The sequence below is a fragment of the Pseudoalteromonas sp. NZS127_1 genome, assembly GCF_015864295.1.
Classification (GTDB): domain Bacteria; phylum Pseudomonadota; class Gammaproteobacteria; order Enterobacterales; family Alteromonadaceae; genus Pseudoalteromonas; species Pseudoalteromonas arctica.
Window position 1 is genome coordinate 1 of record NZ_JADYXO010000010.1, and the last position, 57,671, is coordinate 57,671.

Below are 57,671 nucleotides of genomic sequence, written 5' to 3' on the forward strand. Positions count from 1 at the left end.
TTGTTCTATATTCACAAAAAAATCCGTAGTTAGTTTCCTAACTACGGATTTTGCATGATCGTTTGGATCGGTCAACCGGTCATTTTCTTAACTGATCGGCATTAAGCAATACGCCTCGTTTTTTTAATGCTATTTGCCTAAAGATGCTGCCGAAAATTCAACCTAAAAAGATAGGTAGGCCTTAGTAATAATGAACTTTTATTGACTTAATTCGCTTATATGAACTACCTGATTACGCCCTCTATTTTTAGCATGATAGAGTGCTTTATCTGCCTCATTTATTGCGCTTTCAATTGCGGTTTTATTACATTTAATATTTATTACGCCAAAACTTGCCGTAACATTAATTACTTTATCATTAAAATGAATCGGATTACTGGCGAGTGCGTTTCTTAGTTTTTCGGGGAATGCTTTAGCTGTAGGCTCGTCGTTACGTGCTATTAATAAGGTAAATTCTTCGCCACCAATTCGGCCAAACAAATCATCTGGATTTATGCAGTCTTGCATTATTTTCGCCGCTTCTACTAACACCACATCACCTCCTGCATGTCCAAACTCATCGTTTATTTTTTTAAATTTATCTATATCCCAATAAATTAAGCTTACGTACTTATAATTATTAAGTTTATCTTTTAGTTGCTCTTGGCTTTTATTATAAAACCCACGCCTATTTAAGCAGCCCGTAAGTACATCAGTCATTGCAAGATGGTTCATTTTTTCGGCTAAATCAGACGCCATTATGAATATTATAAATACGGCCATGCCTACATGAGCAGCAGGGACTGTCATAAAATTAATTAACGTATACAGCGCTATATATTCTTCATTTACTTGGCTACCTTGTAGTAACGCTATGCTTGCTGCAACAAATAAAAGTAATCCACATAGCGTATAAGTAATACTAGCGCCTATTTCAGCAGGGAGTGATTTTTGCTTATGCCTGAAAATAATAACCGCACTTAGTATCAGTAAGATCACATCGTAATACACATACAACGACATAAATAAGCCAACATGCACATTTATGGCTGTAAAATAATAAACAGCAGCAAGAGTTACTATTGCCGAGATGATTAAATAGCGAATTTTTATACTCGAATTTACCCTAATGCAATGCCCCCATGTACCAAGTAGCACAGAGCCTACTGAGAAGCTGCTTCCTAACATCCAATATAGTGTGTGAGAGTCAAATAATGGTTCTGCTAATATTGTTGCCCATTGGCATGCAGAGAGTGCGAATGCGATTGTCCAAAGCATGGCATATTGCTTTTTACCTAACGTAAACCACGACATTAAAAATATGACAGACCAAATAACACTGGTTAAAAATAGGGTAACTAATATATAAAAAACAGGGTTCATGTATTTTTATTCTTGTTTGCTTTAATTTTACTTTAGTAGATGAAAGCAGTTTATTCGAATCAATGCAGGTTATTAGTTGGCAAAAGTATAGATAGATAAGGATGGGAATCATTTCATTAAGCGGTGTATTTGAATAGTGGTATATCCCTTGCTGTAGTGACTGTAGTTTAGAGTTTAAGCTTATATGGCTTTGCTCTATTTGTAATTTTATACCTAACAGGTACTTAAGTTACAAATATTAGTAATTTTTACACTTTTATTTATGTACTTAATTAAAAAGTTTAACTAATTAGAGCCTGTTTATCTTTCGAGGTTAAATGTGCAGCCGTACGTTTGGTTTTTAGGTATGGTTGAGTTTATGTTGTGTGGTTGTTCTTCATAAATAGGCGATAACGCAGCATAAATGCCAAACATACGTTGCCCTACATAGAACAGAGTTTAATCCTTAAAGGTCAATAGGCCCTGGTTTTTAGCAAAGGAAATTACAATGCATTTTTCATCTACAACATTTCACACCAAATATTTTAAAGGTGTAATAGCGCTGATTGTATTGCTTATACTAATGCGAATAGCCGCGCCTTATGTAGTTCAATACTACGTAAATTATCAGTTAAAACATACGCAAGGTGTTACGGGGCATGTTGGTGATGTAGATTTGTTTTTATATCGCGGTGCCTACGCAATTGACGACGTTGAAATTTACGCTGTTGATGCAACTTCAGCTCCGAAGCCTTTACTGAGTATTCAAACTCTTGATTTTTCACTCGCGTGGTCAGCCCTTTTAAAGGGTAATTTAGTAACAAACATGGCCTTTACGCGTCCTGAAATAGTTATTTACGATAAAGACCCCAATGCTTCTGAGCAAAATAAACAAGTAAAAGACGAAACTACCTGGGTAGGGCTCGCCAATAACTTAGTACTGTTTTCTATTGATACCTTAACAATTGAGCAAGGAAAGTTAACCTTAGTTAATTCAACTAACAGCGGTGAAAATCCTACTTTTATATCAAGTATTAACGCCAAAATTGAAAATATAACGAATGCGCAAAACCTATCAAAAACACTTGTGACTACTCTAAACGTAGAGGGAGCATTAATGGGGCAGGCTGCATTAAAGCTTAATGGCAAATTAGACCCTTTTAGCAAACAGGCTAATTTTGATTTAAACGCAGAGGTACAGCGTTTTTCAGTTAAAAATTTAGACACTGTATTTAAAGTGTACACACCGTTTGATATTGAAGCCGGTGGCATTGATGGAGCAATGGAGCTTGTAGCTAAAGATAATAACTTAAATGGTTATGTAAAAGCGGGCGTTCAAAACTTGAGTGTGTTTTCGTGGCGTGAAGATATAGAAAAAGATGACGATGGAATATTTACGGCCATATTTGAAGGTAGTGTTGATTTGCTCAGCTCTATACTTGAAAACGATGAATCTAAGCTTGTAGCTGCACGTATTCCCATAGAGGGGCAATTGGATAATGCAGATGTATCGACTTTCCAAGCAGTTATTTCGGTGCTAAAAAATGCTTTTTTTGATGCCTTTAAAATGAAAGTCGATAACGTTATTTCTTTTGAAGATACAGATAATAAATCTAATACCGAGGGAAATTAAAGCGCTTTGGTAATTTTAGTTTAATTAGAATTTTAAACGGCACCCACTTTTTAAACTTTAAGTGGGTGCTTTAGTACTCTGAACAGATTAGTTTTTGCGGTTACTCAAAAGCTCTTTAAGCTCAGCAATTTGTGATTGCAGCTCGTTTACTTGCCCTTGCGTTGCAGGTAATGAGCTATCATCTGCGAGCTCTTCTCGTGCTTTGCGGTGCTCCTCACTCATAACTTCTAAAATGGCACCTACCATCATGTTTAAAAATACAAATGCGGTTAAAAATATAAACGTAAGGTAATAAATCCAGCTTAGTTCGTACACCGCCATTGTTTCGTACATTATGTCGGTCCAATCTTCAAACGTCGCCACCCTAAATAGGGTGAGCATAGAGATTGATACGTCTTGCCAAAGTACGGGGTTTATTTCCGCAAACATCATGCTGCCCATTGCAGCGTATATATAAAAAATAACAAACATTAATAGGGCTATATAACCCATTTGTGGAATGGCTTTAAGCAATGAGTTAACTAATAAGCGCAGCTCTGGGATCATCGATACCAATCGCAGTACTCTAAATATGCGAAGTAGACGAGCAATTAACATAGTAGAGCCAGCAGCAGGATATAAACTGCCCAATACTATGATGGTGTCGAATATGTTCCACCCCTTCGAAAAGAAGTGTTTTATGCCTTTGCTTGCAACATAGCGGATTATTAGTTCAATTAAAAAGAATGCGGTAATACCAACGTCCATCCAATTTAGAGCAAGCTCTACGGTAGGATGTAGTGAGTAAGTGTGCGCACCTACTGTAAGAGCAGAAACAATAATTACAGCTATAACAAATGATTGAAATATCTTGCTTTTGTCTATACGCTGAAACAACTTTTGTAACTGCGACATCATAGAAATAGATCCTTTGGAGATTAAGATTTTATGGCGCTAATATACAATAATATTGTAATAATTTAACGCTTTTTCGATATAGAAAGTGTAAGGAAATTTAATGTTTATCAATAAACTAAAAAGTAGCGCATTACTTATTGTTGGATTATGTGTTTTAGCTGGTTGTAGCTCTGACGCGCGTTTTCATGAAGTTCAATCGGCGCGCCTTGATGAATGTAACTATAAAGCCGACAAAGAATATTACGAATGCCTAGATAAACAAGACTCTAACTACGAAGAGTTTAAAAAACAGCAACAAGCAGAAACTAAATAGGTAATCTTTATATTTATGACTAAAACTCAAAAGCAGCGCGATAAGCACATTCGACTAGCACTTACTAATGCATGCGAGGCAATAAAAGAAAGCGTAATTGGTTTTGATTATCTAACGCATACCATCGATTTAAATAACGAGGCCAATACGTTAAAAGTACAGTGCTATTTTAACGATGATATAGCCCTTGAAAGTGCAAAACCGCAACTTAACGAATTAACAAATATAATACTCAAAGAGCTTACGAGTATTAAGTTGAACGCAAAACCAGCACATATTTCATTTTCCGCCAATTAACAGAGCTTTTGTTGGTTTGATAGCACATGGACGTTATAATTAGATAAATTATTTTTAGGGTTTAAATTATGGCTGTTCCTACGCGTTCGCAAATTTCACCAGGTACCACAGTAAATATTGTATTAAAAGAAGATCAACGCAGCGGCACATTAACCGAAGGTGTTGTTGAGCGTCTTTTAACAAAATCACCTAATCACCCACACGGCATTAAAGTACGTTTAGAAGATGGTCAAGTTGGCCGAGTAAAAGAGATTTTATAATGGCAGCGTTAACAGAACAGGCTTTTTGGGAATTAGTAACAACGCCTGATTTAGGGCTCGATCCGCAAAGTGTGAGCGATAACCTAAAAACTAAACTTAATGATTTAAGCGATCAACACCTTATTGATTTTGATAAGCATTTTGGCATACATATGCGCAAGTGTTTTACCTGGGATTTATTTGGTGCCGCTTTTGTGATGGCTGGATGTAACGACGATTACGGCTTTAGCGAATTTAGATGTTGGTTAATTTCGCGCGGTAAAACAGTATTCGAAAACGCCTTAGAAAATGCTGATTCGATAGCGCAGTGTACACCCGTTTATTACTTAAACGAGCAGCCTTATCCGTACATTGATGAGTATGACTTAATAGCCGGTTTATTATTTGAAGAACGCAGTGAAGACGAATTGCCGTTTATCCCATCTGGCAGTGATGAACCCAAAGGTAAACGTTTTAAAGACAAACCTAAGTTTTTAAAGCAAAGCTACCCTTTATTATTTGCAAAGTACTGGCAATAAAATAAATACCAATTCGTATAACTAGTTAAACAATCTAATGAGTTCAATTGACCCTTACAATTAAGCGCATTGGTATAAATCGTTTTGTTGTTTAAGTACGTATTAAATAAAGTGCTTAACAACAAAATGGTTTGTAATGAGTATCTAGGGCATGTTTACCTTTGGTGGTTGAATTTGTTCAATCCAAGAAGGATTTAATCGCGGCGCGAAATTTGTAAACTAGTGGGCTCGACAACAGCTCCTGGGTTATTCTAGTAAGAATAAGTAAAAACCGAGCAAAGCTTCCGCGTCCTACTCACGCGCTCGCTCCTGTAATACGACTTCTCTCCTTTTATAGTAAATCTCTGTTATAGTTGTTAAAAGTTATAAAAGCTAAGTGATTAGGCATTTTGCTATTATTTAACACGCTGACTCACGAGGATACACCCACGAAATGAAATATTTAACACTCGCTTTATTAACTGTCGCTTTTACAAGTGCAAATGCTTTTTCTGAGCCGAGTAATAAAACACGATTTATACCGTTTTTAAAGTCAAAACTGGGGGCATACGAAGTTGTGTCGACCAATTCAGGGTTATGCGTTAATAGCGATTTGAGTTTGACAGACGAAAGTGATTTAAGTGCAGGTTTTAAACTTGGAGAACAAATTGTATTTGGATCGCTCCACAATGGTACTCGCACTATTAAAAAACCAAACTTTTGTTTTATAACCAGTACGCTTAAATATAAAAGTGATGGCCTTGAAAACGGTTTAAGAATGAGCCGTTGTGAAAACCCTGCAAACGAAAAAACAATCAGTCAAAGTATCAAATTCTTAGCTGATAACACACTAAAATACACATTAAGCGAACCTAGTGTAGAGTGCACATTTAAAAAAGCAGACGAGAGCAAATAAAGCATCTAGTAAGTAGTAAATCATTCGCAGTATATTTTAGGGATATCGCGCCAACGCGTAGTGTACTGCGGCGATAAAAAATCACGGTTCATGTGCCATCGGTCATTTAATTTACTGCTTGCAAGGCTGAGCATCCCTTTTCCGTATCGATTGTTAATTGTGTCTAGGCATTGCATAAGCTTTGGATTATCAGGGCTCTTATTAAATAAGTCATTTTGCTGAAACTGTTCTGATATTAGCTCTACCGCGCCCACACCACACTTATAAAACCGAACTCCCGGTTGGTAAATATTATTAAATACCTCAGATACAGCATTAGCCATCACGCAGGTGTCGTTAGTGGGTGAGGGGAACTTATATACAAACGACTTTTTATAATATCTGTTTTCGTGCGCGCCACTGGCTGCAAAAATATAAAGCTGGTAGGTGAGCGAACGTTGCGCTCTTAGTTTATTAGCCACTGTGGTTACATGGTTAATTAGCGCCGTTTTAAGGGCTGTTGGCTCGCATATGCGCTCTCCAAAACTACGGGTCGAATAAATCTCTCGCTTGTCTTGTCGTACATCATCCCAGTTTAAACATGTTATCCCGTTAAGTTCGCTTACTGTACGTTCAACAACCACACTAAATGCACGGCGCATTGCTTTAGGGTTTTGCTGAGCAAGGTCCCAAGCGGTGTGTATATTCATTATTTTAAGCTTTTTAGCTAGTCGCCGGCCTATTCCCCACACATCTTCGCAGCTCATTCTTTGTAAAATAGCTTGGCGAGTTTGCTCGCTATTTATTACTGCAACACCATTAAAGCCACTGAGCTTTTTAGCGGCATGGTTAGCGGCTTTTGCTAAAGTAGGGGTCGGGCCAAAACCAACACCTACAGGAAGCTTTGTTTCGCGCCATACTGTGCGCCTTATTGTATGGCCGTATTCATGCCAGTCTTTAATTAATGATGTGTAGCCATTAAAGTGCAAAAACGATTCATCAATACTGTATATGTGCTGTGTATCGCAAAAGCGGCCAATAATATTCATCATTTTGTCGCTTAAATCAGCGTAAAGCTCGTAATTACTAGAGCGAATAACAACGTTATTTTGCTCAAGTAAATGCTTAACTTTAAAGTACGGGCCAAATTTAGGAATATTTAAGCGCCGAGCAATAGGACAAATAGCGCATACACAGCCATCGTTATTGGTAAGTACAACCACGGGTTTGGAGCGAATAGCAGGGTCGAATACTTTTTCGGCACTGGCATAAAATGACACAGCATCAACTAAGGCATACATTTTAGTAACTCTGGGCTTTGCCTGTGCATTCTTATTGATAGCGTTACTACGCCTTCTAGCTGAAATTCGTCTGAAGAGGTTAGTTGTACAGGCTTATGTAAAGAAGAAGCCGAAAGCAGCCTCGCATTGGTTTTATCAAGTAGTTTGCATACAAAAAGACCATTTAAGTTAGCAACAATAACGTCACCATTTTCTGCAGGCTCTGCACGGTCGATAACTAATAAGTCCCCTTCAAAAATTCCGACTTCTTGCATAGAGCACCCCGATGCAATACCAATAAACGTAGCATCTGGATGCTTTATTAAAAGCTCATCAAGGGTTACACCTAGCTCGGTGTACTGCGCTGCGGGGGATTCAAAACCACACACGCCTGCTTCTATATAAATGGGAATGACAAACATAACACAACCTAAAACGCATATACTGTATAAGTGTACAGTATATGCGTTTTGTGTAAGTTATGCCAAGAAATGTATGGCTGATCAATCCATGTTTTTGATCATTTGTTGTGCGGTATCTAAAAAGTCTTTGATTTGTTGAGGGTTTAAGTTTTTACACATTTGATTATTTATTTTTTTCTCTGAGGCTAATAACTTATCAAAAAGAACTTTACCTTGCTCTGTGAGCGACAAAATAAAGCAGCGTTTATCGTGCTCACTCGCCTGTTTATTAATTAAATTTAAGCCAATAAGATCTTTAATTAAACGTGCTATTTGCGCTTTGTCGCGCTGTGTTTTAGTAACTATATCGTTAGCCGTACAGTTATTTACGTTCGCGATAATATGTATGCAGCGTACGTGCATAGCATTAATACCAAGTTCGCCTGCGTTAATTGCTTCACGAATTGTGACACGGTAATTTTGCATTAGTTCAAACAGCGTATTTGATAAAGGTGTATTCATAGAACTCTCAATATGGTTGACAAAGTCAATTAAATTGTTATAGTTGATTTTATCAACCAATGGGGCGTTGTGCAATGACTGCTTTTATAGCAGTTAATTATTTAAACCTAAGTTTTGTAAACGAGGTGATTTAAAATGGGTAAACAAGTTCGCAAAGCAACAGTATTAAGCACTGAGCAAATTACACCGCACTTACAGCGCATTGTTGTAGGCTCAGACGATTTTGCAGATATAACCTCCGCGCACATTGGTAATTATGTAAAAGTACTGTTCCCAAAAAATGGTGAAGTAGATTTTAACTTAAAAACAGCGTGTATGCGATCATACACAATAAGGCATGTGGATGCGCAAACCGGCGCACTAACGCTTGATTTTGTTATAAATATGCACCAAGGCCCCGCGACTAACTGGGCTAAAATTGCAAAAGTAGGCGACGCGCTAGGTATAGCTGGACCAGGCCCTAAAAAATTAGATAATTACGCGCACCCTCATTATATATTATTGGGCGATTTAACCTCAGTAAATGCTATAAAAGGCTATGTGCAGCAGTTACCTGAAGCTGCAAAAATTGATGCATTTGTACATGCCCCTACTGAGCAAGACATTATCGATTTAGAAACAAATCGCGATATAAACTGGTTAATTACCAATAATGCCGATACAGCAATGCTAAGTGCACTTAAAAATTTGCACATTACAGAGCAGCCACCTATTGTGTTTATGGCACTGGAGGCAGGCCTTGTACGTACAGTAAAAACATTGCTAACTGAGCAACTTAATATACCGCGCGGTAATATTGTATCCTCTGGTTATTGGAAAAAAGGCGTAGACTCAGAAGGCTATAAAAAGCAGCGCCAACGTGATGCACAGCTTGCCTGAATACCTTAGAGCAAAATAACATATACCTATTTTGCTCTAATACCTCTGCGTAACTTGAATTGACCTAATAGCAGACCCATTTAAGTGTTTTATGCTAATGATGTAATCCATTATTAGTATGCATTTTTAGGAGCTGCTATTTTGTTAACTTCCATTCCTTTTTCGTTACTCGAACTTGCCCCCATGATCAAAGGGGACAGTGTTGCCAACACTCTTCATAAAAGTACTAAATACGCACAGCGAGCAGACGAGCTTGGCTTTAATCGCTTTTGGCTTGCTGAGCATCATAATATGCCTGGTATAATTTGCGCTGCCACTTCTATTTTGGTTGGCCATATTGCAGGTAATACCAAAAAGATACGCGTTGGATCGGGCGGTATTATGCTGCCAAACCACTCCCCATTAGTTGTTGCTGAACAATTTGGTACGTTAGAGAGCTTATATCCAGGGCGAATAGATTTAGGACTAGGGCGCGCACCAGGCAGCGACCCTGTAACGAGTCGTGCATTAAACAACGATATGAGCCGTGCAGAAAACTTCCCGGGTGAAGTAACTGAACTGCAAACATTGTTAGGTCCTTACAACGGTACGCACCCTATACGTGCTATACCGGGTGAGGACACAAACGTTCCTATTTGGTTATTAGGCTCGAGTTTATTTAGCGCGCAACTAGCGGCGCAAAAAGGGTTACCGTATGTATTTGCAGGACATTTTGCACCGCGCTTCGTGCACGATGCAATAGCGTTGTATAAGCGCGAATTTAAAGCATCAAGCGACCTTGATAAGCCATACGTAATGCTTGCACTGCCTTTAGTGGCAGCAGACACCGACGATGAAGCGCAATACTTGTCGACTACTTCTAAGCAACGTGTGCTCGAACTGATACGCGGTAACGAGCTGTGGCTAAAACCACCTGTTGAAAGCATGGACGGGTTATGGAGCGAACAAGAACGCGCTCATGTAGAGAACTTTTTAAGTCTAAGCGTAGTAGGCGGACATGTAAGTATTAAACACAAGTTAGAGATGATAGCGAAACAGCTAGAAGTTGATGAGTTTATATTTACCAATGATGTATTCGATAGTGAAAAACGCCACCGTGCACTCGAAATTTTAATGGAAATAAAGCACTAAAATATAGTTAGTTAAGCAAGCGTACACTCTGGGCTTGTTAACATACAGACATCATCAAAAGTTAAACTTTTTTAACTCATTTTATTAACTTTAAGTGATGTCTGTATTTGTTATTTAAATATTCAAAGTAAATTTGATTGCTATTTTTAGTATATATTTTGCTTTACATACCGTTCTGTTTTTTCAATCGAACTGATTTAAATAATCAATTTTAAGATATCACTTTTATTTTTTATAATGTATGTATTAAACCAAACATCATTAAATAAAGGTAGGTTCACCGTGAAGTCTCTAAATTGCGCAACAGCTAATTCAGTTAACAAAACAGCGCAACCAAAAGTTGCACTGATTGCTGAAGGTGGCGGGCAGCGAGGGATCTTCACAGCTGGCGTACTTGATGCGTGGTTAGAGCAAGAATATGACCCATTCGATTTATTCATTGGCACCTCTGCAGGTTCGCAAAACTTAACTAGTTACTTAGCGCGTCAAAAAGGCTATGCCAAACGCCTAATTAGAGGGCTTTCGCGTAACAAACGTTTTTTTCAGCTTGGTCGCGGATTAGTGGGTAAACACATAGTTGATTTAGATTGGTACTTTGACAAAACCACTGAGGTAAAAAGAGCCATAGATTTTAAAACAGCTAAAACGAGTTTGGGCGCGCGTGAGCTACTTATAACAGCCACTAATGCACGAGACAGAAAAGCATATTACTTATCGCCAACAGGTGAGAGTGGCCAATGGCGTGATTTGTTAAAGGCTTCTAGCGCACTCCCGTTTTTATACAAACAAGGTGTAAAGTTAACACCTTGGTTAAACGCAAAAGCAGCTAACGAAATACACCTTGCTGAAGAGCAAGTACAGAGCGATTTTTATCTAGACGGCGGTTTAGCAGCTCCATTACCAGTACGTGAAGCTTACAACCGAGGCGCTCGTAAGATTGTAGTAATAAGAACGGTTGACGCTAATTTTCAAGCGCAATCTGCATGGGTACAAAAGCTAAGAGCATTTGCTATAGCATCAGGCTATTGTCCAAAAACATTGGACTACTTGATACAGCATGAGAAAGCGTATTTAGATGAGCTTGAGTTTATTGCAAATCCACCAAGTGATGTTGAAATAATACAAATTTTTGCAGACGAAAAACTGCATAGCAAATTATTAGGTAGTTCAAATAACGATTTACGTTTTGATCATAAATTAGGCTTAGATGCCGGTCGCTCATACTTAGCAATGCAAAATTTACAGATTAACAGCAACAACCATTACAGTGCACCTACACAATACAGCTATAACTAATTAAATATAATTACAAAAAAGCGCATAACTTTATGCGCTATTTTTTTGCCATTCTTAATCCTCATTACGCCTCATATAAACCTTACTGCATCAAAATAAAAACTATTGCATCCCGCACCTATGCGCAAAATAAAATACTGAATCTTAAAAAGATATTATTGATTTTTTAACTAATCAATATAAAGTGTAGGTGTGATTTATTATTCACATTTATAGAAATAAAATTCAATGTTAAATGTGCTTACTTACAGATTATTAAACACCAATACACACTTCACTATCGGGTAAAGCCAAACTTAAACACTATTATGTTTAACGCATAATGAGCTGCCGGAGTTTTAAAGTTGAGTAGCGCTACATGCAGAGTTTAAAGTCGGTGCTAACATAAAGTAAAAGTATAAAATAAAAAGGGATTAGTAATGTTCGATACCGTCGTCAAAAGTGTAAACAACCTTTTATGGGGAGAAGGTCAGGTACTTATTTATATACTTTTGTTTACAGGTATATGGTTTTCGGTACGACTAAAAGCAATTCAAATACTTAAATTTAAACATATGTTTAGCCTTTTAAAAGGCAGCAGTAAATGTAAAAAAGACGACATTTCATCATTCCAAGCGTTGTGTACAGGGCTTTGCGCACGAGTAGGGACAGGTAATTTAGCCGGTGTGGCAGTGGCAATTTCACTTGGCGGCAGCGGCGCTATATTTTGGATGTGGGTAATCGCCATATTGGGCATGGCTACAGGCTTTGCCGAAAGCGTACTTGGGCAAGTATATAAAGTGCGCGATAGTGGCGGCGAGTTTAGAGGCGGCCCTGCGTATTATATTCAACAAGGTTTGGGTAGCCGGGCGTTTGCAATTGTGTTTGCCGCGTGTTTGTTTTTAGGTTACGGCTTTACGTTTAGCGCAATGCAAACTAACACAATTACCGACGCGCTTAATTACGCGTTTGAAGTTCCTACATTTTATTCAGGTCTGGTTATTACCGTACTCGCAGGCTCAATTATACTCGGTGGCTTTAAAGCAATTGCCCGTTTTGCAGAGCGTGTTGTGCCAATAATGGGCATTGTGTTTGTACTTGCTGCCGTAATTATTACTATTATAAATTTCACGCAAGTACCTGCCATGCTTAAAGATATATTTTTATCAGCATTTGGTTTACAAGAAGCCGGAGCGGGTGCAATGGGCGCAGCAATTAAAAACGGTATTCAACGTGGTTTATATTCTAATGAGGCCGGTGCAGGTAGTGTTCCGCATGCTTCAGCAAGTGCCAGCCCAATTCCTAATCACCCAGTAACGCAAGGTTACATACAAATGCTAGGCGTATTTTTCGATACAATCGTACTGTGTAGCTGTACCGCCGTTATTATTTTATTAGCCGATATAGACATTAGCGGCGAAATGGAAGGCATTCGTTTAACACAAAGCGCGATGACCGCTCACTTAGCACAAGGTGGTGTTTACTTTGTTGCAGCTGCAATTACCTTATTTGCATTTACATCGGTGGTGGCAAATTACGCCTATGCAGAGAGTAACTTGCACCTCTTTAAGCTCGACAACAAAGTAGGGCGCGGCATTTACACTTTGCTTTATTTATCAATGATGTTGTGGGGCGCATCAGCTACGTTAAAAGAAGTGTGGGATTTAGCCGATATTGCCTTAGGGCTAATGACAGTAGTTAACGTTATCGCTATTATACTGTTAACGCCGACTATTTTGTCTGTTACCAGCGATTACCACGCACAAAGAGACAAAGGTTTAGAGCCCGAATTTAAAGTAAAAGATGTAAAAGTACAGGGCAAATGCGAAGACGGCATTTGGGACTGATTAACGTATTTTAAGCACTTTTAACGATAAAAAGCGGTTTTATGGCAACATGAAACCGCTTTTTGTTTTGAATAATTATTCACTTTCAGTTTTAAATAAACAACTAAAATAATCAATAATAAAGGCACAGTTTTTTAGATGATAGAGATTCACGCAGGTAAAACCGCAGCAAAAATAATAAACGAACAAGGCTTTAAACCAGAACTTTTCACCTCATTTTTAGGCGCAAGTGGTGGCCCAAAATGGTTTACGTTATTTGGTTTAGATAAATATATTTTTGGTGAATTTTTTAAAAACCGAACTCAACCACTTAATTTAATTGGCTCATCTGCCGGCGCTTTTCGCTCTGCATGTTTTGCACAAAACGATCCTGTTGCAGCCATTGAGCGCTTAGCAAAATCGTATTCGCAAACCCGATACTCAAGCAACAAACCAACACCAAATGAAATTACAATAAAAGCGCGCGCTTTGCTTGAAGATGTTTTTGGCGATAACGGCGTAACCGAAATTATAAACAACCCCGTATTTAAAGCGCACTTTATTGTGGCAAAATCGAATGGCTTTATTGCCAGCGAAAATAAATTAATACAGTTAATGGGTTTATCAAAAAGTTATATGTTAAACCGCGTTAACCGAAAATTATTAGGCTCGCAATATGAGCGTTTTATATTTGGCCCAGCAACAAGCGACTTATCAATTACCGACAGCTACAATTTTAAAACACAAAACATAGCACTCACACAAACAAACTTAAAAGATGCATTACTTGCATCGGGTTCAATACCACTTGTTATGCAAGGCATAAAAAATATTGCAGGCTCGCCGCAAGGAATATATCGCGATGGCGGAATAATTGATTACCACTTTGATTTAAAAATTAATAACCCAGGACTTATTTTATATCCGCATTTTAATTCAGAGCCAAAAGCAGGGTGGTTCGATAAAAATTTAAAACGTAAAGTGTCACCACTCAATTACGATAATGTAGTGATGATCACCCCATCAAAAGAATTTATAGCAAGCTTACCTTACGGAAAAATTCCAGACAGGAATGACTTTACCGATCTCGATACCGATACACGCATTAAATATTGGAATACCGTTTTTAGTGAAACCGAAAAATTGGCTGAAGCGTTTGATACTAAATTGAAGTTAAATATAACTTTATAAAAGGCATGTAAAATGAGTTTAAGAATAAACTTAGAAAATAGAACTTAAGCTGAAATAGATAAAGAACCTGATATATGTTCAATTTGTGATAAAGCATAAATGCCTGTTAGAATATTTGTAACCATAACCAGTGAATTATAAAATTAGAAATAGTAATGAAATGCATGAATAATAATTGTACATCGATACAAAGCTCAATATTAACAAAAATATAAAGATGAAATGGATCATAATTAGATCAGTATTAGTGGAGTCTATAAAATATAAATTAAAAACCAAACGGTATGGTTCTTATATTTAAGATATTTAAAGTCCATAAATTACGGTATGGAAAAACATAATAAATAATAAAAATAATTATTTATTAATAACTTAGCATTACTGTCCTTGTTAACAGTAATGCTTGAGTATACTTTTAATCTTCATAAAGAAGTGTAATTTATGGTTTATTAAAGGTACAGTTTGCTGATAAAATCGAGCTATATTAAGGTAAAAAAGGATTTATATGTCTTTTAAAGGAACTCGGTGGTTTTACGAAGATTCACCAGAAGAACTTAGTTCATTAGACGAGTTATGTGAGCATTTGCATTCATTGTTATCATCATCGACTGAAGTTGACGATGACCGTGATCCCGATGGGGCTATTCTAATAGAGATGAAACATCTAGTCGAACGTCTAGGTAGTTTAAAAATTGAAATTTATTCCAATGAACATCCACCTCCGCATTTCCATGTAATAACACCTAATTCAAATGCATCGTTTAGACTTGATAATTGCGAGCTGCTTGAAGGAAATTTACCTAATAAGTATAAGAGAAAAGTTGAATATTGGTTTTATGAAAAAAACGCAAAAAAAGCTTTAATTTCATTTTGGGATAAAACAAGACCTACTAATTGCACTGTGGGGAAATATGCTATACCTGATTGAAATAATAATTTATTAAACTTTCATAAATCATAATTAGAAAAACTAAAGGAAGATAAATATTGAACCCGTTAAAAAAAAGCAAAGCAAACTTCAAAAGAAAGGTTGCTAATAAAACAGGTATACCAACAACTAAATCTGGCAGAACGAGGAAAGCAAATAAATTAAAACAGTATCTTATATTAGGGGTTATTATATTTTTACTATATAAATTTAATACCTGATAAATTTATAAGAGTTAGGGTTATATTCAGTATTAGTAATATAACAACTGTCAGTTTTATTTTAAATTAGTAGGGACTTATATAACGTGAATACATAATCATAGAACGCCTTATACATCACCACCCATAAATTACGTTATGTTAAATTGGTTGGGTTTTAATAAAGCGAGCGTGATTATACAAACCAGCTCGCTTTTAGGAGAGTAATTTGGTGGTTAATTAAGCTCTGAATCAACCCAAAACTTAGTTCCCTTTAATACAGCTTGTAGTGCAAGGCCATTTTCGGTTACAGAATATACAGTAACTTGATCTGCAATCGCTTCGGCAACTAGTGCACCGCCTTTATCTTCATATTTTGCTGCTGCATCAGCGTTTCCGCCAAATGCCCAACCATGTTCAATAAATCTATTTAGTGCAGCTTGGTTATGAAAAACCATTACAACGTTAAAATCTTTAACGCCTAAACCAAGTCCTAAACCGGCTTCGCCCATATTCATGTAAGTCGATTTACCTGTGAGATTATTTCTAACAACACCGTAACCACCGCCAAAGCTAGCAAGCACTACATTTACATTTGCGTTATCGAATACAGCATAACCAGCAGAGTTAGCAATTTGTTTTTTAACATCAGGTTTTTCAGCGTATAATTTATCTAATGTGTTTGCTTTCATACTTTGTACAAGTGAACGTTTTTCGCTTGGCGATGCACTACCTGTAGTAGCACACCCAGTTAACGCAACAGTTAAAGCAAGTACACTTAGTATAATTAGTTTTTTCATAATGTTTTCCTTAATAAGATATAGCAACCAACAACCATAGAATAATCACGATATTAAAATAATTAGAACTTTACTATGTCCAATACTAGACAGTATCGGACTTTAACGTTATTCTGTAAGTCTATTATTTAATTGAATATTTATACATTATGCTTGTTGCTTTGGTTGATACGTTAAAACAATTAAGATATCAAATTGCCCATCTAGATGACGGTACTTTAAATTCAGAATACCCAGAACTTGCATCCTTTATACAGGAAATTGGCTTGACTGTAACTGAATCAAAAGCCGATCTGACATTCTTGTATCAGTTTTTATATGTTTATGGCCGAAAGTCAGAAGCGACTTATAGTCGTTTTCGAAATGAGCTTGAACGCTTTTATTTATGGTCATGGTTAATAGCAGAAAAATCAGTATTCGATTTAAAACGTGAAGATATTGAAGCTTACGTTGATTTTATGGTCGAACCCGATAAAGCATGGGCTGCAACTTCAGTGCAATGGCGTTATAAAGATGAACAAGGAATTCGTCGATTAAACCAAAACTGGCGCCCTTTTATGCTTAAAGAATCCATTGCTAGTCAGCAAACTTTATCGTCTATGTTTACTGCTCTAAATGTATTTTATAAGTTTGCCTTACTAGAAGAAAAAACATTTGCTAACTTTGTCCCTGTTGTTAAAAAAAATAGTCCATACTTAGTTGTTCAATCACAAATTCAAATTCCAGACACATTAAGCGATATTCAATGGGAATACGTTTTTGGTGTAACGCGTGATTTATGCGAACATAACCCTGATTTAGAGCGAAACTTATTTACGCTTGCCTGCTTAAAAGGTCTTTATTTACGAATTTCAGAATTATCTGAGCGCCCACAATGGTCGCCGGTGATGTCTCATTTTTGGCAAGATAATGATGGCTTTTGGTTTTTACGTATAATGGGAAAAGGTAATAAATTACGAGATGTAACCTTAAGCGATGATTTTGTTGAATATTTAAAACGTTATAGACTATACAGAGGTTTACCTGCCCTTCCCCGTGTTGATGAATCAGATCCCTTGGTTCATAAAATTCGCGGGCAAGGTGGTATGACCGTAAGGCAAATTAGGCGTTTAGTTCAACAAAGTTTTGATTATGCACAGCAATCATTACTTGATGATGGTTTTAAAGATGATGCTGAACAACTTGGCGCTGCAACTGCGCATTGGCTTCGCCATACTGGTGCAACTCATGATGCGCAAACCAGACCGCTTAAACATTTATCGGAAGATTTAGGTCATTCTAAAATTGCGACTACCGATCAAATTTATATTCAAACAAATATTAAAGAGCGAGCAAAATCAGGACTTAAAAGGAAAATTTAATGGAGTATTTAGTAATAGCATTTATAGGCGGGTTATTTTTAATTTATTCTTTAACACTTCGCCAGTTAGAAAAAACAGAAGTAACAGGCCCAATGTTTTTTGTTGTTGGCGGAATATGTTTAGCTTTAATGCTACCCAACGAAGGGCATAAAATAAAAGAAGGCGTTGATCTTTTATTACCATTTATAGAGCTTACGCTAAGTATATTTTTATTTTCTGATGCAGCTAAATCAAAGCTAAGTGTATTAAGGCATAGTTTTCAGTATCCTAGTTTACTGTTGTTTGTTGCCCTACCCTTAACTTTATTACTCGGTATTGCTGTTGCTTTATTTTTCTTTGCTGAGCTTTCACTTATTCAAGCGGCTTTGCTCGCTATTATTTTAACACCTACTGATGCGGCATTAAGTAAAGGGTTACTAGCAAGTACACAAGTGCCAGAAAAAATTCGCGAAGGAATAAATACTGAAAGTGGTTTGAACGATGGATTATGCGTACCCATATTTTTAATATTTATATTACTCGCTAAAAATCCTGATTCAGCTATTACCGCAACACAAACATTAAGTGTGTTTGGACGAGAGCTTGGCTTGGCTTTATTAATAGCTATTACAAGTATTGCTGTTTTTATACCGAGTTTAAACTTTGCAATGAAACGTCATTACTTTGCACAAAATACCAGTCCATTTTTATTACTCGGTTTTGCAATGGCTGTATTTTCTGTCACTCAGTATTTTCATGGCAGTGGTTTTATTGCGGTGTTTATTGCAGGCTTATTATTTGATAAATTTTCGACCGAAGAAGTTAGAACAGAATTAATTGAAGACTCAGAGCACATAGCAGATTTCACATCGTTAATGATTTGGTGCTTGTTCGGGTTTGTTTGTGCTTACTTAGTTATTCCTAAATTAAATACTGAAATTATAATTTACGCTTTGTTAAGTACAACATTGATTAGAATAACTCCAGTTATGCTGTCTCTGCAGTTTACGGCATTGAGTATTAAAGAGCGTTTTACATTTGCGTGGTTTGGGCCAAGAGGATTAGCATCAATTGTTTTTACATTGATGGTGATAGATACGCAAATAGAAAACAAATATCAAATAGCGACAATAGCAATGACGACTATTCTGTTTAGTGTATTTATACATGGTATTAGCACTAAACCTATTGCTGATAGTTTTGTTAAAAAATAATTATTTAAACTAGATAAATTAAGAATACGTATTAAAAAAGGCGTAACGGTTATTTTCATCACTGATGAAGTTAATCGTTGCGCCTTTTTGTATTTAATAAATAATTTACTAAATTTGTATTTAGATAAAACTATTTAAGTACCTCTTATATAAGTGATCTTATTTAAGTACTCTTATTTTATAAAGTTATTTAAGAACCTGTGCTAGTAATTCAATTGGGTGTTTTGGTTTAAATTGTTCAAAACGTTTAACTTGGCTACGACAAGAAAATCCCGTAGATAAAAGTTGCTCAGGTTTATTTTTATCTACAATTGGTTTCCAGCTCATTTCGTAAAGCGCACGTGAGTTATCTTGATTTTGTGCTTCGTGGCCATAAGTTCCCGCCATTCCACAACAACCTGTATTTGTTGTTTTTAATGTTAAACCAATATCATTGAAAATTGTTTGCCATACATTTGCTGCTTTTGGCAGCGCAGTTGTTTCAGTACAATGACTCAGTAATGTAAATTCGGTATCTGTATTTTGTTTTGCGCTTAGTGATTTAAACGATTGTGTTTCGAGCCATTCATGGGCAAGTTGCACATTAAATTCACCACGGTTATTTTCTAAAATTGTATTATATTCATCGCGGTAACACATAACGAGTGACGCATCTAAACCGACTAACGGTGCATTAATATCATTTAATTTATTTAAAAACTCGGCTGCATTTTTAGCTGTAACTTTAAATTCATGCAAAAAACCTTTTACGTGTTGCGGTTTACCATTTGGTTTAAAAGGTAATAGCATTGGTTTTTTGCCAAGTTGGATTATTAAAGTAATAAAACTTTCTACTAATTCGGCTTCGTAAAAGCTCGTAAATGGGTCTTGTACTATTAATACATATTCACTTTGTTGCTCTGCATTTAATTTATTTAATAAGTCAAAATCGAATTTTTGTATTTTAGTAACACGCTTTGAAAGTGCAGGAATACTTAACTGTGGTGTATCAACATAGCCAACCGTTTTTTTAATAACATTACTAACTAATGATGTTTTAACAATTGGATTTATAACTTTAGCGAACTTTGCCATTAATGGCGCGCTATTTTCTATGTTACCAACAAGGTAATCTTTTAGCGGGCGTGCATAATAACTATGATAATAATTTAAAAAGCGCGAACGAAAAGTGGGTACATCTACTTTAATTGGGCATGCAGTTGTACATGCCTTACATGCTAAACATTCATCCATTGACGCTTTTACTTCGTGAGAAAAGTCGTAAATACCTTTTCGTTTTTCGCGGCTATGAACAAAACGTTCCCACCAGGTAATGACTTCACCTTTGTTAAGTTGCTTTTCTACTTCGAGCAAATCTACATTTTTTGACTCTTGTAGACGAAGCCATTCGCGCATTAAACTTGCGCGTCCTTTTGGTGAATTACGGCGATCGCCAGTTACTTTATACGATGGACACATAGGTGAATTTTCATCGTAATTAAAGCATATGCCATTACCATTACAGGTCATTGCATTGTTAAAACTGGTTTTAACTTCTATTGATATTTGCTTATCGAAGTGCGATCTCTTTTGTCCATCTACACTAACTAGTGAGTCTTCACTATCGATAGGAGTACATATTTTACCGGGGTTAATGCGATTATTAGGATCGAAAGCTGTTTTTATTTTTCGAAGTTGCGTATATAAATGCTCACCAAAAAACTCAGGGCTATATTCACTACGGTAACCTTTACCGTGTTCGCCCCACATTAAACCGCCGTACTTAGCGGTTAGTTTTACTACCTGATCTGAAATAGTTCTAAGTAGTTTTTCTTGTTCTGGGTCGCACATATCAAGTGCTGGGCGTACGTGTAAAACGCCCGCATCAACATGGCCAAACATACCATACTGTAAATTATGACTGTCGAGTAATGCTCTAAATTCGACAATATAATCTGCTAAATTTTCAGGCGGTACAGCGGTGTCTTCTGCAAAGGCGAGAGGTTTTTGGCTGCCTTTTACATTACCTAATAAACCCACTGACTTTTTACGCATTGCGTAAATTTTTAGTATATCGCTTTTATCACTGGTTAACTGATAACCAATAACGCCATTAGTTTGATTTTTTACGCATTCATCTAGAAGCTTACAAAGCGTGTCTACTTTGTCTTTTATATCATCGTTTGATACTGCATTAAACTCGACCATGTTAAGGCCTTGCATATCTTTATTTGGTACGTCGGTTATTAAGTCCGATACTAAATTCCAAATGATATCTTCACGCGCTAAGTTTAAAACTTTGCTATCAACGGTTTCTACCGATGTTGCACGTGCATCGACTAAAAATGGTGAATGACGAAGTGCTGAGTCAAAACTATCATACTTAATATTAATAAGCGTTTTGAATTCGGCAATAGGCGTTAGGTTTAATTTTGCTTCAGTTACTATACCTAATGAGCCTTCTGAACCCGTTATTAGTCGGCTCATGTCAAAGGTAAGTAAGTCATCACTTAGTACATGCTCTAGGTCGTAGCCGGTTAAAAAACGATTTAACCGTGGAAACTTAGCTAAAATAGCAGCGCGTTCATTAACTGATATATCTAAAACTGTTTTATATAAACTACCAATTAGTGAGTCTTGATTCGCTATAATTTGTGCTTTGTCGATGTCTATTGGGGAGGTGCACATAGGTGTGCCATCAACTAAATAAGTTGTTAGCCCTAAAACATGATCGCTCGTTTTACCGTAAACTAACGAGCCTTGCCCCGATGCGTCAGTACTTATCATGCCACCAATAGTTGCCCTGTTACTGGTAGATAAATCGGGTGAGAAGAAAAAGCCATAAGGTTTTAAAAAGTCATTAAGTTGATCTTTTATTACGCCGGTTTGAACGCGTACCCAGCCTTCTTCTACATTTATTTCGAGGATTTCGCGCATATAGCGAGACAAATCTACAACAATACCAGGTGTTAACGATTGTCCGTTTGTGCCTGTTCCACCGCCACGAGGACCAAAAGTTAATGATAAAAACGGGTCGCGAGATGCTGTTTGCAATGCGAGCTGAATATCTTTTTCACTTTTTGGAAAAATAACACCTTGCGGTATTTGCTGATACACACTGTTATCGGTTGAAGCGGTAATACGCGTTGCATAACTTGCGTCGGTATCTCCGGTAAAACCTTGGTTTGCAATGGTATTTAGGTAGTTTGCGACAAGTTCTGTCGCGGCATCTTGCTGTGTAATTGTTGCTATCATGACGGCGATATTTTAGGGCATTTGACTAATTATATCATGGTGATGGCGAATAGAAATTGAAGATTTTACAGTTTGTAACACTCTTTTAGTCGATTTTAATGCAGCTTAAATTATACTCATGCTAACAAGTAATGAGGTGTGTTATATGAAAAAATTACTATTACAGATCAGTGGCGTGTTATTTATTTTGCTAGGATTATTTTTTGCGATTGTAGCTAGGGCGTGTTGACCTTTGGTTGTTGAATTTGCAGCAGTATGTTTGGTTTTTAGGCAAGGCAGAGCCTATGTAGTGTGGTTGCTCCCCATAAATAGGCGATAACGCAGCATAAATACCAAACATGCGCTGCCCAATGGGTTCTTTCTAGGGACGATTAACTCTTTGTTGCTCGGTTTTTACTTAGCCCACTAGGTTACAAACCTCGCGCCGCGATTAAATCGCCCCTAGATTGAACAAATTTCAATCCACAAAGATCAACACGCCCTTAGCCTTCACTTATATTTTTTATGGCGGGTTTATTGTGTTTTTCGTTTTACTACCCTAAAGCGCGACATTACTTATCATTTTGTCAAAAGGCGTTAACTAAATCATGTGCTTATTTAGATAAAAAATTAGCCCGTTAATTTACTTTTAATTGAGTATAAAAAAATGCCAGCAATTTATTGCTGGCATTTTTTATAGCTTACCTATTTATTACTTTGCTAATTTTTTAGCTAGGTATAACCATGTTTCTATTACTGTATCTGGGTTTAATGAAACAGAGTCAATACCCTGCTCTACTAACCATGCTGCAAAGTCTTCGTGATCTGAAGGACCTTGACCACAAATACCTACGTACTTTCCTTTTGCTTTAGCTGTTTTAATTGCCATAGAAAGTAGCTTTTTAATTGCAGGGTCACGCTCATCAAATAAATGTGCGATTAAACCAGAATCACGATCAAGACCAAGCGTTAACTGTGTTAAATCGTTAGAGCCGATAGAAAAACCATCAAACATTTCTAAAAATTCATCTGCAAGTAATGCATTTGAAGGTAGCTCACACATCATGATTACTTTAAGACCATTTTCGCCACGTTTAAGGCCATGCTCTTCTAGTAGTTCAATTACGCGTTTGCCTTCTTCAAGGGTACGTACGAATGGGATCATGATTTCAATATTCGCCATATCCATGTCGTTTCTTACACGTTTTATTGCTTCACACTCTAGTGCAAAACAATCGCGGAAGTCTTCAGAGATATAACGTGCGGCACCACGAAAACCAATCATTGGGTTTTCTTCTTCTGGCTCGTATTGCTGGCCACCAACTAGGTTTGCGTATTCGTTTGATTTAAAATCAGACATACGAACAATTACACGCTCTGGTGCAAATGCACACCCTAGAGTAGAAATACCTTCAACCAGTTTTGTTATGTAAAATTCTACTGGTGATTCGTAACCGGCAATCATGTCAGTAATTTCTGCTTTTAATGCATCTGTTTGAGCATCAAAATTTAATAACGCTTTAGGATGAACGCCAATCATACGGTTGATAATAAATTCAACTCGCGCAAGGCCAACACCTGCATGCGGTAAGCGTGCAAAGTCAAATGCACGATCGGGGTTACCCACGTTCATCATAACTTTCATTGGAAGTTCTGGCATTTTATCAACGCGTGACGTTAGTATTTCAAAATCTAAAATACCTTCGTAAATAAAGCCGGTATCGCCTTCGGCGCACGATACAGTGACTTCTTGTCCCGCTTTAATTAAATCAGTTGCGTTACCACACCCTACAACTGCTGGAATACCAAGTTCGCGTGCAATTATTGCCGCGTGACACGTACGTCCACCACGATTTGTAACAATCGCTGCAGCACGTTTCATGATTGGTTCCCAATCAGGGTCGGTCATATCGGTTACTAAAATGTCGCCTACTTGTACCTGATCCATTTCTTTAATTGAATCAAGAACACGAACAACACCGCTACCAATTTTATGACCAATTGCACGGCCTTCAACAACAACGTTGCTTGTACCATTTAATTGAAAGCGTTCCATTACGTTAGAGTCTTCGTTTGAGCGAACAGTTTCTGGACGTGCTTGAACTATATATAGTTTGCCGTCGTTACCGTCTTTTGCCCATTCGATGTCCATAGGACGACCGTAATGTTTTTCGATGATTACAGCTTGCTTGGCAAGTTCTTGCACTTCTTCATCTGTAATCGAAAATTTATTTGAAAGCTCAGGGGCAACATCAACGATGTCTACTTGCTTACCGTGTGCTTTATCTTCTGAGTAAATCATTTGAATGGCTTTAGAACCAATGTTACGACGTACTACTGAAGGTTTATTTTTAAGGAGTGTTGGTTTATGAACATAAAACTCATCAGGGTTAACTGCGCCCTGTACAACCATTTCACCTAAGCCGTAGCTTGATGTAATAAATACAACGTCTTCAAAACCAGACTCTGTATCAATGCTAAACATTACGCCAGATGCTGACTTATCTGAACGTACCATGCGCTGAATACCCGCTGATAGGGCCACACCACGGTGATCGTAACCTTGGTGAACTCGATATGAGATTGCACGGTCGTTAAATAATGAAGCAAATACGTGTTTAATAGCGACCATGACTGAATCGATACCAACAACGTTAAGGAAAGTTTCTTGTTGCCCTGCGAATGATGCATCTGGCATATCTTCAGCGGTAGCTGATGAACGTACTGCGAATGATACATCTGCTGCAGTATCGCCATGGAGTTGGCTATATGCGTCGCGAATGGCTTGATCTAGGTTTGGTTGGAATGGTGTGTCGATTATCCATTGGCGGATGTCGGCACCGACTTTAGCGAGTGTATTTACATCATCAACATCGAGTGTATCTAGAATGTTGTGAATTTTTGCTGTGAGTCCTGATTGATCTAAAAACTCATTAAAAGCATCTGCGGTAGTTGCGAAACCACCCGGTACTTGTACACCAGCGTTTGCTAGGTTTGAAATCATTTCACCAAGTGAAGCGTTTTTACCGCCAACTCGAGGAACATCTTGCATACCAAGCTCTTGATACCAGAGAACGTATTCTTGCACGGATCTTTCTCCAAAAAAAACAAATTGTAGGTCTAACTGTGAGAGTTAAGAAAGAAAACCTTTTATAAAGGTCATCATCATTCTACACTGGCAATAGTCCTCACGTAAACCGTGAGAAACCCATTTTAGGGATTTAAACGCAATAAAAAGGTTAATTATGAGAACTGCTTTTTATATATCAGATGGAACCGCTATTACTTCAGAGGTATTTGGGCATGCGACTTTGTCGTTGTTTCCTATCGATTTTAATCATAAAACAATTCCATTTGTAGAAACTGAAGAGAAAGCGCACGAAATTAAAGTATTAATTAATGCAACCGCTGCAAAAACAGGCGAAAAGCCATTTGTTTTTTTTACTTTTGTTAACCACAATTTAAGTGAAATTATAAAATCGGCTGATGCAGTCACGTATGACTTTTTAACTACATATAGCGAAAAAATAGAAAAAGAACTCAATGTAGCCCCAGTTCCTAAAATGCATCGTACGCATTCTATCCACGAAAAAAGTTATGATTTTAGAATTGATGCGGTTAACTATGCACTTATGAATGATGATGGCGGAAATATTAAAAACTTTTCTGAAGCAGACATCATTTTAATTGGTGTTAGCAGAAGTGGTAAAACACCCACAAGCTTATACTTAGCACTGCAGTACGGCATCAAAGCGGCTAACTACCCTATTACAGAAGAAGATTTAGATAATGAAGGTTTGCCTAAATGTTTAGTCCCTTACAAACATAAGTTATTTGGACTGACGATTGACCCTGAGAGACTTGCGGCTATTAGGCATCGACGTATGGCGAACTCTAAGTATGCTTCAATTAAACAGTGTCGTATTGAGGTTCGCGAAGTGGAAATGTTGTATAAGCGTCATAAAATTGCTTACTTTAATTCTACGCATCATTCTGTTGAAGAAATATCTGCAAAAATATTGATAGAAACAGACTTGGAGCGACGTAAGTACTAACTTACTAATAAAATTAAAAACAAAAAAACCGCAACTAAGCGGTTTTTTTAGTATCAATAAATATTATTTACGTGCGTCTTTTAGTAAATCAGCTACTAAAAAGCCTAACTCTAATACTTGGTCGGCATTAAGGCGTGGATCACACTGCGTTTTGTAACGCTGTGCTAGGTCATCGTCAGATAAACCGTAAGCACCGCCAGTACACTCTGTAACGTGCTGGCCTGTCATTTCTAGGTGAACACCACCTGCGTATGAACCTTCAGCTTTGTGTACAGCGAAGAATTGACTAATCTCGCGCATAATATTGTCGAAGTTACGTGTTTTGTAACCTGATGTCGCTTTTTCAGTGTTACCGTGCATTGGATCTGAGCTCCAAATTACTTTACGGCCTTCTTGTTGAACTCTTCTTACTAGTGCTGGAAGTTTTTCAGGAAGTATATCTGCACCCATACGCGTAATTAGCGTTAAACGACCAGGAATGTTATCTGGGTTTAATGCATCAATTAAACGAATTAGGTCATCTGGGTCCATACCTGGGCCAACTTTAACACCAATTGGGTTTTTAATGCCTTTAAAAAATTCAATATGTGCATGGTCTAGTTGACGAGTACGTTCACCAATCCAAACAAAGTGAGCAGAACAATCGTACCAATCACCAGATAAGTGGTCGCGACGAGTAAGCGCCTCTTCGTAACCAAGTAGTAACGCTTCGTGAGAAGTGTATAAATCGGTTTCTTTTAAGCTTGGCGCAATTGTAGAGTTAATTCCGCACACTTCCATAAACTCTAGTGCGTCTTGAATTTTATCAGCAAGTTGTTGGTATTTTTCTTTAAGTGGATTTGCAGCAACAAAGCCCATGTTCCAACGATTTACCTGGTGAAGATCGGCAAGGCCACCTTGTGCAAAAGCACGTAATAAGTTTAACGTAGCGGCACTATGATGGTATGCAGTCATTAAGCGTTGTGGATCGGGTATACGTGCTTCTTCTGTAAACTCGATATTATTAATAATGTCGCCACGGTAAGATGGTAAAGACACGCCATTAATTGTTTCTAAGTCTGCTGAACGAGGTTTAGCGTATTGACCAGCCATGCGCGCTATTTTAACTACAGGGCATTTACCGCCGTAAGTTAATACAACAGCCATCTGTAAGATTGTTTTGAATGTATCGCGAATGTTAGCGGCATTAAAATCGCTAAATGATTCTGCACAGTCACCACCTTGAAGTAAAAAAGCTCGACCTTCGCACACATCTTCAAGCTGTTTGAATAGGCTTCTTGTTTCTTCAGCAAAAACTAAAGGCGGTGCCGTTTTTAATTGGCTTTCTACTGATTTAAGTATTTCTTGATCCGGGTACTGTGGCTGCTGCAGTATTGGCAGCTCTCTCCAGCTATTTGGGTTCCACGATTGCATAATTTTTCCTCATTCCTACATTACCTGATAAGAAGAAATTAACGTATGCAGGCCCCTATGTTCAAGGACTAAATTCACTATTTTCCAATTATTTAGTTATGAGTTAAGTATAAAAGTAATCTTACTTAACCTAGGTGGTTATATAACATACACTTTAGTTTTATTTCGAAGAAACTAAAGTGTTTAAATACATGCGTTTAGAGCTAACTATTTACAATTTTAACGCATTGAGAATAAATAGTACATAAGGGTATGTTATACGTAATTTAGCTAGGAACACATCATACTTAAATGGCAACTTCTGTAATCTTAACTTTACGCGGATAATTAATTAATAGCTATCAAGTGCTATGTACAGACCTTAATGTATGATATGAGCATTTGCAGTAATCATTTATCTGCGCTTTAAATCCTAGACGCATAGTCTTGTATAGCACTCGTATGCAGGACTATATTCATAAGTGCCACAACTTAAAGGTGTGGTAGGCCATTAAGTTTTCTCTTCAAAGTGATAGTGCTAATTTACAATTCATCATGATTAAAGCCCCTACTGCTTGAAGTATCCTTAAAGAGGAACTGATATCAAAAAGCATTTGTAGTCATTGTAACCTTTAGGCTGATCACCGTACTGCCAACACGGTGTAATATGAGTCAGTAATTATAAATACTAAGACTGTTAGATAAATATATGAAAATTATATAACTCCGCTTAACTCATTTTTCTAAACTTAGTTTTATCACCTACTACGTAGATAATCTAGTACTTGGCGTATTAGCCTTTTTATATACGATAAAGTAAATACTCCAATGTCATATAAATTAGTAAGGAGTTTCAATCTTTCTTAGTATATATATTCTCACTATAAAGAACACATCATACTTATTTTAATTATAATGTAAGTATAATCACCGAGTGCTGTTAATTATTAATTTAAACAAAGCAAAATGCATGTAATAATATAAGACTAGTAAGATGTGTTCTTTGAGGTGTGTAATGGTAACTAAAGTACAAATTAGAAGTCAGTTTGATTTAATGAACGAATTAACTTTGAGGTTGATTGAAGAACTAAAAGAGTGTGAATTCTCCAAAGCGGAATATTATCAATTACCAGATGTAAGTAGTTTCGATGAGAGTAAAGTTCCAGAATCTATACTTGTTTCTAAAATCACTGGAGTACCTGCTCAAAAATCAATCCTAAACTCTTTTTCAGACATGTATAAAAAATCAGGATTAAGCAGTCGTGTTTTAAAAAGGCACCCTGGTTTGCTCGTTATTAAAAATGCAGATAAACAAGCTTTAAATAATCGTATAGCTCAAGTAAATAAAGCTAAAGCTACGTTTAAAGAATGTATTTTAGCTATTGATAGCAACGATGCTCGATTTGAAGCAGTTCACAATGCTATACCAAATTTAATAACGCTTGCTGCGTATCGTAAAATTCATAGTGAAAGCGAATCGCCATTTTCGGTTAGGTTTACTTGGATGCACAAACACGCAACTAAAACGCTGACTAAAAAAATGGCTCTCGAAATGCTCGACAAATCGGCCAGTTATCGAAATCCAAGAATGATAGATCAACAAAAATGGCAATCACTTGTAGCTCAAGAACAATTACGGGTTGCTAGTTTAGGCGAAAAGGAAAAACTTAGAATTCGCCGCCCTACTCGAGTGAGTCCACAGGTAAATGTGAGATATACGGCGCAAAATCGCTATCATGTGAGTGCTGCATTACCCTTTATTCTGATTAATCCAGAACCAGACGTAAAATTAGGTATATTACCTGATTATCAAAAACCCGAAACTCACCCTCGTAAGCGCGAGTATGATTTTTTGGTTGATAGGTTATATTTAGAACAGGTTGAGCGGTAGTCATTATGTTAAAAAGGCCACATAGTGTGGCCTTTTTAGTTATGCGTACAGTATTTAAAATAACGGTTATTATTTTTCTACTATTTCTTCAATTTTATCTTCATCAATCAGCACGGCATTTTCAACAATGCGTTTACCGCCTTGGATTTCAATGCGTTTATTGTGTTTGTTCAATGTAAGTATTTCATCGCAAAACTGATCAGACGGGTGCATTTCGTATGTGTAATCGATAATGTTACCGGTTTTGTCATCTTTAACGTTTGTAATGCTGTATTCTGATATTGCACCTTTTTCAATCAAATCTTTCATTGTGGTGGTCATATCACGACGAAGTGCTTTTAATTTATTTTCGGTAATATCATCAGTTGAATAAATAGATCCGTATTTTTCCATAATAGAAAGTAATCTAAAATGGTACGTTTTACCTGGTGCTGCATAACGCCAAAGGTGATACAAACGAAGCATCATCCAACGCGATAATCCACGTTTTAATTCTTGTGCGCTATTAAAGTAATACCCTTTGTATTCAAGGTTATCAATCATGTTATGAACAAATGCATTTAAACAGGCGACGCATTTTACATTGCCACCCTGACCTTTTTTGCCACTAAAATGCAGTGACGATAAAAAGTTCATGTTTGACTCGTAAAACGAATCATCTATATCAGAATTTTTAGTATCTGTTGCCGAATATTTAAATGAAAGTTTAGAACCTTGCAATGCTTCAAGTGACTCTTTTATTGCAGGATATGGCATTGACTGCCCTACCGCTTTGAGCTCTTGTGCTAATTCGTTCATAGAAAAAACAACCGCGTATTGAATACCGGATTTAAAATTAATTTTAACTATTTTGCCTTTAGAAGCTAAACGAATAAGTGCTCGCTCTACTTTTTCTTCTCTATCTGATGGCCAAACAAGGTATTCAACATCTTCGCCATCTTTGCGTGTACTTACAACAGCTGGCGTTATTTTTATTTCGCCATCGTACAAAATACCATCTACTTTTTCAGATATTTTACGCGTAATAATTGTTTTTTTAGGCGCTTCTTCAAGTGGCAATTTTTTATAGCCCGAGCGAACAAAGCGTCCCCACAAATCATAGTGATTAAACGTGTTTGAATATGCACGTAATCCATGTGCTGCATTTTCAATAGAAATTCGCACGTCTTTGTTGTCTGTAAATAGTGCTAAACTTTCGTTATCTATTGCACTTTCCACCCCGTGGATTTGGCCCCTAAGTGTATCGGGCAAGTTATCTACCGAGATGTTGACCTTTCGGCTCATTGTTCTTATTTCCATTTTTATTGCGACAGCTAATAACAACACATTAAGCAACAAAAGTTAAATGTTTAAGTTAGTATAAAAGTGATCTGACTTTAAATAAAACGTTTGGATCACTATTATACTAAGTGATGTACATTACTTACGATTTCAGATCATATTTATACTAACTGGACTATCACAAATCTAATTTTTACTAACTCAGCTGTTATTTTGTCCATTACAATGGCTTAATTTTAAAATTAAGCACGACAAATACACCAAAAAATATATTCCCCTGTGGATAAAGCCTTATCGAGTTAGAATAGATCTGATCTGTACCAAGTACAGATCAGATCTATACTAATTAAAAGCGTATTTTTATGTTGCGACTAGTGTATAACTTTATAATTTACTTAGTAAAAAACTGATCTGCAGGGCTCTTTTTGTTCATAACTTCATGCGTAACCTGTGTATAACTCTATATTTAAAATAGACCTTAGTAAAAAGCTGATCCGCAGGTAGATAAAGATCTGATCTTAACCAAGTATAAACCTGATCTGCTTTTTTAAACATTATTCATATAAATCATAATGTTATGTGCTAATTTTACACCCTTAACCTTTATTACCTTATATATTTAACCACCTTTAAACTTCTTTATTTATACTAAGCAATATTAAAGGTGTAAAAATATTTTTAGATGTCTTGTTTTTAAAATGCATGTCGTCTTAAATAGTTGTTTACAGCTATTTGAATGGACATTATACTAACTGCCTAACTTTGAGGAAGAAAGTATGTCTATCAACAATAACGCATTAAGTACCTATCGGCTTTTGAAAGCCACAGCTGAAGTTGCTGAAAAATCATTAGAAGGACGTATTCAGCACTACCGTGCCCATCTTAAATCAGAAGAAAAAGAATTAAGAACGTATACACAAAAAGCAGCTGCTGATTTATTAGGTTGTAATAATCGTACTTTAAAAAGACGTCATGATAATGGTGACTTCGATGATTTAAACATAAAACGCGGTGCTAACGGTCACTATGCTTACACATTAGTAAATATTTTTGCTATGGCCGATATTATGGACATTAAACCAGATCATCGTACTGGTGATGACAAACTGCAAGTTATTGTAATTAATTCTCTCAAAGGCGGCTGCGGTAAAACTACCAGTATGGTTAATATAGCGGCAGCGCTTGCAACTACAAATATTAAACGTTATCGCATTGGTATTATAGATTTAGACCCACAAGGCTCTTCTTCAAGCTTTTTTCCTTCAAGTGAGCACGACCCGATTACTGTTGGTGATTTAATGCGTGATTGCATAGATTTAGACGAGGGTGAAACATGGCCTGAATTTGTGTCTAACTCATTTTTACCAACGCATATCCCAAATATTCGTGTATTACCATCGGGTATGGATGACTTTTACTTTGAGCACGAAACGGCAACATTGCTCAAAGATACCTCAAATTATGAGCAAACTCGCCATTACCACAAGTTACTTGAGAAAGTAATTGATCCCGTTAAAGACGAGTTTGATATTATCTTAATTGACACAGCACCTACCCTTAACTTCATGTTTTATAATGCATTAATGGCCTCTACGGCGATGCTTATTCCTGTTCATCCGGAAGCTGTAGATTTTGATGCTAATAACAAATATTTAAAACGACTAGGTGAGATTTACCATACAGTTGCAGCACTTGGCCATGAGGGCTGGGACTTTATGCAATTTTTAGTGACCAACTATGTGAAAGGTAATCACTCACAGCGCGATATCGTCAAAGATGTTCGTAGTGCATTTGGTCGCCAAGTAATGAGCTACCCAATCAATCACAGCTCCGCGATTACCGCTAGTTCATCGTCTTTCAACACTATTTTTGATCAAAAAGCATCAGACAGCTTAGCAAGTCGTGAGTCATTAATGCGCGCTCAAGAAAATATTAAAGATGTGGTCGATGAGCTAGAAATGCTTATTCGTTCAAATTGGCAGTCAACTCAATCAACACTCAATACCCCTAAGTAAGGATGTTAAATAAAAATGGCTAAAAAACGTAAAAATGACACCCGCTTAGATCCATTTGCAACTGCTGTAGGCAGCAGTAGTCTTGATGCATTACTAGAACAAGCCAATGCTGGCGATGTAATTAGAATGCCTGCACCGAGTGACCCCGCTCGTCAAATTACGCTTGTTTGTAAAGTGATCGCACATGCTGATATTGAATCTACCACTGGTGTATATGGCAAAAATCGTCGTGTACAGGCACTTCTAAACGAAAAGTCAGTATCAGACATTCTTCCTGCAATTCGTGAGGATGGTCGAAATCAACATCCTGCCCTACTTTGGGATCAAGGTGACAAAAGTTTAGTTCTGGCAGGTTCACGTCGTCGTATGGCCTGTATTTTAGGTAACGCAGATTATTTAGTACTTAGTTCAAGCGATTTTACTGATCAAGATGCAAAAATTTTAGCGGTATCTTCAGATCAATACATTGCTCCTAGTTTATGGGAGCTTGGCCAAGCATACCAACAAACTAAAAATGAGCTTATTGAGCAAGGTAAAAAAGGATCTTACAGAGAGATTGCCGCGGTAGAAGGTGTATCGCATACTGCAATTGCAGATGCAATTAAAGCTTATGAGCAAATTCCTGCTGATGTCATTGCGCTTTACCCTACTGCTAATCACGTAGGTCGCGAAGTCGCTAAAAAGCTTGTTAGCGCAAAGGAGCGAGACGAAGAGGCGTTTAATCAACTTGTTAGTGCCCTTGCTAGTGATGAAGAGTTAAATGCGATTACAAGCGACGACAAGCGTGCAATGGCGATCACTAGATGCCTAACTTCAGAGCCACAAGTAGCTGTTAAGCGCGAAGCTGTACTAGAAAATAACTTCATATCGGTACAACGCAATTTAAAAAGCGGTGATGTCTCTATCAAAATTGATAATAAAGTAATGACAGACAAGCGCTTAGAGCAATTAACTAAGTTATTAAGTGCCTTTAATTAGTTAGTTAAATAATGATCTGTCAGGCATAATTACTTAGTTAAATAGTGATCTGGCAGATTGTTTTGTTAGTAAAAATCTGATCTTTACTAGCCTATTTCCTCTTTAAATAATCATATTCCTTCTTCAAGATCACTTTTTTACTAACTAATCTCCTCTTTTTAGCTACATTCCTTCATTTATTATTATTGTTAGTAAAATCGTGATCTGTAATGCCTACTTTTATGTTTCTAACTATATGTAACTTCTACCATTGCAGTTGTTTTAAATATTATTTTGTAAAATTGGATGCTTATTTTTACTTACAAACCGATTTTTTACTAAGTTATCAGCTCCAACCAGTTTATATCTTGTTAATAGTGCTTTAGCTCAGAGCATATAAGGCATATACTGGCAGGATTATTTTTAAAATTTAATGCTTAGAGTGACATGTCTGCTAACTTATCAAAAAATGATTTAATGGCTATTTTTGAAGAAATTAAAAATGAGCAGGCTACCCAGTTTCCTCTGTCTGAACGCTTTATCAAAAAACTTTTCCGTGAAAATGTTTTAGATAAAGGCAAAGAATATTACAAGAAAGGTCAAATCACTTGGCTAGAACACACCCCTAATTTTTCTGTAGTCGACTCTACTGTACAAGTGGATAATGGATCATCGTTTAACCAACGTATTGAGATCAGTAAAGTACCAACTGGCTATTCTGTTGATACGCATTGTACGTGTAATGCAAAAACTAAATGCCGACACTTAGCTGCTATTTTATTTAAGCTCAAAATAGAGCACTCTGGTGAATATGGCGAAGATTATTTTATTAATGACTGGTTTAGCGAATTAAGCGCACTTAAAAGTGGTGATCAAAACACGCCATCGCAAGTATTATTATTTGTATTAGATATTGAAAATAACAAAGTATTCTTAACACCTAAAATAGCGAATGTTGAGACTAAAAAGAATTACACGCTAGGTCGAAACCTGACTGAGCAGCAGTTAAATAGTTTTGTAACGCCGAGTGACTTACTCGAAAGTGATTTTAGATTATTTAGTTGGATACGCTCACAAAATGCAGTGGGAAGTATTGAGCTAAAAGGCCAGTGGGGTTTTAGTGCCTTACAACAGTTGATAGCTACAGAACGCCTGTTTTTCCAGCGTTCTCGAGTACCAATTAAAGCGCAATCTGGCCAAGCATTAAGTTTTAGTTGGGAGCAAGATAAAGATCTCTCACAATTAGTTATTAAGCTTGAGCAAACACAAAACTGGGCTTTATTAAAAACAACACCACCTACTTACCTCGATTTAGATCATTTAAAAGCGGGCCGTCTTCGCACCCCATTGAGTGCAGACGAAATAGCACATTTACAAACTATGCCTGCTTTGCATGACGCTAATTTTGATAGAATATACAAGCAGCTTGCCGATAACTTTGGTGCAGGTGTAATACCCCACCCTACTAATTTACAGCCAACATTGCCTAAAATCTCTAGTAATGCTGTTTTAAAAGTAACTATGGGCGATCAAGGTTTATCTCTTTCGTTGTTATTTAAGTATAAAAATAAAAACTATTTAGCAGGTGCAGCACCTGCAAGTACGATTAATAGTGCATTTGAAAATACTGTAACTAACGAACTAATTAACTTAGGATTTGAATTTTGTAAAGGGGGTTTACAAAGTGAACTGGTATTTACAAAGCAGTCTTCAATCCATTTGCATTGGCTAATATACGAAGTATTCCCTGGCTTTAAGCAACGTGGTTGGCAAGTAAGTGTAAGTAAAGTAACGAGTCCTAATCCGCAGTGTGAAGTTAGTTTACATGTACACCGCGCAGCAGGGCATCAAATGCACTGCAAAGTATTGCTATGTGATGCTAAAGCATCGCTGTTGTTTACTAATACTGACCCGCTATATCAGTCATTAAATCGCCAAAGTGAACTATTTTACTACTATCCGCTTGGTCGTGAATTTGGGGTTATCAATAAGTCAGCAATTAACTTATTAAATGAATTTAAAGAGCGTTTTGAATTTGTAAAAACACGAGACGAATTTAATATTCCGCTTTCGTATTTACCTGAATTAGTAAAGCACACTGCTATAAACGTAGAGCTTCACGACGACTCATTAGAGCTATACTTACAAGAGCTAAATAGTCCCGATAAAGCAATTACTAAGGTTTCATTACATGGCTTAAATGACTCAGTAACACTTCGTGAGTACCAACAGCAAGGTGTTGACTGGCTTAGCTTTTTAAAACGTCACCAATTAGGTGGTATTTTAGCTGATGACATGGGCCTGGGTAAAACCTTGCAAGTTATTGCATTTTTAGCCAGTACATTTAACCACCCGCAAGCAGGCCCTACACTTATAGTGTGTCCAACTAGTTTGGTGAGTAACTGGGAAAACGAAATTATTAAGTTTGCTAAAAGCTTAAAAGTCACCACTATTTTTGGTTCAAATCGTAACGATCCTTTACAGCACTTAGCGCAAGCGCAGTGTATACTTACTACATATCCACTTTTAAAGCGTGATATTGCATATTATTCGCCATTATATTTTGAAAATATAATCCTCGACGAAGCACAATACATTAAAAACGATACCGCACAGGTTTCGCGATTAGTTAAACGCTTAAATGCCGACTTTAAACTTTGTTTAAGTGGTACTCCAATCGAGAATAATTTACTTGAGCTTAAATCGTTACTCGATTTTGCTATGCCATCGTTACTTGGGTCTCAAGCCCACTTTAAGCAGCACTTTCAAACGCCTATTGAGCGTGAAGCTGATATGGAGAGAGCTGAGCAGTTAAAAGCGTTAATTATGCCTTTTATAATGCGCCGCACTAAAGCACAAGTAGCGCAAGAGCTGCCTGAAAAAACAGAGCTAACTAAAGAGTTTGAGTTTGAGCCTAAGCAAAAAGAAATGTATCAAGGTATTACACGTTCATTAGAAGAGAAGCTAATAGACTTATTTGCCGAACAAGGCGCACAAAAAAGTAAACTTGCATTTTTAGAGGCACTTTTAAAGTTAAGGCAAATTTGTTGCCACCCTAAATTAATAGATCCAGACACTCAAGCAGGCTCTGCTAAGCTTGAATGGTTAACAACACACTTACCGCTTATGTTAAGTCTCGGTCGTAAAATTATTATATTTAGTCAGTTCACATCGGCACTTGATTTAATAGCCCAACGCCTCGAAGAAATAAACATTAACTTTAGTATGCTTACAGGCCAAACGCGCCACCGCGATAAAGTAATCGACGAGTTTACCAGTGGTAAAACATCAGTGTTTTTAATTAGCTTAAAAGCTGGCGGTACAGGCCTTAACCTTACACAAGCCGATACAGTTATTCACTTTGATCCATGGTGGAACCCTGCTGTAGAAAAACAAGCGACTGATAGAGCTTACCGTATTGGCCAAACTAACCCTGTATTTGTGTATAAGCTCATAATGAGTAATTCAATAGAGCAAAAAGTATTTAAAATGCAACAAGACAAACAGGCCCTTGTAGATGCGTTATTTACTGATAAATCAATGAGCTTTACAAAGTTTGATGAACAACAAATGTTATCGCTAATTAAAAACTAAATTGATTTAAAAAGTTTTGATCTTTTTATGAACTTAATTAAAAAGCGGACGTCTACTATTATGCTTGTTGGTTAATTGCAGTTAGCACAAGCATCATGTTGATTCCCCATTTAGTTACTAATTTTAGTAATGATTAAGCCAGCCCATTTTGAGTTGGCTTTTTTTATGCCTAAAATTTAGCGTTCGGCACTTATTTTAAAAGTTTTTACTTTTTTATGAACTTAATTAAAAAACGGACGTCTACTATTATGCTTGTTGATTAATTGCAGTTAATACAAGTTTTCATGTTGATTCCCCCCATTTAGTTACTAATTTTAGTAATGATTGAGCCAGCCCATTTTGAGTTGGCTTTTTTTATGCCTAAATTTAGCATTCAATTTTATTTTAAAAGTTTTGATCTTTTTATGAACTTAATTCAAAGAGCGGCGTCTACTATTATGCTTGTTGATTAATTGCAGTTAATACAGGTTTTATGTTGATTTCCCCCTATTTGATTACTAATTTTAGTAATGATTAAGCCAGTTCATTTTGAACTGGCTTTTTTTATGCGCATAATTTGATTTGTTTAAATCAACCCGAATAAAAATAAATGATCTTTCGTAAATTAATTTGAATTAATTATTTTGTTTTCCGGTCTACTCTAATGCCTGTTGTTATATAGCCTCACCCAGTAATATTAGTTATTTTGGTGATTATGTATTTAAGTTGCAGCTTACTCGGGCACATGTTGATTTTCCCTTTGATTACTTAATTTAGTAATATTTGACCAGCTTATTTTGAGCTGGTTTTTTTATGTCTGTAATTTCTTTGCTCCCCTACTTCTATTGCGTGTTATTGGTTATGATGGCATGTCTCTAAATTTTATAAGTTTATTTTATGCTCACTCAAGTACTCACTAATATTGATTGGCTAAGCGCCGGTGCTGGTGTTGCGTTAGGCGTTGTATTTTACGGCGTTGTATCAACACAGCTTCGCAAAAAGCTACATCTACAAATAAGCGAACAGCAGCAACAGCTTTCCCTATTACAAAATCAATTTGATAATAAAGAGCTGCAATATAGTGCCTTGCAAGAAGATCACGAACTGCTAGAACATACTCACCAAGAACAGCGCGATGAAGCCCAGCATTTTAAAACGCGTTTTAGCGAACAAGAAAAACAAAGCATTCAATACAATCACTTTTGGCGTAAAGCCGAAGGCGAGCTTGCAGCGCTTCGTGAGCAATATAATCAACGCGATGTTGAATATAATAATATGCGCACTACCCTCGAGCAAAAACAACAAAGCTTTACCGAGCAACTCGCGCAAATTGAGCAAAGTAAAAATATGCTCAAAAAAGAATTTGAAAACCTAGCCAATAAGATTCTAGAAGAAAAATCACAAAGCTTTAAAACCTTAAATCAAGAAAGCATTGAACAATTATTAAAACCGGTTCAAGGCGAGTTAAAAGGCTTTAGAGAAAAAATGGAATCAATACATGTTGAAGACATAAAACAACGAACCGCGCTTAAAACCGAGCTATTGCATTTGCAAGCTAAAAGCCAAGCTATAACAGATCAAGCCGACAAGCTCAGCAACGCGTTACAAGGGCAAAAGAAAACCCAAGGTAATTGGGGCGAACTCATGCTCGAAAACGTCTTAGATAGCGCTGGCTTACGTGCTGGCGTTGATTATAAGCGCGAAGTGTCGTTTAACACTGAAGATGGCCGCTTACGCCCTGATGTAGTTGTTTACTTACCACAAGGCCGCCACTTAGTCATTGATGCTAAAACATCATTAAATGCTTATACACGCTATGTGAACGCTGAAAATGAGCTAGATGCTAATCAAGCAATTAAAGAGCATGTAAACGCCGTTACAGCACGTATTAATGAGCTTGCGAGTAAATCGTACGACCGTTTACCAGGGCTTAATTCGCCTGAAGTTGTGGTTATGTTTGTACCAATAGAATCAGCTTTTGTAGAAGCACTTAAATATCAAAGTGATATTTACCAACAAGCAATCGAAAAAAATATACTGGTAGCTACACCTACTACCCTGCTTACTAGTTTAAATATTGTTAAACAGCTTTGGCGTTTTGAAGAGCAAACCAAATACTCAAAAGAGCTGGCAAATCGGGCTGAGCGTTTTTATAACAAGCTCAATGGTTTTTTATTAAGTATGGAAGGCGTTGGTAAGCAGCTTGATAAAGCGAAAGAAAGTTACGACAAAGCGTTCTCGCAATTATACCGCGGTAAAGGTAATTTAATTAAACAAGCATCAGAGTTTAAAGAGCTTGGTGTATCGGTACAAAAAGAGTTACCTAGTGAGAGCGTTGAACGTGCGCAGCTAGAGCTTGATTAGATTTATTAAGTGTTTTCAATTAAGTATGTTAAATAATGTACGTTAGAAACCAGAGGTGTTTATGAATAATAAGATTATAGGTATTGTTTTAATAGTTATAGGTATCGCTTTAATTATGTGGGGATATGACGTTTATGATGCGGCGGCTTCGCAGTTAAGCCGCGCATTTAGTGGTGATACACCAATAGAAGCATGGGCGGGTATTATTGGCGGTGCCATCTGTGTGTTAATTGGCATTAAAAAGCTTAAGTAACATAAATAAAATACAGCTTACTGGGGCTTGTTGACCTTTCAGGATAAAATGTGTTCAATCTAGGGGCTATTTAATCGCGGCGCGAGGTTTGTAATTTAGTGGGCTCGATAACTGCTCCTGCGTTATTCTAATGGCTTACATCCATGTAATAATAAGTAAAAACCGAGCTACAAAGAGTAAATTGCCCCTAGGCAGAACCCTTAGGGCAGCGCATGTTTGGCATTTATACTACGTTATCGTCTGTTTATGGGGAATAACCACACTACATAGACTCTGCCTTGCCTAAATACCAAACAGTCTGCTGCAAATTTAACCTCAAAAGATAAACAGGCCCTGAATAAGCTGTATTAGTTTATTTGTAATCCATCACTTCTAGTAATTCATTTAATTTACTTTCTGGCAGGCATTCGCCTTTATCCCAATAAGAGTTTAGTAACGCAGTTAAACTGCCAATACGCTGTGACTTTTTCTGCATTTTCTCAATCAAAATGTCAGCTTCTTTTTGTTTTTTTTCTAAACGTTCGATTATTACTGTGTGGTTTAGCTCGCCGTTTTCGTTACGTAATAAAGGTATTTCGTTGAGTGAAAAACCCAAGCTTTGTGAAAATTTAATTAATTGCAGTTTTTCTAAGTTTTGTTGGGTGTACAGCCTATAACCATTAGCACTGCGAGTGGTTGGTGTTAATAACCCTTTGCTTTCGTAAAAACGAATAGTGCTGGCAGGTATGTTGGTAAGTTTTGCAAGTTCGCCTATTTTCATAACTAATAATAACTCCACTTTACATAAACTTAGTAGGTTGACCTTCAAGCTAACTTTAAGGTTATAGTTGTTTTAATGTCAATTTAATTAGCCAATAATTATGCGCAACCCTGTGTTTACCTCCTTTACCTTGCCAAGTGGTTTAGTATTAAAAAATCGTATTGCCAAAGCCGCTATGGAAGAAAACCTAGCACAAGAGGACCAAACACCCTCCCAAGCACTTAAAAACGTTTATAGCGCATGGGCTAAAGGCGGTACAGGGCTAATTATTACTGGCAATGTAATGGTTGATCATTTAGCGATGACAGGCCCTGGTGGCCTTGTGCTTGAGCAAAGTACCGATATTACTGCCTTTGCCGAGCTTGCTCGTTTATCAAAGCAAAATAATTGCAAAGTGGTGATGCAAATTAATCACCCTGGTAGGCAAGTATTTAAAAAAATGGGTGGAAAGGCTCTATCAGCGTCAAGTATTGCACTTAATATGGGTAAGCACTCGCACTTATTTGGCGTACCAAAGGCAATGACGCAAACCGACATTGACGATGTTATTACCCGCTTTACACAAACTGCACTACAAGCCGAAAAAGCCGGTTTTAATGGCGTACAAATACATGCAGCGCATGGCTATTTACTTGCCCAGTTTTTATCGCCACTTACCAATAAGCGCGACGATAAATGGGGGGGAAGTTTACAAAATAGAGCCCGTTTACTTCTCGAAATAACCCGCAGTATTAAAGCGGTTTGTTCCCCGACCTTTTCGGTTTCAGTAAAGTTAAACTCTGCAGATTTTCAACGTGGTGGGTTCGAATCCAGTGACGCGCAAGTTGTAGTGGATTTATTGAATGAACTCAATGTTGATTTTGTAGAGCTTTCGGGTGGTAGCTACGAAGCCCCTGCCATGCAAGGTAAAACAGGTGACGAACGCACACTTGCCCGCGAAGCATACTTTTTAGAGTTTGCAAAAGCGATTAGCCACCGCTCATCAATCCCAATAATGACCACCGGCGGCATTAGTCGCTTATCTATTGCCAACAACGTGATTGAAAGTGGAGTGGCCCTCGTGGGTATTGCCACTGCGCTTGCATACCAACCAAATTTACCAAACAAATGGCAAAATGAGCCACTGCAACTAGCCGTATTACCCAGTGTTACTTGGCAAGATAAAACCCTCGCAGGGCTTGCCACTATGGCACTGGTAAAAAGGCAAATACGACGTATAGGCCAAGGCAAATCTGTAAAAACAAACGCTTCACCAATATTTACTTTAATTAGCGACCAGCTACGCTCGGTTAAATTAACTAAGCGTTACCGCAATCGCTTTGCTAGTGAGATTAACTAAGCTTTGGTATTCACTCTTTTTATGTATTCCGGTTTTGTTTACTAATTTTTACACTTGAATAAATGTAACCATTTTTATGTTGTGTAAATGAGTATTAAGGCGTGCACCAATTTGGAAGTTTGCTTTTTTATCAAGCTATTAAAGTGCACTATTTTGTGCATATTAAAGTACTGTACGAGTAAAGAAAATAATCATTCTAAAATGTTAATTAAAGTGCGCGTTCAGCGTTTGTTAATTTAGCTATCTTATTGAAAGTATTGACATTTATTACTTTCCTCTCGCTTGAGTTTGGTTGGTATTTATACTAGTTTATAGCGTAGATATTTAACCTTACTCAAGGAGAATAGTTACATGGTATCTCGCAGAAATTTTATTAAAGCAGGCGCTGCTTTAAGTTTAGGCTCTATTTTTAGTGCTTCAGCTTTGGCTGAACAATTAAAAGTAAAAATGTCTAACGGCAGTGTTATACAAACTAAAGGATCAATAGATAAAAGCGCTGCTCTGCCCACAAACGATGTTACTAACGCTAAGCATTACCGGCCTGAATCCAGAATGGGCTTAGGCGGTCTTGCCGCTGGGAATGGCTTTAATACTATATCAAGCGATGCAGAAATTTTAACAATGCTAAATGCAGCATGGGATTCTGGTATTCGTCATTTTGATACGTCACCTTTTTACGGCTTGAGTTTAAGTGAAAGGCGCTTCGGTGATTTACTTCGAAACAAAAAGCATGAAGATTATGTTTTATCCTCAAAAGTAGGTCGCCTTCTTACCCCTTCAGCAGAGCCTCTAGAAAATAGTTGGCATTGGGCTGATCACTCACCTTTTCATTATAAATATGATTACTCTGCATCAGGTACGCGTCGTTCAATAGAAGACACGTTACATCGTATTGGTGTCGCCTCACTTGATATTGTTTATATTCACGATTTATCACCGCAAAATAGTGATATGGGAGATGATTGGCTTAAGTATTTTGATCAGGCTGCAAAAGGGGCTATTCCTGAGTTAACTAAAATGCGTGATGAAGGAATAATTAAAGGCTGGGGTTTTGGAGTAAATACACCTCATGCTATTTATAAAGCGCTTGATATGTCAGACCCTGATATTTGCTTACTAGCGCTGCAATATTCAATTTTAGATCATAAGCAGGCACTTGATAAAACCTTTCCTATGCTTGATAAACGAGGTGTTTCAGCAGTCATTGGTGCTCCGCTTAATGGTGGTTTTTTAGCCGGTCGTAACCGCTTTAATTATTCACCTAAAATTCCTGGGCCTATGCAGCAAAAGTTTAATGCAATAAGCGACATTGCATCTAAACATGGGATTGATATTAAAACAGCTGCACTGCAATTCGCAGAGGCACCTTCAACGGTATCCTCAATTATTCCTGGCGCACGCACGGCAGAGCAAATTAAAGCTAATGTAGCCTCAATGAAAGTTACCATACCAAGCGAATTTTGGAGTGAATTGAAATCTAAACAGCTTATTGCAGAAAACGCCCCCATACCCACATAACAAAATAGGTGTGCCATTTGCTTGGCACACCTAGTTATAGTCAGTGTGGTTTATTTTTAAGCAACGCTTAGTAGTAAGTACATTGATTGTTGGGCATTTGTATAAGCGCAGCTTGCTGGCGTTTAAAAACGAAGTTTTTAAACTTAGTTATTAGGTAGTCAAAAGCATTATTACGTGCCTATTACATATTACGCGTATCGGTATCATGCTGCGCTTCATCCTAGTGGTGAGAGCGTGTGGAACATATTGAAAGGGCTAAATATATAAAGCAAAAAGTTACTGTAAACCCCCATTACAGTTAGCCGGTAAATAGTACAAATAGTAAATTAGCACTACTTAGTCAATTGAGCAGTGCTAATTGGTTTAATTAAAAGCCACATTTACCGTTATTTATTGCCATTGCGCTTTTGCCAAAACGATCTCAATACTCCACAGCGTTGCTTTTATAAACTTAAAAATATCAAGCACATTGCGATTTATTAACCCATCTTTTGTAAGGTTGGTACTTATCGTACAACACATTAAAAATATACGTGTATATGAGTATAAAAACTAAAAAGCCAGCTTCTAATGCTGTAGCGGCTAGCCATGTAATATTTAAATACCAAGCAAGTATTGGCAGCGTTATTACTAACATACCCAGCTCAAAGCCACATGCATGCGTAATGCGGGTTACTAAACCTCGCTCGATTCGGTTATGCCCAACTATTTTATCAAACACTATGTTGTAAATGTAGTTCCACAACATGGCAAAAATTGATAAACCAATACCTACAATTGCCATTTTTCCTGTTGCAAACCCACCAAAATAAACAGATGCAGGAACAATAATAAATAATGCAATCATCTCAAATATTAGGGCCTGAAAAATACGTTCTGCTGTGTTCATATATAAATAAGTTCTTTAGTGAATGACGAGACGGTTATTTTCATTCATTATTAAGATACATGTTAGTTAGCTAGTATCGGTAAAAGCGATATGTTTAGTATTGAACAACTTCAGGCATTTGTAGCTACCGTTGAGGCTGGATCGTTTTCGGCCGCAGCGCGTAGTTTAAGTAAAGCGCAGTCGGTAGTAAGTCAGCATATTATTAATTTAGAAATAGACTGTAATGCGACATTATTTGAGCGCACAGGGCGCTATCCACAATTAACCGAAGCCGGTAAACAGTTACTACCCCAGGCTAAGGCCGTGCTTAATCAACACCAGCGATTAACAAACTCTGCATTAGCACTAAACGAAAAAACACCAACCGAAATCACCATCGCACTTGACGAAGGGATCCCGTTTAAAACTATCGCGAGTATTATTAGCAAGCTGCAAAGTAAGTATCCTTACGTATCGCTTGAGTTTTTAAGTGCATCCAGCCATGACATAATTGACATGCTAAACAGCGAAAAGCCTATGACGGGTATTATTTTTAGTGAATTAAATATACCGAGTTACTTAGACTATGAATGTATTGGAACGGTAAAATTTGATTTATATGTTGCTAAGTCGCACCCTTTAGCGGGGATCAGATGTGAGAATATGGATGGTCTTCGGCTACATAGACAACTTCTTCTTCGTTCGCGCAATACACAAACAAGCAGCTTTCAGCTAAAAATTAGCCCAGAGATTTGGTATGCCGATAATTACTTTGTATTACTCGAGCTAGCAATACAAGGTAACGGGTGGTGCTTATTACCAAACCATGTAGCTCTAGATGCAGTACAAAGTGGTGAGCTGGTTAAACTTCCTCTTGAGTTTGAAGAAATGGGTTGGTTGGCTAATGTTGATGTATTACAGCATCAGCGGCATAGTAATCAAAAAGCGTTTAAAGCGCTTCGAAGTGTATTACGAGGGCTGTTATAAAATTTCTATTGTGGAATATTATTTCCATAATGATTGGGTTTTTTACCTCTTTTTTAACTGTGTCAATAAAGCCAAAATAGCGTCATTAACACAGCGTATTAAACGACGAGAGGCAAAACACATGAAAGCAATTGGATATCAACAAAACTTACCTGTTTCAAACGAGCTATCACTTCAAGACATCGAACTTGAAATGCCAACAGCACACGGCCACGATATTTTAGTGGAAGTAAAAGCAGTATCTGTTAATCCGGCTGATTTTAAAATTCGTGAATCAATGCCAGCGCCAGAAGGCGAATACAAAGTACTTGGCTTTGATGCTACAGGCGTTGTTAAATCTGTTGGCGAAAATGTGTCTTTATTTAAACCTGGCGACAAAGTTTGGTATGCCGGCGATGTAACGCGTTCAGGTAGTAATGCACAGTTTCAATTAGTTGATGAGCGTATTGTAGGTAAAATGCCAACGACGTTATCTAACTTTGAAGCCGCAGCGCTTCCTCTTACTAGCCTTACCGCATGGGAGTTGTTGTTTGATAGATTAAACGTAGCTGAAAATGATGATTCTAAAAGTATTTTAGTGATTGGTGCTGCCGGCGGTGTAGGCTCAATTATGGTGCAATTGTTAAAGCAGCGCACTAAGCTTAAAATTATTGCTACAGCGTCTCGCGCCGAAACCACGTCGTGGTTAGAGGATTTAGGTGCCGATACTATTATTAATCACCGTAATTTATTAAGTGAAGAGTTTGCAGCTAAAAATTTAGGTGAAGTAGATTATGTCGTTAGTTTAAATAACACTGCTCAACACTTGCCTGAAATAGTTAAAGTGATTAAGCCACAAGGTAAGTTTGCACTGATTGACGACCCTGAAACACTTGATATTGTGCCATTCAAAACCAAATGTGTGTCGGTACATTGGGAGCTTATGTTTACTCGTTCATTATTTAAAACAGACGATATGCAAGAGCAACACGTTATTTTAAATAACGTAGCGACGATGATTGACGAAGGCCTGATTAAAACAACATTTGGTGAGCATTTAGGCACTATTAACGCCGTTAATTTACGTAAAGCGCATCAGCATCTTGAAACGCAAACGGCTAAAGGTAAAGTTGTTTTAGAGGGCTTTTAAATAACCACTTTATAAGTATATTTTGAGTACACAAAAAAGCCCCTAACGGGGCTTTTTTATATCTGCTATTTGTATAACTGTTTGTAATTAGGCATATGTTCAACCCAAAATGGCGGTGTACCAATATACTCTTGCACGGTTTTAATAAACTCACTTACCAATGGGGTTTGTTTACGATGAGGGTAAAGCGCGTAAATACCTGTGCCCATAGTTGATAGTTTATAATTAGTTAAAAGCGGCACAAGGCCCATTTTATCAATAGGTTCTTCTAGATTAAATAAATCGAGCATTACATACCCAAGCCCTGCTTTTACTGCATCGACCATAGCGCGTACATCACTCACTTTGTAATTGCCTTTCATTTTATGTATTTTTTGCTCATCACCATGAGGCTCAGTGCTTAACTTAACTTGGTCGAGACTTACATCGCCATTGCCATAAATAATAGCGGGTAAAGCTAATAAATCTTCTGGCGTGCTTGGCATTCCGTGCTTTTTTATAAAATCATGTGATGCAACAAGCGCAAAGTGCATATTAGCAATTTTTCTAGCCATTAAATTAGAGTCGTTTAGTTTGCCTATTCTAAAGGCTAAATCGTAATGATCGGCAATAATATCGTTACGCTTATCGTCAAGCATCAAGGTTATTTTTACCTCAGGATACTTTTGCATAAATATATTAATAGCGGGCTGAATATACTGCTGACCAAAAAACATACCGGAGGTAATGCGCAAAATACCTTTTGGCTTTGCCTGATACGAGTCGGCTATGCTATGGATATCAGAAAGTGTATCGATAAGAATATGCGCTTGCGTTAAAATTTCCTCTCCTGCTGAGGTGAGCGAAAACGAGCGCGTAGAACGATTTAACAATTGCACACCTAAACTGGTTTCGAGTTTTTTAATTTGTTTAGACAGCGACGAATTATCCATATCATGCAGTGCTGCGGCTTTGGCAAATGAGCCTTTTTGCACTACATCTACAAATAACGTTAATTGATTAGTTATCGACATATCACTCTCCTAAATCCCAGTAAGGTGTATCGCCATAATAGCCACTTGCAAAATCAACAAACGCACGTACTTTACTGGGTAAAAACTGTCTGTTTGCATACACCATGTAAAGCCCCATTGGCTCGGGTTCATAGTCTTTTAAAATGCGCACTACTTTACCTTGAGCCAGTGCTTCCCCTGCTATAAATGTTGGCTGCATAGCAATACCACCACCCGCAATGGCTGTATTTAGTAGCAAATCACCATTGTTAGCCACAAAGTTACTTTCAAGCTTTAGCTCGCTTTTTAGCTCATTAACCCCAAATAATCGCTTTGTGGGCTCGCTGTGGGAATAGCGTAAATAATTATGTGACTGTAAATCTAAAAGCGTTTGTGGCGTGCCATGGCGTTTTAAATAGTCGGGTGACGCAAACACCGCTAGGTGTATAGGTGCAATTTTTTTAGCTATCAACGTTGAGTTTTTTAATACGCCAATGCGCAGAGCAATATCAATACCCTGCTCTACTATGTCTACATATTGGTCGGTGAGCCGTAAATCTAACTTTAAATTTGGATACTGCTTTTGAAAATCAACTAGCAAGCCTGCTAAATGCTTTGTACCAAACGACATAGGCGCACTAATACTAAGCACACCCGATACATTTTCGCTTAAGTTATTGAGGGAGTTTTCCATGTCTTCAATATCAATAACCACCTGCTGACAACGCTGATAATACTGATTTCCAGCCTCTGTAACACTTACTTTTCGCGTTGTACGGTGTAATAAACGTGTGCGTAGATTATCTTCCAGCGCAGAAATATATTTGCTGACTAACTGCGGCGAAATATCGAGTTTATCGGCCGCTTTTGAAAATGATCCTTCTTGCACAACGGCTAAAAAGGTCTTCATGGTGGTGAGCTTATCCATTTTTTAACAATGCCTTGTTGATAATGTATAAATAAGTATCATATTTATCGTCAAATTAGAAACTTATATAGTGTTTATAACACGTTTATTTGTTTAAGGTTTTAGTATGACTCAGCCAGCTTTATTTATATCTCACGGCTCGCCAATGATGGCTGTTCAGCAATCGGCTACGTCAGATTTTCTTGCATCATTAGGTCAAACGCTTAGTAAACCACGTGCTATTGTGGTTTTTTCTGCCCACTTTGATGAAGCGCACGATATAGTTATTACATCAGGAGATACGCCGCATACTATTCACGACTTTTATAACTTCCCCAAGCCCCTATATGAAATTCAATACCCAGCACCAGGAGACCCTAAGCTTGCTAATACTATTAGTGAGCACTTTTACAAAGCGGGTATTAAAACGGTGCAAAGTGCAGATCAAGGGTGGGATCATGGTGTGTGGATCCCGCTGCGCTTAATGTACCCAGCAGCTAATATTCCCATTGTTCAGGTGTCTATTAACACGCGTTTAGGCGCTCAGGCGATGTATAAATACGGACAGTTACTTGCACCACTGCGCAGCGATAACGTATTAATTATTGGCTCAGGCGGTATTAGTCACAATCTACGTGAAATATTTAAAAGCCCTGCTACACCTAATCGTGTTCAAATGGTTAATGAGTTTACTTATTGGGTTGAGCAAAAATTAATAGCGCAAAACACCCAGGCGTTACTTAGCTATTTAAATGAAGCACCCCATGCTTTATTTAATCACCCTACCCAGGAGCACTTTTTACCTCTTTTTGCAGCGCTTGGAAGTAGTGACGGTAAAGCCAAAAAAATACATGAAGATATAGAAATGGATATTTTAGCACTCGATGCTTATAAGTTTTATTAATTTGAGCGTTCGTTCAAATTAAGTTAAGCTGTAAGCAAGTACTCTAAAACCAACTTCATTTATTTTATTGCGGAGCAAACATGGCAACTACACTTGCATTTGACGTATACGGTACGCTAATAAACACTCACGGCGTACTGTCCTTACTCGACGACATGATTGGCGATAACGCCCAAGCATTTTCAAATACATGGCGCGAAAAGCAATTAGAGTATTCATTTAGACGTGGATTAATGCAAAATTATATTCCTTTCTCGCTATGTACAAAACACGCACTCGATTACGCCTGCTTAGCGCACAAAACCGAGCTAAGTGAAGATCAAAAGGGGCAACTGCTAGAGCTTTATAAAACGCTTCCTGCGTTCGATGATGTAAAAGCAGGCCTTGAGCAATTAAAAGCGAAAGATTACCGTTTGTTTGCATTTTCAAACGGCGCTGCCGACGCAGTTCATACCTTATTAGAAACCGCTGGCATTAGTGAGCTTTTTGAAGGGGTAGTAAGTGCCGACGACGTTAAAACCTTTAAACCAAACCCAGGGGTTTATAGCCACTTTTTACGCGAAACCAATTCAACAGGCGCAAACACGTGGCTTGTATCAAGTAACCCGTTTGATGTAACCGGTGCCATATCGCACGGTATGCGAGCGGCGTGGATTCAACGATCTAAAGATTCAATTTTTGATCCGTGGGAAATACAGCCAAATACTATTGCAACCGATTTACTCGATTTAAAAGCAAAATTAGAAAGCGTTAACTAATTTTCTATTCCCCCTTTTGCTTATGGTATTAAGTGCCGTGGGTGTAAAGGGGGTTTACGTTTTAACTATTTACTCCCGCCTTTATTAGCTCAATCACTGTATTCATACGTTTTGCCAACGGCCTATTTCGGTGATGGCACACATAAATAGATTCACTAACCGGACATTTTAAATGATGTGTTTTTATAAGTAGTGGTTTATTGAATGCGCCAACAGCATGAGCAGGTAATACCGTAAAACCCAGCCCTAAGCTTACAGGTTCTAGTATCAAACTAATTTGGTTAGAAAATCCCGTACGTCTTATTTGGTCAATATGCTCAAACTCACTGTAGTTTTCGCTTAGTAGTAGCTGCGCATGATGGCTTGCATCGGGGTGAGCAATAAACCCTAGCTCACACAGGGTTTGCCAATTAGGCATGTTTATACCTGCAGGCGTTACAAGTAGTAGTGGCTCTTGGCTTATTTTATGGCTGGTTAGTTCGCTAAATGTTGGAGCTTGAGTTAAAAACCCAATGTCGGCACTGTGGTTTGCTACAGCTTGTTCAACACTTACATTGGGCGCAAAGCGGTAATCAATAATTAGTTCTTTATGCTCAGATTGCAGTGCTAATAATTGATTATAAAACTTTAAACCACAACTGCCCGGAGATTGAATCTTTACCGCTCCGCTGTACGGCGAATCATCTTTTAATTGTTGTTCTAAAAATTGCCAATCTTTAAGAAGTAGGCTGCCCTGCTGATATAAGTTTTGGCCCTGAGGAGTAAGAGAAAACTGCTTACCATGGCGCTCAAGTAAAGCGCAGTTAACTTGCTGCTCTAGCTTTTTAATATGCTGACTTACGCCAGACTGGGTCATATAAAGGCGCTCAGCTGTTTGGGTAAAGTGATTTACTTCAACCAAAGTGCAAAAGGTGTTTAGCCATGTTGGATTTATCATTACAAAATGTACTCAAAATGATGATTAATGATAATTTTACTTAATATGTAGCGGTTCGTAAACTAACTCCATCAACTAGTCGTAAGACAAAATAAGTCACACGTTAAAGAGGAAGCATTATGAGTCATACATATCCACGTAGTTTTTCGCACATTGGTATTTCAGTACCCGACGTTGAAAAAGCCGTTGAGTTTTATACAAAGGTTATGGGTTGGTACACTATTATGGAACCTACTTTGATAACCGAAGATAAAAGCCCAATTGGTGAAATGTGTACAGAAGTGTTTGGTGAAAAATGGGAAAAATTCAAAATAGCACACCTATCTACAGGCGATCGTATTGGTGTCGAAATTTTTGAATTTAAAAACCAAGAAAACCCTAAAGACAACTTTGAATACTGGAAAACTGGTATTTTCCATTTTTGCGTTCAAGACCCTGATGTAGAAGGTTTAGCCGAGCGTATTGTGGAAGCTGGCGGTAAAAAACGTATGGAAGCCCCACGTTATTACTACCCAGGTGAAAAACCATACCGCATGATCTACATGGAAGACCCGTTTGGTAACATACTTGAGATTTACAGCCACAGCTACGAGCTAATTTACAGCGCAGGCGCTTACTAAATAGCACTTAGCTAAAAACAAAGACCGCAGTATTTATTACTGCGGTCTTTTTGTTTCAGTTATAGAGTTTTTAAATACACTTCACCGTCTTCTTATTCTCTATAACTTGTTTTTGCTTAGCTTGTGCAGCATGTTTTGCCCTGAGTTGAAAATATTATCAACCTCCAGAAAAACACTACCAATCGAACTGTGTCCTAGTGAATTTATGAACGACATAATGTATTTGTTAGGAACTTTTGCTCTTATCCACAAACAGGCTACATGTCAGTACCGCTGAGATTAAAAAACAAAACATTACGCTTAATGTAAATAATATAAAGTTTTCATTTTTTGATATAGCTGCTCCTTTAAGGAGTATTTCACCGCTATTAAGTGCATCTACTCCTACATAGATCATCAACGGAATTACAAAAAATGCATTGCTGAGCTTAATAAGTAAGTCCTTTGATGAAAGACTTACTAATTGAGAAGCATTATGCTCTTCCTCGTCTCTATTTAATAGTTCGGCTTTTAATAGCTCAAAGCGTTCAGGGTACAAAGCCCTATCAATAGACGTGATAGCTTCTTGCAATTCAGTAATAGAATATTCTGAATAATTTGGTTCCATCTATTAAACCTTCTCCAGTGCCTAACGCTTACATAAGCGGAAAAATATAGTTGACCAAAATGGTTTTAGGAACAAAAAACAGCCAGCTATAATTTTTTCATTTGATATTTACGTTAGGTTTTTTAGTTAACTGTATATAAAACAAGTATATATAGCTAATGGGCCAAAGTAAGAATATGGAAGCTACTAGTTTAAAGTGTCCATTTTTATATGAATGTGCTTGTGCTGAAAACCAACTTAATAAAGCTCCAATTACACATAAAATCTTAAGAATGTTACCAAACCAGTGTTCATTAAGGAAACTCATAAAACTGGTGTTTTGACTTGCAAATATAAATAACAAAAGAGCTGAGGTACCAAATAAGAGACAGCTTCTTGATTCTGAACATTTTAGTAAGAATAGGCTAAAACCATCTTCCATGTTTTCACTAAAAAGTGGATGCTTCATAGAACTCCATTTAACATCTAACAATTTTATAGGCCGCGAATCGAGCATACTTCTGCCGATGTCACGCTCATGTTTCTACTTTATACAGTTTTAACAAATTACCTAAGGCATTGCTATCAAAAGCTATTTAATATTTACAAGCAAAGTTAAGGCATATAAATGCGCGTTTCGCTCATTTCCTTGATTATGTAAGTAAGCAGCAGTTTGGCTGGCTTAATAGGTATTACAAGTATATGATATTGATAATTATTTGCATTAAAGTGTTTTAAAGGTGTGTATGAAAAAGTCTATGTTAACTCTGGCGTTAGTTACGGGTTTGAGTGGTTGTAGTACAACAGCTACGGAGCCTGATAAAAGCTCATCGCTTTATTACTCAGCACTTTATAATGCACAGGCAAAGCCTGTTAGCTCTGTATTATTAGAGCCCAAGTTATTAAATGCCGATGTGGTTTTAGTGGGTGAATTGCATACACATCCGGGCGTGCATTTATTTCAGACTGAGTTATTTGAGCAATTAAGCAAAAGTAATAAACGCACTGCGCTGTCGCTTGAGCAATTTAGCCGCGCGGATCAGCCTATTTTAAACCAGTATGTTAAAGGTGAAATTGGTGAGCAATACTTAATTGATAACACCCAAGCGTGGCCAAATTACAAAAGTGATTACCGTGCGCTGGTAGAGCTGGCAAAAACGAACAATAGCGATGTAATAGCTGCAAATGCCCCTAAAAATATAGTCACCTGTATTGGCAGGCAAGGCATAAGTTACCTAAGTAAACTTGATGAAACACAGCAGAGCTATATTGCAGCCACTATTGATACATCCCCCAGTGATTATAAACAACGTTTTATGACCTCAATGCACCATGGCACGCCAAGTCAAAACGAAAATTATTATGCTGCGCAAGTTACCTGGGATGAAACCATGGGGGAGTCTATCGTTAACTATTTAAATAATCATAAAGATGCGCAGGTAATGCATATAGCGGGCGATTTTCATGTGAAAAATGGCGAAGGTATAGCGCGCGTTATTAAGCGTTTAGCGCCAGAGCTTAAGGTTGTGTGGATATCGCCGGTTACAAGTGTGCAAGCTAACCAAACAGGGTATCAGTTGCAAGTTAACCCTTTGCCACCCCGTTATGTACAAAAAGAACATCAGCAAGCCGCTTTTAAAGCTTTAGCTAAACGAGGCGATCAAACAGTTTGCTTATAAAATGACGACATAGTTGGTGAATTTCTTAACCAGAGCTCAGGTTAACTATGTCGTCATGTATTTAGTTTAGTTATTGCGTGCTTGATTGGTTAGCGCAACCAGCGCTTTACGAACCTCTAACGGGCTGTTGCACTGGGTATTAAAATTAATAAAGTAATTACGCTTTTGGCTTTGTATATAAAAACCAGTGGGTAATAGGCCGCTCATTATTGGGGTGTTATCGGCTACGCCGTAGTGCTGCATTAATATGAGCGACATAGCATCTTGATGGTCGTCGTTCATGTGGCTTATCATGCTTTGCTGCTGGTTTTCATCCCAGTTTTTTGCCTCATCCTGCCATTCGTTTTGCTCAAGCCAAAATATTTTGCCAAAGCCACCAATGTAACGCACACGAATTACGTCTAATTGCCATAATTGAAAGTCGTGCGCATTGCGATAGCTAGCGGCTTCGGGGTATAGGGCAATATAGTTATCAAGTAAGGTGTGTGCTTGCTTACTTGGCACAATAGAGCCATCGCCTACAAGCGTTACTCGCCCGTGCTCGTTTTGATCGCCACTGTCGGCGGCATCAAACACAGTTAGGCTCATACGAGAGTCGTGCTTTAGATTTTTAGTGTGCTGGGCTATATCGCTAATAAAAAAGTAAACACGGCCTTGTTCGTCGTACATATAGGGGGTTACTGAGCCAAACGGGTAGCCGCGTAAATTATTAGAAATAGTCGACATGACACCGGCATTGGTTTTGTAAACCAAGGTGCGTGCATCGTTTAATGCTTGCTCTCTCATAAAAACTCCTGACGTTGAGAAAAAACCATGGGTGCATCGTTATAAGGATGAGGATTTACGTGCAGTTTCATGGCGTACATTTGTTGTAAGTTTTGTTCAGTTAATACGGTGTTTATAGGCCCACTTTGCAGCACTTTTTTGTTGTGCAGTAAAATAGCGTCGGTTGCATAAAGGCTGGCTAAATTTAGATCGTGTATTGCAATAATGGCGCTGTTACCCTGCCCTACAAACGCTTTAACGCAGCTGAGCAGTGCATGTTGGTGGCGCATATCAAGTGCTGATGTAGGCTCGTCGAGTAGCATTAGTTTTGGCTCGGCCGATTGTGTAAAGGCATCGAGCTGCGCTAAAGTACGCGCCATATGCACTCGTTGTTGCTCTCCGCCCGAAAGCGCACTTACGCGGCGAGTTAAATACTGGTTTAAATCCATAATAGCGGCGTATTTATGTACTTTTTCGCTTTGCATTTTTAATGACTCTACATACGGATAGCGACCCATTGCAATAAGCTCAAATACATTAAAATCAAACCCTACGTGGTTAGCTTGCATCATGACTGCGCGCTGTGTTGCAAGGCGTCTTTTAGCGTGAGAGGCCAGCGGCTTAGCATTAAAAAGTACACTGCCTGTAAAGGAGTGCATACCTGCTAAGGTATGCAGCAAGGTAGATTTACCTGCGCCATTTTCACCAAGTAGTGCTACAAGTTGCCCTTGTTTAGCGCTGCCATCAATAGCGTTTAAAACGCTATGATTATCAAAGCCAACGCTTAGGTTGTTAAACGTGATCATGACCAACCTCGCTTATTTTTCACTATTAAATAAATAAACAATGGCGCACCCAATAGCGCGGTAATAATGCCAATGGGTAGCTCTGATGGCATGATCACAATGCGTGCTAGCCAGTCAGAAAGTAGCAATACCACTACGCCAATTAGCATACAAAGCGGCAGCATATTACGTAAATGCGGCCCCACCATTAAGCGGGCAATATGCGGGACTACCAAGCCAACAAACCCTATTAAACCGGTAAGCGCTACAACCGCACCTACCCCTAATGCAACGAGTATAATGACATACAATTTAAGCTTATTAGTGTCTACTCCTAGGTACTGAGCTTGTGACTCGCCAATAAGGAGTAAGTTCATGGGGTTTTTTAACCGCCACAGGCCAATTAGGCTGATAAACAGTAACGGCGCAGCTTGAATAATCGTGCTCCAGCTTGCTCCGCCTAATGAGCCCATGGTCCAATAATTTATTAATCGTAGTGCGCTATCGTCGGCAAAAAAACTCAGTAGCCCAATAACAGCGAATGCTAACGCGTTAATAGCGACTCCTACCAATATAAGTGTGGTGATATTAATTTGCCCCTGCTGCTTGGCAATAAAATATACCAGCGAGGTAACACCAAGCGCCCCTAAAAACGACGCATAAGGTAAATACAACTGAGCGTTAAAATTAAACTGCGCGCTAAGTGCAATAAACGCCACTGCAACCATTGCCGCACCTGCACTAATGCCAATAATAGATGGGTCTGCCAGCGGGTTACGGCAAAGCGCTTGGGTTGCCGCCCCTGTTTGGGCAAGTACCAACCCTACTAATACAGCAAGCACAAAACGCGGCAAACGTATTTGCATTACGACATTTATTTGCAGCGCATCAAACTGATTAAAGTACTCGGGTGCAAGCCAGGCAATAGCTAAACGCCAATCCCATCCTGCAGGGCCGTACCCAATGCTTAGTAGCGCCAAAGCAAAAATACAAACAGAGGCTAATAGCATCCACTTATGAGTTTGGCTAAGTGTTATGGGCACAAAGCGGCTCAATGTTAGGGTGTTCATAAGCGGGTTTTATACTCGTTAAGCTCATTAATTGCTGTGGTAATACGTGGCGACATGCCAAGCGAAAGCAGGCTATCCATAACAAGTAAGTTACAGCTTTGCGCAGCTTTTAATAAGCGTAGGTTCGGTTGCTTACAAAAAGCCTGCTTGCCGCCAATGCTTTGTACAACATGCTTTGGCGCAACTAAAAAGTCAGGCTGATTTACAGCAAGTACTTCGGTATTAATTACTTTAAAGCCTGAATGTGTAGCGCCTATATTAGTAATGCCCGCATAGCTAAATAATAAATTAGGGACGGTTTCTTGCCCTGCGGCGGCAAGCCCGCGCTCATTAGCTGAGAGTAAAAATAGCGCGCTGCGTGTCTGCACTTTTGCTTTTACAGGTAATGAGTTTGTAATGTGCGTAATAAGTGATTGCGCTTTTTGCTTGGCGTTTAAGTCGGTACCAAGGCGTTTAATTAGCTCAAGTAGCTCATTAACTGAGGTCGGCTTTTTATAATGAATTAGCTTAACCCCTGTTGCCTCAATTTGTTTAAGTGCTTGGCTTCGCCCTGCGCCTTCAAGCGCTAACAAGGTGGTTGGGCGCATAGAAAGCACGCCTTCTGCCGCTAAATCGCGGTAATAACCCACTTGTGGTAATTGCGTAGCTTGCTGTGGGTACATACTAGATTGATCAACCGCTACAAGGGTATTTTGTTTGCCCAGTGCATAAATTATTTCTGTAAGGGTGCCGCCAGCACTAATAACGCGCTCCTGTGCAATTGCAGGTTGAGCGACTAAAGCAAACAATATAAATAGGTATTTCATTACAAACTCCGGCTTTTATTTTTCGGCTATTATAACTAGTTAAATCTAAATGAAAATGATTATCATAATTAATTGATCTTAATTTGACTTAGTTGTAACATCCTCGCCATAAATAATAACTATTATCATTTGGAGTTAAAGTGAACC

Annotated in this window: 50 protein-coding genes (1 of these 50 running past the window's edge); 30 read left to right on the plus strand and 20 right to left on the minus strand. The window is 37.8% G+C overall.

Annotated features, from left to right (window positions below):
* Positions 1-198: 198 nt before the first annotated feature.
* Complete coding sequence (locus I6F50_RS10665) at positions 199-1,362, minus strand: GGDEF domain-containing protein (protein WP_165741429.1); 1,164 nt, start codon at positions 1,360-1,362, stop codon at positions 199-201.
* A gap of 487 nt (positions 1,363-1,849) precedes the next feature.
* Here I6F50_RS10665 and I6F50_RS10670 point away from each other — a divergent pair, with 487 nt between their 5' ends.
* Complete coding sequence (locus tag I6F50_RS10670; RefSeq protein WP_165727961.1) at positions 1,850-2,974, plus strand: DUF748 domain-containing protein; 1,125 nt, start codon at positions 1,850-1,852, stop codon at positions 2,972-2,974.
* A gap of 87 nt (positions 2,975-3,061) precedes the next feature.
* Here the strand turns inward: I6F50_RS10670 and I6F50_RS10675 are convergent, their stop codons facing one another.
* The gene (locus I6F50_RS10675; protein ID WP_165727960.1) at positions 3,062-3,871 is read right to left on the minus strand and encodes an ion transporter; all 810 of its coding nucleotides are present in this window, start codon (positions 3,869-3,871) and stop codon (positions 3,062-3,064) included.
* Positions 3,872-3,971: 100 nt separating this feature from the next.
* Between I6F50_RS10675 and I6F50_RS10680 the strand changes: the two genes are divergently transcribed.
* From I6F50_RS10680 to I6F50_RS10700, 5 genes are all read left to right on the plus strand, one after another.
* Positions 3,972-4,184: a hypothetical protein gene (locus I6F50_RS10680; protein WP_007583226.1), complete on the plus strand. Its 213-nt coding sequence runs from the start codon at positions 3,972-3,974 to the stop codon at positions 4,182-4,184.
* Between the two features lie 15 nt (positions 4,185-4,199).
* Positions 4,200-4,481: a hypothetical protein gene (locus I6F50_RS10685; protein WP_007583225.1), complete on the plus strand. Its 282-nt coding sequence runs from the start codon at positions 4,200-4,202 to the stop codon at positions 4,479-4,481.
* Between the two features lie 68 nt (positions 4,482-4,549).
* A complete protein-coding gene (locus I6F50_RS10690) occupies positions 4,550-4,741 on the plus strand; it encodes a YwbE family protein (protein ID WP_007583223.1) in 192 nt (63 codons plus the stop codon).
* Positions 4,741-5,259, plus strand: a complete 519-nt coding sequence (locus tag I6F50_RS10695; protein ID WP_007377587.1) for a DUF4240 domain-containing protein — start codon at positions 4,741-4,743, stop codon at positions 5,257-5,259. Before I6F50_RS10690 ends, I6F50_RS10695 begins: the two co-directional genes overlap by 1 nt.
* A 433-nt stretch (positions 5,260-5,692) precedes the next feature.
* Positions 5,693-6,154, plus strand: a complete 462-nt coding sequence (locus I6F50_RS10700; RefSeq protein ID WP_010552920.1) for a hypothetical protein — start codon at positions 5,693-5,695, stop codon at positions 6,152-6,154.
* A 20-nt stretch (positions 6,155-6,174) separates the two neighbouring features.
* On the opposite strand, the gene I6F50_RS10705 is transcribed toward I6F50_RS10700, so the two are convergent.
* The 3 genes from I6F50_RS10705 to I6F50_RS10715 form a co-directional block, all read right to left on the minus strand.
* Positions 6,175-7,434: a Y-family DNA polymerase gene (locus I6F50_RS10705; RefSeq protein ID WP_165727958.1), complete on the minus strand. Its 1,260-nt coding sequence runs from the start codon at positions 7,432-7,434 to the stop codon at positions 6,175-6,177.
* A complete protein-coding gene (locus I6F50_RS10710) occupies positions 7,422-7,835 on the minus strand; it encodes a S24 family peptidase (RefSeq protein WP_165741208.1) in 414 nt (137 codons plus the stop codon). Before I6F50_RS10710 ends, I6F50_RS10705 begins: the two co-directional genes overlap by 13 nt.
* Before the next feature lie 81 nt (positions 7,836-7,916).
* Complete coding sequence (locus I6F50_RS10715; protein WP_010552917.1) at positions 7,917-8,336, minus strand: MarR family winged helix-turn-helix transcriptional regulator; 420 nt, start codon at positions 8,334-8,336, stop codon at positions 7,917-7,919.
* Between the two features lie 135 nt (positions 8,337-8,471).
* On the opposite strand from I6F50_RS10715, the gene I6F50_RS10720 reads away from it, so the two are divergent.
* The 6 genes from I6F50_RS10720 to I6F50_RS10745 all read left to right on the plus strand — a co-directional run bounded on the left by I6F50_RS10720 (position 8,472) and on the right by I6F50_RS10745 (position 15,566).
* A complete protein-coding gene (locus tag I6F50_RS10720; protein WP_165741207.1) occupies positions 8,472-9,215 on the plus strand; it encodes a siderophore-interacting protein in 744 nt (247 codons plus the stop codon).
* 141 nt (positions 9,216-9,356) lie between these two features.
* Positions 9,357-10,346: an LLM class flavin-dependent oxidoreductase gene (locus I6F50_RS10725; RefSeq protein WP_197176215.1), complete on the plus strand. Its 990-nt coding sequence runs from the start codon at positions 9,357-9,359 to the stop codon at positions 10,344-10,346.
* A 282-nt stretch (positions 10,347-10,628) separates the two neighbouring features.
* Entirely contained in the window at positions 10,629-11,642 is a 1,014-nt protein-coding gene (locus I6F50_RS10730; RefSeq protein ID WP_165741853.1) for a patatin family protein, read from the plus strand.
* A gap of 419 nt (positions 11,643-12,061) precedes the next feature.
* Entirely contained in the window at positions 12,062-13,468 is a 1,407-nt protein-coding gene (locus tag I6F50_RS10735; RefSeq protein WP_076924661.1) for a sodium:alanine symporter family protein, read from the plus strand.
* A 138-nt stretch (positions 13,469-13,606) separates the two neighbouring features.
* On the plus strand, positions 13,607-14,638 hold the full coding sequence (locus I6F50_RS10740; RefSeq protein WP_197176216.1) for a patatin-like phospholipase family protein: 1,032 nt from the start codon (positions 13,607-13,609) through the stop codon (positions 14,636-14,638).
* 505 nt (positions 14,639-15,143) lie between these two features.
* Positions 15,144-15,566, plus strand: a complete 423-nt coding sequence (locus tag I6F50_RS10745; protein WP_197176217.1) for a DUF4160 domain-containing protein — start codon at positions 15,144-15,146, stop codon at positions 15,564-15,566.
* A gap of 436 nt (positions 15,567-16,002) precedes the next feature.
* Here I6F50_RS10745 and I6F50_RS10750 read toward each other — a convergent pair whose 3' ends face one another.
* Positions 16,003-16,566: a YSC84-related protein gene (locus I6F50_RS10750; RefSeq protein WP_007583197.1), complete on the minus strand. Its 564-nt coding sequence runs from the start codon at positions 16,564-16,566 to the stop codon at positions 16,003-16,005.
* A 149-nt stretch (positions 16,567-16,715) separates the two neighbouring features.
* On the opposite strand from I6F50_RS10750, the gene I6F50_RS10755 reads away from it, so the two are divergent.
* Together I6F50_RS10755 and I6F50_RS10760 are read left to right on the plus strand one after the other, a co-directional pair.
* Entirely contained in the window at positions 16,716-17,927 is a 1,212-nt protein-coding gene (locus tag I6F50_RS10755; protein WP_007583195.1) for a tyrosine-type recombinase/integrase, read from the plus strand.
* On the plus strand, positions 17,927-19,120 hold the full coding sequence (locus tag I6F50_RS10760; RefSeq protein WP_197176218.1) for a sodium:proton antiporter: 1,194 nt from the start codon (positions 17,927-17,929) through the stop codon (positions 19,118-19,120). Before I6F50_RS10755 ends, I6F50_RS10760 begins: the two co-directional genes overlap by 1 nt.
* 186 nt (positions 19,121-19,306) lie before the next feature.
* Here I6F50_RS10760 and I6F50_RS10765 read toward each other — a convergent pair whose 3' ends face one another.
* Entirely contained in the window at positions 19,307-22,354 is a 3,048-nt protein-coding gene (locus I6F50_RS10765; RefSeq protein WP_197176219.1) for an FAD-binding and (Fe-S)-binding domain-containing protein, read from the minus strand.
* Between the two features lie 691 nt (positions 22,355-23,045).
* Positions 23,046-25,421 (minus strand): phosphoenolpyruvate synthase, encoded by a 2,376-nt coding sequence (gene ppsA / locus I6F50_RS10770; RefSeq protein ID WP_165727947.1) that lies wholly within the window; start codon positions 25,419-25,421, stop codon positions 23,046-23,048.
* Between the two features lie 157 nt (positions 25,422-25,578).
* Here ppsA and I6F50_RS10775 point away from each other — a divergent pair, with 157 nt between their 5' ends.
* The gene (locus I6F50_RS10775; protein ID WP_197176221.1) at positions 25,579-26,388 is read left to right on the plus strand and encodes a pyruvate, water dikinase regulatory protein; all 810 of its coding nucleotides are present in this window, start codon (positions 25,579-25,581) and stop codon (positions 26,386-26,388) included.
* A gap of 63 nt (positions 26,389-26,451) precedes the next feature.
* Here I6F50_RS10775 and I6F50_RS10780 read toward each other — a convergent pair whose 3' ends face one another.
* Positions 26,452-27,801, minus strand: a complete 1,350-nt coding sequence (locus I6F50_RS10780) for a class II 3-deoxy-7-phosphoheptulonate synthase (RefSeq protein ID WP_008167282.1) — start codon at positions 27,799-27,801, stop codon at positions 26,452-26,454.
* Between the two features lie 994 nt (positions 27,802-28,795).
* Here I6F50_RS10780 and I6F50_RS10785 point away from each other — a divergent pair.
* Positions 28,796-29,671 carry a DNA replication terminus site-binding protein gene (locus tag I6F50_RS10785; protein ID WP_197139431.1) on the plus strand — a complete coding sequence of 292 codons (876 nt, stop codon included), beginning with the start codon at positions 28,796-28,798 and terminating at the stop codon, positions 29,669-29,671.
* Positions 29,672-29,740: 69 nt separating this feature from the next.
* On the opposite strand, the gene I6F50_RS10790 is transcribed toward I6F50_RS10785, so the two are convergent.
* The gene (locus I6F50_RS10790; protein WP_024591590.1) at positions 29,741-30,955 is read right to left on the minus strand and encodes a hypothetical protein; all 1,215 of its coding nucleotides are present in this window, start codon (positions 30,953-30,955) and stop codon (positions 29,741-29,743) included.
* A 773-nt stretch (positions 30,956-31,728) separates the two neighbouring features.
* On the opposite strand from I6F50_RS10790, the gene I6F50_RS10795 reads away from it, so the two are divergent.
* The 5 genes from I6F50_RS10795 (at position 31,729) to I6F50_RS10815 (ending at position 40,114) form a co-directional block, all read left to right on the plus strand.
* A complete protein-coding gene (locus I6F50_RS10795; protein WP_007583176.1) occupies positions 31,729-32,967 on the plus strand; it encodes an AAA family ATPase in 1,239 nt (412 codons plus the stop codon).
* Between the two features lie 15 nt (positions 32,968-32,982).
* Positions 32,983-33,945: a transcriptional regulator gene (locus I6F50_RS10800; RefSeq protein ID WP_165727943.1), complete on the plus strand. Its 963-nt coding sequence runs from the start codon at positions 32,983-32,985 to the stop codon at positions 33,943-33,945.
* Between the two features lie 426 nt (positions 33,946-34,371).
* Positions 34,372-37,518, plus strand: coding sequence for a DEAD/DEAH box helicase (locus tag I6F50_RS10805; RefSeq protein WP_197176223.1), 3,147 nt, complete (start codon positions 34,372-34,374; stop codon positions 37,516-37,518).
* An 876-nt stretch (positions 37,519-38,394) separates the two neighbouring features.
* Complete coding sequence (gene rmuC, locus I6F50_RS10810) at positions 38,395-39,861, plus strand: DNA recombination protein RmuC (RefSeq protein WP_007583680.1); 1,467 nt, start codon at positions 38,395-38,397, stop codon at positions 39,859-39,861.
* Positions 39,862-39,922: 61 nt separating this feature from the next.
* Positions 39,923-40,114 (plus strand): DUF3185 family protein, encoded by a 192-nt coding sequence (locus I6F50_RS10815; RefSeq protein WP_007583678.1) that lies wholly within the window; start codon positions 39,923-39,925, stop codon positions 40,112-40,114.
* A gap of 352 nt (positions 40,115-40,466) precedes the next feature.
* Here I6F50_RS10815 and I6F50_RS10820 read toward each other — a convergent pair whose 3' ends face one another.
* The gene (locus tag I6F50_RS10820; protein ID WP_165739552.1) at positions 40,467-40,874 is read right to left on the minus strand and encodes a MerR family transcriptional regulator; all 408 of its coding nucleotides are present in this window, start codon (positions 40,872-40,874) and stop codon (positions 40,467-40,469) included.
* A gap of 100 nt (positions 40,875-40,974) precedes the next feature.
* Between I6F50_RS10820 and I6F50_RS10825 the strand changes: the two genes are divergently transcribed.
* Both I6F50_RS10825 and I6F50_RS10830 read left to right on the plus strand, forming a co-directional pair.
* Complete coding sequence (locus I6F50_RS10825; protein WP_165727939.1) at positions 40,975-42,213, plus strand: NADH:flavin oxidoreductase/NADH oxidase family protein; 1,239 nt, start codon at positions 40,975-40,977, stop codon at positions 42,211-42,213.
* A 351-nt stretch (positions 42,214-42,564) separates the two neighbouring features.
* Positions 42,565-43,731: an aldo/keto reductase gene (locus tag I6F50_RS10830; protein ID WP_197176224.1), complete on the plus strand. Its 1,167-nt coding sequence runs from the start codon at positions 42,565-42,567 to the stop codon at positions 43,729-43,731.
* A 460-nt stretch (positions 43,732-44,191) separates the two neighbouring features.
* On the opposite strand, the gene I6F50_RS10835 is transcribed toward I6F50_RS10830, so the two are convergent.
* Positions 44,192-44,620 carry a PACE efflux transporter gene (locus tag I6F50_RS10835; protein ID WP_165727937.1) on the minus strand — a complete coding sequence of 143 codons (429 nt, stop codon included), beginning with the start codon at positions 44,618-44,620 and terminating at the stop codon, positions 44,192-44,194.
* Positions 44,621-44,710: 90 nt separating this feature from the next.
* On the opposite strand from I6F50_RS10835, the gene I6F50_RS10840 reads away from it, so the two are divergent.
* On the plus strand, positions 44,711-45,586 hold the full coding sequence (locus I6F50_RS10840; RefSeq protein WP_197159927.1) for a LysR family transcriptional regulator: 876 nt from the start codon (positions 44,711-44,713) through the stop codon (positions 45,584-45,586).
* A gap of 121 nt (positions 45,587-45,707) precedes the next feature.
* Complete coding sequence (locus I6F50_RS10845) at positions 45,708-46,715, plus strand: zinc-binding alcohol dehydrogenase family protein (RefSeq protein WP_166376679.1); 1,008 nt, start codon at positions 45,708-45,710, stop codon at positions 46,713-46,715.
* A 65-nt stretch (positions 46,716-46,780) separates the two neighbouring features.
* Here the strand turns inward: I6F50_RS10845 and I6F50_RS10850 are convergent, their stop codons facing one another.
* Together I6F50_RS10850 and I6F50_RS10855 are read right to left on the minus strand one after the other, a co-directional pair.
* Positions 46,781-47,728, minus strand: a complete 948-nt coding sequence (locus I6F50_RS10850; RefSeq protein WP_166376680.1) for a LysR family transcriptional regulator — start codon at positions 47,726-47,728, stop codon at positions 46,781-46,783.
* A 1-nt stretch (position 47,729) separates the two neighbouring features.
* Positions 47,730-48,635 (minus strand): LysR family transcriptional regulator, encoded by a 906-nt coding sequence (locus tag I6F50_RS10855; protein WP_197119001.1) that lies wholly within the window; start codon positions 48,633-48,635, stop codon positions 47,730-47,732.
* A gap of 106 nt (positions 48,636-48,741) precedes the next feature.
* Between I6F50_RS10855 and I6F50_RS10860 the strand changes: the two genes are divergently transcribed.
* Entirely contained in the window at positions 48,742-49,518 is a 777-nt protein-coding gene (locus I6F50_RS10860) for a class III extradiol ring-cleavage dioxygenase (protein WP_165727934.1), read from the plus strand.
* 80 nt (positions 49,519-49,598) lie between these two features.
* A complete protein-coding gene (locus tag I6F50_RS10865) occupies positions 49,599-50,276 on the plus strand; it encodes a haloacid dehalogenase type II (protein WP_024591580.1) in 678 nt (225 codons plus the stop codon).
* A 61-nt stretch (positions 50,277-50,337) separates the two neighbouring features.
* Here I6F50_RS10865 and I6F50_RS10870 read toward each other — a convergent pair whose 3' ends face one another.
* Positions 50,338-51,213, minus strand: a complete 876-nt coding sequence (locus tag I6F50_RS10870; protein WP_165739565.1) for a LysR family transcriptional regulator — start codon at positions 51,211-51,213, stop codon at positions 50,338-50,340.
* 119 nt (positions 51,214-51,332) lie between these two features.
* On the opposite strand from I6F50_RS10870, the gene I6F50_RS10875 reads away from it, so the two are divergent.
* Entirely contained in the window at positions 51,333-51,833 is a 501-nt protein-coding gene (locus tag I6F50_RS10875) for a lactoylglutathione lyase family protein (RefSeq protein WP_002959229.1), read from the plus strand.
* A gap of 226 nt (positions 51,834-52,059) precedes the next feature.
* Here I6F50_RS10875 and I6F50_RS10880 read toward each other — a convergent pair whose 3' ends face one another.
* Positions 52,060-52,440 (minus strand): hypothetical protein, encoded by a 381-nt coding sequence (locus I6F50_RS10880; protein ID WP_010552898.1) that lies wholly within the window; start codon positions 52,438-52,440, stop codon positions 52,060-52,062.
* 725 nt (positions 52,441-53,165) lie between these two features.
* On the opposite strand from I6F50_RS10880, the gene I6F50_RS10885 reads away from it, so the two are divergent.
* A complete protein-coding gene (locus I6F50_RS10885; RefSeq protein ID WP_165739569.1) occupies positions 53,166-54,098 on the plus strand; it encodes a ChaN family lipoprotein in 933 nt (310 codons plus the stop codon).
* Positions 54,099-54,164: 66 nt separating this feature from the next.
* Here the strand turns inward: I6F50_RS10885 and I6F50_RS10890 are convergent, their stop codons facing one another.
* The 4 genes from I6F50_RS10890 to I6F50_RS10905 are packed head-to-tail and all read right to left on the minus strand — an operon-like array spanning position 54,165 to position 57,524.
* Complete coding sequence (locus I6F50_RS10890) at positions 54,165-54,884, minus strand: HugZ family protein (protein WP_165739571.1); 720 nt, start codon at positions 54,882-54,884, stop codon at positions 54,165-54,167.
* Entirely contained in the window at positions 54,881-55,669 is a 789-nt protein-coding gene (locus I6F50_RS10895; protein ID WP_197159931.1) for a heme ABC transporter ATP-binding protein, read from the minus strand. Before I6F50_RS10895 ends, I6F50_RS10890 begins: the two co-directional genes overlap by 4 nt.
* Positions 55,666-56,718, minus strand: coding sequence for an iron ABC transporter permease (locus tag I6F50_RS10900; RefSeq protein WP_007583641.1), 1,053 nt, complete (start codon positions 56,716-56,718; stop codon positions 55,666-55,668). Before I6F50_RS10900 ends, I6F50_RS10895 begins: the two co-directional genes overlap by 4 nt.
* Positions 56,715-57,524, minus strand: a complete 810-nt coding sequence (locus I6F50_RS10905) for a hemin ABC transporter substrate-binding protein (RefSeq protein ID WP_197176225.1) — start codon at positions 57,522-57,524, stop codon at positions 56,715-56,717. The genes I6F50_RS10900 and I6F50_RS10905 overlap by 4 nt, the downstream gene beginning before the upstream one ends.
* A 140-nt stretch (positions 57,525-57,664) precedes the next feature.
* Here I6F50_RS10905 and I6F50_RS10910 point away from each other — a divergent pair, with 140 nt between their 5' ends.
* Positions 57,665-57,671 carry the 5' end (the start) of a TonB-dependent hemoglobin/transferrin/lactoferrin family receptor gene (locus tag I6F50_RS10910; protein WP_197159933.1) on the plus strand. 2,075 nt of this gene lie beyond the right edge of the window, so only the first 7 of its 2,082 coding nucleotides appear in the window; the start codon lies at positions 57,665-57,667; the stop codon falls past the right edge of the window.

Bases quoted from the DNA above. Each gene is read 5' to 3' on its own strand.
- I6F50_RS10890 (WP_165739571.1), bottom strand. From the start codon at position 54,884: ATGAGAGAGCAAGCATTAAACGATGCACGCACCTTGGTTTACAAAACC.
- I6F50_RS10675 (WP_165727960.1), bottom strand. From the start codon at position 3,871: ATGATGTCGCAGTTACAAAAGTTGTTTCAGCGTATAGACAAAAGCAAG.
- I6F50_RS10870 (WP_165739565.1), bottom strand. From the start codon at position 51,213: ATGATAAATCCAACATGGCTAAACACCTTTTGCACTTTGGTTGAAGTA.
- I6F50_RS10830 (WP_197176224.1), top strand. From the start codon at position 42,565: ATGGTATCTCGCAGAAATTTTATTAAAGCAGGCGCTGCTTTAAGTTTA.
- I6F50_RS10895 (WP_197159931.1), bottom strand. From the start codon at position 55,669: ATGATCACGTTTAACAACCTAAGCGTTGGCTTTGATAATCATAGCGTT.
- I6F50_RS10720 (WP_165741207.1), top strand. From the start codon at position 8,472: ATGGGTAAACAAGTTCGCAAAGCAACAGTATTAAGCACTGAGCAAATT.
- I6F50_RS10745 (WP_197176217.1), top strand. From the start codon at position 15,144: ATGTCTTTTAAAGGAACTCGGTGGTTTTACGAAGATTCACCAGAAGAA.
- I6F50_RS10755 (WP_007583195.1), top strand. From the start codon at position 16,716: ATGCTTGTTGCTTTGGTTGATACGTTAAAACAATTAAGATATCAAATT.
- I6F50_RS10670 (WP_165727961.1), top strand. From the start codon at position 1,850: ATGCATTTTTCATCTACAACATTTCACACCAAATATTTTAAAGGTGTA.
- I6F50_RS10860 (WP_165727934.1), top strand. From the start codon at position 48,742: ATGACTCAGCCAGCTTTATTTATATCTCACGGCTCGCCAATGATGGCT.
- I6F50_RS10685 (WP_007583225.1), top strand. From the start codon at position 4,200: ATGACTAAAACTCAAAAGCAGCGCGATAAGCACATTCGACTAGCACTT.
- I6F50_RS10805 (WP_197176223.1), top strand. From the start codon at position 34,372: ATGTCTGCTAACTTATCAAAAAATGATTTAATGGCTATTTTTGAAGAA.
- I6F50_RS10795 (WP_007583176.1), top strand. From the start codon at position 31,729: ATGTCTATCAACAATAACGCATTAAGTACCTATCGGCTTTTGAAAGCC.
- I6F50_RS10735 (WP_076924661.1), top strand. From the start codon at position 12,062: ATGTTCGATACCGTCGTCAAAAGTGTAAACAACCTTTTATGGGGAGAA.
- I6F50_RS10905 (WP_197176225.1), bottom strand. From the start codon at position 57,524: ATGAAATACCTATTTATATTGTTTGCTTTAGTCGCTCAACCTGCAATT.
- I6F50_RS10775 (WP_197176221.1), top strand. From the start codon at position 25,579: ATGAGAACTGCTTTTTATATATCAGATGGAACCGCTATTACTTCAGAG.
- I6F50_RS10820 (WP_165739552.1), bottom strand. From the start codon at position 40,874: ATGAAAATAGGCGAACTTGCAAAACTTACCAACATACCTGCCAGCACT.
- I6F50_RS10845 (WP_166376679.1), top strand. From the start codon at position 45,708: ATGAAAGCAATTGGATATCAACAAAACTTACCTGTTTCAAACGAGCTA.
- I6F50_RS10840 (WP_197159927.1), top strand. From the start codon at position 44,711: ATGTTTAGTATTGAACAACTTCAGGCATTTGTAGCTACCGTTGAGGCT.
- I6F50_RS10900 (WP_007583641.1), bottom strand. From the start codon at position 56,718: ATGAACACCCTAACATTGAGCCGCTTTGTGCCCATAACACTTAGCCAA.
- I6F50_RS10740 (WP_197176216.1), top strand. From the start codon at position 13,607: ATGATAGAGATTCACGCAGGTAAAACCGCAGCAAAAATAATAAACGAA.
- I6F50_RS10865 (WP_024591580.1), top strand. From the start codon at position 49,599: ATGGCAACTACACTTGCATTTGACGTATACGGTACGCTAATAAACACT.
- I6F50_RS10700 (WP_010552920.1), top strand. From the start codon at position 5,693: ATGAAATATTTAACACTCGCTTTATTAACTGTCGCTTTTACAAGTGCA.
- I6F50_RS10850 (WP_166376680.1), bottom strand. From the start codon at position 47,728: ATGTCGATAACTAATCAATTAACGTTATTTGTAGATGTAGTGCAAAAA.
- I6F50_RS10690 (WP_007583223.1), top strand. From the start codon at position 4,550: ATGGCTGTTCCTACGCGTTCGCAAATTTCACCAGGTACCACAGTAAAT.
- I6F50_RS10680 (WP_007583226.1), top strand. From the start codon at position 3,972: ATGTTTATCAATAAACTAAAAAGTAGCGCATTACTTATTGTTGGATTA.
- I6F50_RS10710 (WP_165741208.1), bottom strand. From the start codon at position 7,835: ATGTTTGTCATTCCCATTTATATAGAAGCAGGCGTGTGTGGTTTTGAA.
- I6F50_RS10760 (WP_197176218.1), top strand. From the start codon at position 17,927: ATGGAGTATTTAGTAATAGCATTTATAGGCGGGTTATTTTTAATTTAT.
- I6F50_RS10855 (WP_197119001.1), bottom strand. From the start codon at position 48,635: ATGGATAAGCTCACCACCATGAAGACCTTTTTAGCCGTTGTGCAAGAA.
- I6F50_RS10880 (WP_010552898.1), bottom strand. From the start codon at position 52,440: ATGGAACCAAATTATTCAGAATATTCTATTACTGAATTGCAAGAAGCT.
- I6F50_RS10705 (WP_165727958.1), bottom strand. From the start codon at position 7,434: ATGTATGCCTTAGTTGATGCTGTGTCATTTTATGCCAGTGCCGAAAAA.
- I6F50_RS10800 (WP_165727943.1), top strand. From the start codon at position 32,983: ATGGCTAAAAAACGTAAAAATGACACCCGCTTAGATCCATTTGCAACT.
- I6F50_RS10750 (WP_007583197.1), bottom strand. From the start codon at position 16,566: ATGAAAAAACTAATTATACTAAGTGTACTTGCTTTAACTGTTGCGTTA.
- I6F50_RS10815 (WP_007583678.1), top strand. From the start codon at position 39,923: ATGAATAATAAGATTATAGGTATTGTTTTAATAGTTATAGGTATCGCT.
- rmuC (WP_007583680.1), top strand. From the start codon at position 38,395: ATGCTCACTCAAGTACTCACTAATATTGATTGGCTAAGCGCCGGTGCT.
- I6F50_RS10785 (WP_197139431.1), top strand. From the start codon at position 28,796: ATGGTAACTAAAGTACAAATTAGAAGTCAGTTTGATTTAATGAACGAA.
- I6F50_RS10695 (WP_007377587.1), top strand. From the start codon at position 4,741: ATGGCAGCGTTAACAGAACAGGCTTTTTGGGAATTAGTAACAACGCCT.
- I6F50_RS10780 (WP_008167282.1), bottom strand. From the start codon at position 27,801: ATGCAATCGTGGAACCCAAATAGCTGGAGAGAGCTGCCAATACTGCAG.
- I6F50_RS10885 (WP_165739569.1), top strand. From the start codon at position 53,166: ATGAAAAAGTCTATGTTAACTCTGGCGTTAGTTACGGGTTTGAGTGGT.
- I6F50_RS10825 (WP_165727939.1), top strand. From the start codon at position 40,975: ATGCGCAACCCTGTGTTTACCTCCTTTACCTTGCCAAGTGGTTTAGTA.
- I6F50_RS10715 (WP_010552917.1), bottom strand. From the start codon at position 8,336: ATGAATACACCTTTATCAAATACGCTGTTTGAACTAATGCAAAATTAC.
- I6F50_RS10765 (WP_197176219.1), bottom strand. From the start codon at position 22,354: ATGATAGCAACAATTACACAGCAAGATGCCGCGACAGAACTTGTCGCA.
- I6F50_RS10665 (WP_165741429.1), bottom strand. From the start codon at position 1,362: ATGAACCCTGTTTTTTATATATTAGTTACCCTATTTTTAACCAGTGTT.
- I6F50_RS10790 (WP_024591590.1), bottom strand. From the start codon at position 30,955: ATGAGCCGAAAGGTCAACATCTCGGTAGATAACTTGCCCGATACACTT.
- I6F50_RS10835 (WP_165727937.1), bottom strand. From the start codon at position 44,620: ATGAACACAGCAGAACGTATTTTTCAGGCCCTAATATTTGAGATGATT.
- I6F50_RS10875 (WP_002959229.1), top strand. From the start codon at position 51,333: ATGAGTCATACATATCCACGTAGTTTTTCGCACATTGGTATTTCAGTA.